Source organism: Streptomyces sp. RG80, assembly GCF_040446465.1.
Classification (GTDB): domain Bacteria; phylum Actinomycetota; class Actinomycetes; order Streptomycetales; family Streptomycetaceae; genus Streptomyces.
Genome location: NZ_JBEAAJ010000003.1, coordinates 230,687 through 288,357, shown reverse-complemented (window position 1 = coordinate 288,357; position 57,671 = coordinate 230,687). Strand labels below are relative to the sequence as shown.

Sequence of the window (57,671 nt, the reverse complement as noted above, 5' to 3'; positions counted from 1 at the left end):
CGCGCAGGTCGGCGCCCTTGGCCCAGGGGTCGCCCGTGGCGAGTTCGTCGGTGGCCTGCGGGTCGCAGTGGACCGAGCCGTTGACGGCCGTCCAGGCGCTGAGCGTCCAGCCGGCCGAGAAGTTGGTGTAGTACGGGATGGCGTCGGTCTTGCCCTTGATGGCCTTGAGGTCGGTGAGGAACTCGGCCGGGGTGGTGGGCCACTGGGTGATCCCGGCCTCCTTCCAGACCCGCTTGTTGTAGATGAACCCCGGGCTCACCCCGTTCGGGCTCTGCCCGTAGACCTTGCCGTCGACGGTGGTGACGTCGGTGAAGCGGTACTTCTTGCTGCGCTCCGCCTCGGTGCCCAGCGAGGCGAAGAACTTCGGGTAGTCCGCCTTCTTGATGACGGCGGGGATCAGCAGGACGTCGCCGTAGTTCTTGGTGTTCATCCGGATCTTGACCTCGGACTCGTAGTTCGTGAGCCCTTCGAACTCGACCTTGACCTTCGGATAGGTCTTGTTGAACTCGGCGGCGTAGCGCTTCAGCGTGCCGTCCTGGATCAGGTCGGTGCGCACGGTCAGAACCTTGATGGTTCCGGAGACCTTTGACGGGTCGTCAGGGGCCTTGGCGTCCGCCTCCTTCGACGCGCCTCCCGTACCGGTGCAGCCGGCGGCCAGCAGAGCGGCTCCCACGGCCAGGACGAGGGTGTGACGGCGGTTCATGTGCATCAGCTCCGTTCTCGGGATGTTCTCGGACGGACGAGCACGTGCGGGTTGGCTGGTTCGGTACTCTGACAGCGTTGTCTTAACCGGTAAAGTCCGTATCCCGCCAACGATGTCAAAAAGTGTTCCCAGTACTGGACTTGATCGGTTTAGGGAGTGCGTACATGCTTCAGGCCACACCGCTCGCCGACGGATGGATCCTGCGGCACGACGGGGACGCCCTCCCCGCGTCCGTGCCGGGTTGCGTCCACACCGATCTGCTGGCGGCCGGGGTGATCCCGGACCCCTTTCTCGGGCGGAACGAGACCGAGGTGGCGTGGGTGGGGCGCCGGGACTGGACCTACGAGACCGAGCTGCGCGCCGGGCCAGGCGCCTCGGGGCACGAGCAGACCGACCTCGTCTTCGAGGGGCTCGACACGGCCGCCGAAGTCCTCCTGGACGGGCGGGTGTTGGGGCGGACCCGGAACATGCACCGCTCCTACCGCTTCGACGTGACCGGCCTCGAGGGGCGGCTGTCGGTGCGGTTCGTCTCCGCCTACGCCGAGGCCGAGGCGGTGCGCGGAGCGCTCGGTGAGCGGCCGGCCGCGTACGACGAGCCCTTCCAGTACATCCGCAAGATGGCCTGTTCCTTCGGCTGGGACTGGGGGCCGACACTCGTGACGGCCGGGATCTGGCGGCCGGCGCGGCTCGAGCACTGGTCGACGGCCCGGATCTCCCGGGTGCGACCTCTGGTCACCGTCGAACAGGGCCTCGGCGTGGTGGAGTTGGCCGTCGACGTCGAGCGGACCCGGGTCGAGGCGCCGCTCGCCGTGGCGGCGACGGTCGGCGGGGTGCGGGTGCGCGCCGCGATCGACGGGGCGAGCGGGACCGTGCGGCTCGAGGTGCCGGACGTCGAGCTGTGGTGGCCGCGCGGGTACGGCGAACAGCCGCTCTACGACGTCGAGTTGAGGCTGCTCCACGGCGACGACGAGCTGGACGCGTGGCGGCGGCGGATCGGCTTCCGCACGGTCGGGCTGGACCGCTCGGCGGACGAGCACGGCACCGGGTTCACCTTCGTCGTCAACGGGGAGCGGCTCTTCGCCCGGGGCGTCAACTGGATCCCGGACGACGTGTTCCCGTCCCGGATCACCCGCGAGCGCTACCGGGAGCGGCTCACGCAGGCCGCCGGGGCCGGGGTGGACCTCGTGCGGATCTGGGGCGGCGGGATCTACGAGAGCGAGGACTTCTACGACGTCTGCGACGAGCTGGGCCTGCTGGTCTGGCAGGACTTCCCGTTCGCGTGCGCGGCCTATCCCGAGGAGCAGCCGCTGCGGGGCGAGGTGGAGGCGGAGGCCCGGGAGAACGTCGTACGGCTGATGCCGCATCCGTCGCTGGTGCTGTGGAACGGCAACAACGAGAACCTGTGGGGGTTCCGGGACTGGGGCTGGGAGGAGCGGCTCGCCGGGGACTCCTGGGGCGAGGGGTACTACCTGGGCGTACTGCCCCGGGTGGTGGCCGAGTTGGACCCGACGCGGCCGTACACGGCGGGTTCGCCCTGGTCCGGGTCCTGGGAGCGGCATCCGAACGATCCGGCGCACGGGACGCACCACTCGTGGGAGGTGTGGAACCGGGAGGACTACGCAAAGTACCGGGCGAACGTGCCGCGGTTCATGGCCGAGTTCGGCTGGCAGGCGCCGCCCGCGTACGCCACGCTGCGGGCCGCGCTGCCCGGTGAGGAGCTCACACCGGACTCCCCCGGGATGCTGCACCACCAGAAGGCCGACGACGGGAACGGGAAGCTGCGGCGCGGTCTGGAGCGCCATTTCGCCTTTCCCGAGGGGGACTTCGACCGCTGGCACTACCTCACCCAGGTCAACCAGGCGCGGGCCGTGGCCACCGGGATCGAGCACTGGCGGTCCCACTGGCCGGTGTGCGCGGGGACGGTGGTGTGGCAGCTCAACGACTGCTGGCCGGTGACGAGTTGGGCCGCGATCGACGGGCACGGGCGGGAGAAGCCGCTGTACCACGAGCTGCGGAGGCTGTACGCGGACCGGCTGTTGACGGTTCAGGGGCGGGTGGTGGCCGTCGTCAACCAGGCCCCGCACGCGTGGACGGGCGCGGTGCGGCTGCGGCGGATGTCCGTCGACGGGGCGCTGATCGGTGAGGCGAGTGCGGAGTTCGGCGCCGGGGCGCGGGCCGTGGCGCGGGTCGACGTACCGAAGGAGCTGGAGCCCGTCGGGTCAAAGGAGTTCCTGGTCGCGGACGCGGACGGGCTGCGGGCCCTGTCCTTCGCGGCGCCGGACCGTGAAATCCCCTATCCCCGGCCGGAGTTCGAGGTGGCGCTCGTGCCGGGCGGTGTCCAGGTGACGGCCCGGACCCTCGTACGGGATCTGCTGTTGCAGGCCGACCGGCTGGATCCGGAGGCGCGGGCCGACCGGGGGCTGGTCACGCTGCTGCCCGGCGAACAGGTGACCATCGGGGTCAGTGGCTGGAAGACTCCTGATCCGGACGCCGCCCGATCCGCCCTGTACTGCCTGGAGCACAGCCGATGACAGCCCAGCCGGCCGCTCGCGTCACCATCAAGGACGTCGCCGCGCGCGCCGGTGTGTCCAAGGGTGCCGTGTCGCTCGCCTTCAACCACAAGCCGGGGTTGTCGGAGACGACCCGGGACCGGATCTTCCGGGCCGCGCGGGAGCTGGGCTGGGCGCCTAACCTCACCGCCCGGACGCTGGCCGGGTCACGGGTGGACGTGGTGGGGCTCGCGATCTGCCGGCCGGCGCGGCTGCTGGGGCTGGAGCCCTTCTACATGGAGTTCATCTCGGGCGTGGAGAGCGTGCTGACCGAGCACGCGTGCTCCCTGCTGCTGCGACTGGTGCGGAACGTGGAGGAGGAGGCCGGGCTCCAGGAGGCCTGGTGGCGGGGGCGGCAGATCGGCGGGGCGATCCTCGTCGACTTCCGGCCCGACGATCCGCGGGTGCCGCTCGCCGAGCGGCTCGGGATGCCCGTGGTCGCGGTCGGGCATCCCTCGCTGACCGGCGGCCTCACCTCCGTGTGGACCGACGACGCCACCGCCGTGACGGAGGCGGTGCGGTATCTGGCGGCGCTCGGTCACCGGCGGATCGCCCGGGTCGGGGGCGCGGCCGCGCTCGGGCACACGGCGGCGCGTACGGCGGCCTTCGACGAGGCGGCGCGGGCGCTGGAGCTGGCCGGGGCGTGGCAGGTGACGACCGACTACTCGGGCGAGGCGGGGGCGCGGGCGACGCGGTCCATGCTGGCCGCCGACGAGGCGGACCGGCCGACGGCCATCGTGTACGACAACGACATCATGGCGGTGGCCGGTCTCTCGGTCGCCGCCGAGATGGGGCTCTCCGTCCCCGGCGACGTCTCGCTGCTCGCCTGGGACGACTCCCAGCTGTGCCGGCTGACCCATCCCACGCTGTCCGCGATGAGCCATGACGTGCACGGATTCGGCGCGGAGGCGGCCCGGACCCTGTTCGGAGTGATCATGGGCGAGGGGCCGGGATCACATCCTGTGCCCACCCCGACACTCACCCCGCGCGGCTCGACCGCTCCCCCGCGGATGTGACCTTCGCCGCTCCGGCCTCCAGGGCTGTGCAGCCACGTTACCCGTAAGTAGCATGGGCCTGAGCGCGCGCTCAGCGCTTGCGCTTACGCAGTGCAGCAGTGCCATCCCGCATCTGGAGGAGAGCCATCGTGCCTCGTACCGTCAGGGACGTCGTCTTCGTCGACGGCGTCCGCACCCCGTTCGGCAAGGCGGGCCCGAAGGGCATCTACCACGAGACCCGCGCCGACGACCTCGTCGTGAAGGCGATCCGGGAGCTGCTGCGCCGCAACCCGGGTCTGGACCCCAAGAAGATCGACGAGGTCGCCATCGCCGCGACCACGCAGATCGGTGACCAGGGTCTGACCATCGGCCGTACCGCCGGCATCCTCGCCGGTCTGCCGCAGTCGGTGCCCGGCTACTCGATCGACCGTATGTGTGCCGGCGCCCTGACGGCCGTCACCGCGGTCGCCGGTTCGGTCGCCTTCGGTGCGTACGACATCGCCATCGCCGGTGGTGTCGAGCACATGGGCCGTCACCCCATGGGTGAGGGCGTGGACCCGAACCCGCGGTTCGTCTCCGAGAAGCTGGTCGACGAGTCCGCCCTGTTCATGGGCATGACCGCCGAGAACCTGCACGACCGGTACCCGACGATCACCAAGCAGCGCGCCGACGAGTACGCCGTGCGCTCCCAGGAGAAGGCCGCCAAGGCGTACGCCAACGGCAAGATCCAGGCCGACCTGGTCCCGATCTCGGTGCGCCGCACCAACGCCGAGGCCGGCGAGACCGGCTGGGGCCTGGTCACCGCCGACGAGCCGATGCGCCCGGGCACGACCATCGAGAACCTGACGGGCCTCAAGACCCCGTTCCGTGTGCACGGCCGGGTCACCGCCGGTAACGCCGCTGGTCTCAACGACGGTGCCACCGCCTCGCTCATCGCGTCCGAGGACTTCGCCCGCGAGAACAACCTGCCGGTGAAGATGCGCCTGGTCTCGTACTCCTTCGTGGGTGTCGAGCCGGAGGTCATGGGCTACGGCCCGATCCCGGCGACGGAGAAGGCCCTCGCGCAGGCGGGGCTGACCATCGACGACATCGGTCTGTTCGAGATCAACGAGGCCTTCGCCGTCCAGGTCCTGGCCTTCCTGGAGCACTACGGCATCGCCGACGACGACGCGCGCGTCAACCAGTACGGCGGCGCCATCGCCTTCGGTCACCCGCTGGCCTCCTCGGGTGTGCGTCTGATGACGCAGCTCGCCCGTCAGTTCGAGGAGCAGCCGGAGGTCCGTTACGGCCTCACCACCATGTGCGTCGGCTTCGGCATGGGCGCCACGGTGATCTGGGAGAACCCGAACCACAAGGACGCCGGAGGCGACAAGTGAGCACCACCGCTGAGCTTCTGAAGGGTGCGGCCGAGCTGTTCCCCGACGAGGTCGTGACGTCCGCGCACGTACGCCACCTCGACCTGCCGTTCGGCGCCGGGCGCTTCGCGCTCATCACGCTGGACAACGGCTTCGACCACACCAAGCCGACCACCTTCGGCCCGCAGTCCCTCGCCAACCTCGACGCCGCGATCGACCAGGTCGAGGCCGAGGCCGCCGCCGGTGACATCGTCGGCGTCGGTATCACCGGCAAGCCGTTCATCTTCGCGGTCGGCGCCGACCTCAAGGGCGTCGAGCTCCTGAAGGAGCACAAGGACGCGCTGGCCATCGGCAAGGGCGGCCACGAGGTCTTCAAGCGCCTCGCCGGCATCGCGGTCCCGACCTTCGCGTACTACAACGGTGCCGCGATGGGCGGTGGCGTCGAGGTCGGTCTGCACTGCGAGTACCGGACCGTCAGCAAGGCCCTCCCGGCCTTCTCCCTCCCCGAGGTCTTCCTCGGCCTGGTGCCCGGCTGGGGCGGCTGCACGATCCTGCCGAACCTGATCGGCGCCGACAAGGCCGTCTCGGTGATCATCGAGAACAGCCTCAACCAGAACAAGCAGCTCAAGGGCAGCCAGGTCTTCGAGCTCGGCATCGCCGACGCTCTCTTCGAGGGCGCGGACTTCCTGGAGCAGTCGCTGATCTGGACCGCCCAGGTGCTGAAGGGCGAGGTCAAGGTCGAGCGCCCGGTCATCGACCGCGGTGAGGCCTGGGACCAGGCCGTCGCGCGCGGCCGGTTCATCGCCGACTCCAAGGTGCACGGCGCGGCCCCGGCCGCCTACCGCGCCCTGGACATCATCGCCGCCGCCAAGAACGGCGACCTCCAGCAGGGCTACGACGCCGAGGACCTCGCCCTCGCCGACCTGATCATGGGTGGCGAACTGCGCTCCGGCATCTACGCCTTCAACCTGGTGCAGAAGCGCGGCAAGCGTCCCGCGGGTGCCCCGGACAAGTCGCTGGCCCGCCCGGTCACCAAGGTCGGCGTCGTCGGCGCGGGCCTGATGGCCTCGCAGCTGGCGCTGCTGTTCCTGCGCCGCCTCGAGGTCCCGGTCGTCCTCACGGACATCGACCAGGAGCGTGTCGACAAGGGTGTGGGCTACGTCCACGCCGAGATCGAGAAGCTGCTCGGCAAGGGCCGTATCAACCAGGACAAGGCCAACCGCCTCAAGGCCCTGGTCACCGGTGTGCTGGACAAGGCCGAGGGTTTCTCCGACGCCGACTTCATCATCGAGGCCGTCTTCGAGGAGATCGGCGTCAAGCAGCAGGTGTTCGCGGAGGTCGAGGCGGTCGCCCCGGCGCACGCGATCCTCGCCACCAACACCTCCTCGCTGTCGGTCACCGAGATGGCGTCGAAGCTCAAGAACCCCGAGCGGGTCGTGGGCTTCCACTTCTTCAACCCGGTCGCGATCCTCCCGCTCCTGGAGATCGTCCGCGGCGAGCAGACCGACGACGCCTCGCTGGCCACGGCCTTCGGTGTCGCCAAGAAGCTGAAGAAGACCGCGGTGCTGGTGAAGGACGCCCCGGCGTTCGTCGTCAACCGCATCCTCACCCGCTTCATGGGCGAGATCCAGAACGTCATCGACGAGGGCACGCCGGTCGAGGTCGCGGAGAAGGCGGTCGAGCCGCTGGGTCTGCCGATGTCGCCGCTGGTGCTGCTCGAGCTCGTCGGTCCGGCGATCGGCCTGCACGTCTCGGAGACCCTCAACCGGGCCTTCCCGGACCGCTTCACGGTCTCCCCGAACCTCGCGGCCGTCGTCAAGGCGGGCAAGCGCGGCTTCTACGTCTACGACAGCGGGAAGCCGGAGCTGGACCCCGAGGTCGCGGCTCTGTTGAAGCAGGGCGACTCCGTCCTCACCGAGGAGCAGGTCCGCGACCGTGTCCTCGACGCCGTCGCCCAGGAGATCGGGCTCATGCTCGACGAGGGTGTCGTCGCCGAGGCCCAGGACATCGACCTCTGCCTGATCACGGGCGCCGGTTGGCCCTTCCACCTGGGCGGCATCACGCCGTACCTGGACCGCGAGGGTGTCTCGGAGCGGGTGAACGGGAAGAAGTTCCTGGCGCCGGGCGTGGCGAGCGTCCCGGCGTAACGCTCCGCTGTGAACGCCTAGTGCCCCGCATGCCGTTTCGGTGTGCGGGGCGCTCGGCGTTTCTGGCGGGGCAAAGGCATTTTTTCGCCCCCCTCCGCCCCTTCCCGTCCCGTCCCTGGGGGCTGTGCCCCCAGACCCCCCTAAAAGATTGCGCAGTTCCCCGCGCCCCTTAGAGGGCTCGCCATGCCTCCAGCGCCAGGCCCGGCTCGTCCTTGCGTCGTGTGAACAGGAGTTGGCCGCTCGACGAGGACGACGTCGCCGCCACCACCTCGCCGTTCTCGTCCTTCGCCAGTGACACCCCGGCGTCCGCGGGGAGCGCCGGTCCCGACTCCGTCCACCACGCGCCCGCCTGCTCCTGCTCGGTCGGGTACGCGGCGAAGGCTACGCGGCCGCTGGCGGAGCGTTGGGCGAGCAACGTGCAGTCGTGGCCGTCGAGTTCGCAGCGGACGGCGGAGACCGGGCCGGGGCCGGCCGAGGGGAGGAGGGTGAGGGGCTTGCTGCCGGGGCGCCAGGCGCACAGGTCGCCGGAGTCGTCGGTGTAGAAGAGGGTGGTGTGATCGGCGGACGTGGCGAGGGCGCGCAGGGTGCCCGGGCGGACCGGGGTCTCCAGCTCCTCCAGCAGGGCGGGTTGGGCGCCCGCCTTCTCCTGGCGCCAGTACAGGACCCCGCCGGGGACGGCCGCGTACAGCTCGACGCACCCCGACTCGCCGGTCACCGCCGCCAGGTCCTCCTGGACGTCGCTGCCCTTGAGGTCCCGCCATGGGTCCCAGCCGCCCTTCTCCTTCTGGGCGACCATGCTCACCCCGCCGCCCCTGTTGCGGACGAAGACATGGGCGCGGCCCTGGGCGTCGACCGCGACGGCGGGGGTGCCGGTGCGGTCGCCCGTCTTGTTGGGATGGCCGATCGGGATCCAGTCGAGGGCGGCGAGCCGTGGCCGGAAGTGGGTGGAGTGCACGAGCCCGGACTCGCCGGGTTTGGTGGGCCGCCAGGAGACGAGATGGGCGTAGCCGTCGCCGCCCTGTCCGATCGCGAGCCCGGGACGGAGCTTCTGGTCGCCGCCCACCGTCCGCGCGTCGGTTTCCCAGGGGCCGCCGGGGCCCAGCTCGGCCCGGCACAGTACGGCCTCGCCGGACGGCAGATAGACACTGAGCCGGCCGTCTCGGCCGCGGAGGAGCCAGTCGCCGTTCACCGGTTCACTCTATGCGGGGCCCCTTGAGCCCTGCCTGGTCACCCCCGGGTAGTGGCCCCGGCCGTGACACCCTGGCCCCATGAGCGACGAAGCCCCTCTCCTTGTGATCGTCGATGCCGCCAATGTCGTTGGGTCGGTGCCGGACGGTTGGTGGCGGGACCGGCGGGGGGCCGCGGAGCGGTTGCGGGACCGGCTGGCGGTGGACGGGGTGCCGGGGCACGAGGGGCCCGTGGAGCTGCTGCTGGTCGTCGAGGGGGCCGCCCGGGGTGTGGAGTCGGTGCCCGGGGTGCGGGTCGACGCGGCGCCCGGCAGCGGGGACGACCGGATGGTCGAGCTGGTCGCCGAGGCTGCGGGGCGCCGGATTCTCGTCGTCACCGCGGATCGTGAACTGCGGCGGCGTGTCACGGAGTTGGGGGCGGAGGTGGCGGGGCCGCGCACCGTCCGCCCCTGAGCGGCCGAGCTACTGCGGGCTGCCGTTCGGCGGCTTGGCGACCTCGCCGACCGTCGTCTCCTCCTCGCGTCCGAGGCGGCTGTGGGAACGGCCGTAGAGGAAGTACACGATGAAGCCGAGGACCATCCAGATCCCGAACCGCAGCCAGGTCTCGGCGGGCAGGTTCAGCATCAGCCACAGCGACGCGAGCACCGACAGGATCGGGATGAACGGCACCCACGGGGTGCGGAAGGCCCGGTGCAGGTCGGGGCGGGACTTGCGCAGGATGATCACGCCGATCGCGACGACCACGAACGCGAACAGCGTGCCGATGTTGACCAGTTCGGCCAGCTCGCTGAGCGGTGTGAAGCCGGCGACGATCGCGATGACCACGCCGAGCAGGATGGTCGGCCGGTGCGGGGTCCGGAACCGCGGGTGGACGTGGGAGAAGAACCGCGGCAGCAGTCCGTCACGGCTCATCGCGAAGAACACCCGGGTCTGACCGAGCAGCAGGATCATGCAGACCGTCGTCAGGCCGACCGCGGCACCGAAGCTGATGAAGCCCGCGAACCACGGGTGTCCGGTGGCCTTGAAGGCGTCGGCGAGCGGCGCCGTGATGGACAGGTCCGTGTAGTGCTGCATGCCGGTCACCACGATCGACACGGCGACATAGAGGGTGGTGCAGATGATGAGGGAGCCGAGGATGCCGCGGGGCATGTCGCGCTGCGGGTTCCTGGTCTCCTCGGCGGCCGTGGCCACCACGTCGAAGCCGATGAAGGCGAAGAAGACGACCGAGGCGGCGGTGAAGATGCCCATCACACCGAAGTTGGAAGGCGCCCAGCCGAACATCAGCTGGATCAGCGGGGCTTGGAGGTCACCGCCCGCGTCCACGCTCTGCGCCTTGGGGATGAACGGGTCGTAGTTGTCGCCCTTGATGAAGAAGGCGCCCGCGACGATCACGGTCAGGACCACGGTCACCTTGATGGCGACGACGAGGGAGGTGACCCGCGCGGAGAGCTTCGTGCCGAGGACGAGGATGCCGGTGAGCACCAGGACGAGGGCGGCGGCGAGGATGTCGAAGCCGAAGCCGTCGGCCCCGTCTCTGCCGCTGAGCGCCTCCGGCAGATGCCAGCCCGCGTTGTCCAGCAGCGAGGCGATGTACCCGGACCAGCCGACGGCCACCACCGCCGTACCGAGCGCGAACTCCAGGACCAGGTCCCAGCCGATGATCCAGGCGGGCAGTTCACCGAGGGAGGCGTAGGAGAAGGTGTACGCCGATCCGGCCACCGGGACCGTGGAGGCGAACTCGGCGTAGCAGAGCGCGGCGAGCGCGCAGACGACGCCGGCCACGACGAAGGCGAGGGCGACGGCGGGACCGGCGTTGTTCTTGGCCACCGTGCCGGTGAGGACGAAGATGCCGGTGCCGATGATGACACCGACGCCGAAGACCGTCAGATCCAGCGCGGACAAGGATTTCTTGAGCGCGTGCTCTGGCTCCTCGGTATCGAGGATGGACTGTTCGACCTTCTTCGTCCGGAAGAGGGTGCTGCTCACGGGTACCTCCCACGCTGTGTCGTCCTCGACATGATCGAGAGGGGGCGTACTGCGTATGCCCCGGCGCGTGGTGATTCACGCAAATGGGCCGGTTCCACCACCCTTCGCGGTGGCGGAACCGGCCCATCCGGTCGTACCCGTCAGTCGCGTGCGGGCTCCACCTCGGCGGCCGCCGCACTGCCGTACCGGCCGTCCAGCTTGGAGACCAGACCGGTCACCTGGCGGGCGATGTCGGGCGCGGTGAGGCCGATCTCCGCCATGACCTCGGCACGGGAGGCGTGGTCGAGGAAGCGCGGCGGGATGCCGAAGTCACGCAGCGGGACGTCGACGCCGGCGTCGCGCAGGGCCTGGGCGACCGCGGAACCGACGCCGCCGACGCGGGAGTTGTCCTCGACGGTGACGACGACGCGGTGGCGCTCGGCGAGCGGGGCCATGGCCTCGTCGACGGGCTTGACCCAGCGCGGGTCGACGACGGTGGTGGTGATGCCCTGCTTGTCGAGCAGGTTGGCGATCTCCAGGCACATCGGCGCGAGGGCGCCCACGGAGACGAGGAGCACGTCCGGGGTGTCGGTGCCGGGCTCGCGCAGGACGTCCATGCCGCCCACGCGTCCGACAGCCGGTACCGCGGGGCCCACGGCGCCCTTCGAGAACCGTACGACCGTCGGCGCGTCGTCGACCTGCACGGCCTCGCGCAGCTGGGCGCGGACCTGGTCGGCGTCGCGGGGGGCGGCCAGGCGCAGGCCCGGGACGACCTGGAGGATCGACATGTCCCACATGCCGTTGTGGGAGGCGCCGTCGGTGCCGGTGACGCCGGCCCGGTCGAGGACGAACGTCACTCCGCACTTGTGCAGGGCGACGTCCATCAGGACCTGGTCGAAGGCGCGGTTGAGGAAGGTGGCGTACACCGCGAAGACCGGGTGCAGTCCGCCGGTGGCCAGGCCCGCCGCGGAGACGGCGCCGTGCTGCTCGGCGATGCCGACGTCGTAGATCCGGTCCGGGAAGGTGTCCGCGAACTTCTTCAGGCCGACCGGCTGGAGCATCGCGGCCGTGATGGCGACGATGTCGTTGCGCTCCTTGCCGAGCTGGACCATCTCGTCGCCGAAGACGGAGGTCCAGTCGGCGCCGGAGGCCTTGATGGGCAGGCCGGTGTCGGGGTGGATGGGGCCGATGCCGTGGAAGCGGTCGGCCTCGTCCTGGAGGGCGGGCTGGTAGCCGCGGCCCTTCTCGGTGAGGACGTGGACGATCACCGGGCCGCCGAAGCGCTTGGCGCGGGCCAGCGCGGACTCCATGGCCTCGATGTCGTGGCCGTCGATGGGGCCGACGTACTTGAGGCCGAGGTCCTCGAACATGCCCTGCGGGGCGATGAAGTCCTTGAGGCCCTTCTTGGCGCCGTGCAGGGTCTCGTAGAGCGGCTTGCCGACGACCGGGGTGCGCTCCAGGAGGTCCTTGCCGCGGGCCAGGAAGCGCTCGTAGCCGTCGGTGGTGCGCAGGGTCGCGAGGTGGTTGGCGAGGCCGCCGATGGTGGGCGCGTAGGAGCGCTCGTTGTCGTTGACGACGATGACCAGCGGGCGGTCCTTGGCGTCGGCGATGTTGTTCAGCGCTTCCCAGGCCATGCCGCCGGTGAGGGCGCCGTCACCGATCACGGCGACCACGTGGTCGTCGCGTTTCTGGATCTGGTTGGCCTTCGCGAGGCCGTCGGCCCAGCCCAGGACGGTCGAGGCGTGGCTGTTCTCGATGACGTCGTGCTCGGACTCGGCCTGCGAGGGGTAGCCCGAGAGGCCGCCCTTCATCTTCAGCTTCGAGAAGTCCTGGCGGCCGGTGAGCAGCTTGTGGACATAGGACTGGTGTCCGGTGTCCCAGAGCACCTTGTCCTTCGGCGAGTCGAAGACGCGGTGCAGGGCGATGGTGAGCTCGACCACGCCGAGGTTCGGGCCGAGGTGGCCGCCGGTCTTGGAGACGGCGTCGACGAGGAAGGTCCGGATCTCCTCTGCCAGCTGGTCCAGCTGCTCCAGGCTGAGCCGGTCCAGATCGCGCGGTCCCCTGATGCGGGTCAGCAGCGGCACCCGTGCCTCCTTGCAGTAGAGCTGTTGCCGGGCTTGTCGAGTCTAATGTTCCGCCTTTGCGGACGGTGCTCGGGAGGTGCGTCATACGTCACGCGATCGGCTGTACCCAAAATCACCCGGTACTACAACGCCCAAGGGGCGCGGGGAACTGCGCGACCAGCCACAACGGACCGGTACCCGCCAATTCACCCACGCCCCTACGGCGTCACTGCGCGCTGCTAACCGCGACCCGCGGCCTTCTGGCTCTTGCGGGAGACGGAGTCGATGACGACCGCTCCGAGGAGAACACCGCCGGTGATCATGTACTGGATCGAGGTGTTCATGTTCAGCAGGTCGAGACCGGTCTGGATGGACTGGATGACCAGCATGCCGAGGAGCGCGGACCACACCGTGCCACGGCCGCCGAACAGCGACGTACCACCGATGACCGCGGCCGCGATGGCCAGCATCAGGGTGTTGCCGCCACCGGCGTTCAGCGTCGCGGACGCCGTCTGACCGGCGAAGAACATACCGCCGATGGCGGCGAAGCCACCCGCGATGGCGAACACGGAGATCCGGATCGCCGCCACGTTGATACCGGCGCGGCGCGCCGCCTCGATGCCGCCGCCGACCGCGAAGACCTTGCGGCCGAACGTGGTGCGACGCAGCACGAAGTCCACGATCACCAGCGCGGCGAGGAAGATCACCAAGGAGTTGGAGACACCCGCGGCGTTGTTCAGCACGGCCGCGGCGGCGAAGGACGCAACCGCGAGGAGACCGACGCGCAGCAGGATCTCGCTGGTCGGGCGGAACGGCACGTTCGCGGCCTTGCGGCGGCGCTGCTCCATCAGCGAGCCCACGAGCATGGACGCCACACCGAGGCCCGCCAGCAGGTAGGCGCCGATGATGGCCTGGTCCATGAAGAAGGAGCCCTGGCCGAGGATGTGGACCGGGCCGCTGTCGTCCGGGATGTTGATCGTGCCGCTGTCGCCCAGCAGCCACAGCATCAGACCGTTCCAGCCGAGGAAGCCGGCCAGGGTGACGACGAACGCCGGCACACCGATCTTGGCGAAGAACCAGCCGTGCAGGATGCCGATGCCGATGCCGGTCAGGATGGCGAGGACCAGGGCCAGCCACTCGTTCATGCCGTGGGTGACCACGAACACCGCGAAGATGGTGGAGGCGAGGCCGCTCACCGAGCCGACGGACAGGTCGATCTCGCCGAGCAGCAGCACGAACACCAGGCCGATGGCGAGCATGCCGGTGGCCGACAGGAAGTAGCTGATGCTGGACAGGTTGTCCGCGCTCAGGAACAGGTCGTTCTTCAGCTGGAAGATCGTCCAGATGACGATGAGGCCGACGACGACGGGCAGCTGGCCGAGCTCGCCGCCCTTGACCTTGCGCTTGAACTCGGTCCAGTAGCCCTTGAAGCCCTCTTCGCGGATCAGCAGACGCGGGTCGACGACGACGACCGGGGCGGCCGTGGGGTCGTCGGCGGGGGCGACGGTGGTCTGTCCCTCCACCACGCCGGCAGTCTTTTCGACCTTCTCGGTCTTCGACGTGTCGCTCACTTTGCCGCCTCCGTGCTGCGACGCCCCGCACGACGGGTCACGGCGTTCTCCGTGGCACCCGTGATGGCGGCGATGATCTCTTCGTGGGTGGTGTCCTTCACGGAGAAGGAGCCGTTGTTCTTACCCAGGCGCAGCACTGCGACGGTGTCGGCGACAGCCTTCACGTCGGCCATGTTGTGGCTGATGAGGATGACGCCGAGGTTGCGCTCGCGCAGCCGCTCGACGAGGTCGAGGACCTGTGCGGTCTGCTCGACACCGAGGGCGGCGGTGGGCTCGTCGAGGATGACGACCTTCGGGTCGCCGATGAGGGCGCGCGCGATGGCGACGACCTGGCGCTGACCGCCGGAGAGGCTCGCGATCGGGATGCGGACGCTCGGGATGCGGATGGAGAGCGTGGACAGCAGCTCGCGGGCCTTCTGCTCCATCGTGACCTCGTCGATGACGCCGCGGTGCAGCAGCTCGCGTCCGAGGTAGAGGTTGCCGACCACGTCGAGGTTGTCGCACAGCGCGAGGTCCTGGTAGACCGTCGCGACGCCGAGTCCCTGGGCGTCGTGCGGCTTGTTGATGCTGACCGGCTTGCCGTCCCACTCGATGACGCCCTCATCGATGGGGTGGACTCCGGCGATCGTCTTGACCAGCGTGGACTTTCCTGCGCCGTTGTCGCCGACCAGGGCGACTACTTCTCCGGCGTGGACCTCCAGCTCGACGTCGGTGAGTGCCTGCACAGCACCGAATCGCTTGGAGACTCCGCGCAACGCCAGCACGGGCGTAGCGGACACGTGAACCATCTCCTTCGCCGCCTGACCGGCGGGGATGCCGCGCTTGGGGTAATGCGCGGAGGGGGATGCCGAAGGGGGCACCGACTTACTGATGAACTTGCGCGCAGCCCGTGCCACTTGGCAACGGCCGCGTTCGCCATGCTTCCGTCCGGCGCCCGTCCCTGGCGGGTCGGTGGAGGTAGGGGTGCGTTCCCGCGTCGTTCGGTGCGTGCGATCGGCGTGCCGGACGAAGGATCTCGTAGCGGAGCTACGTGGGCCTTCGGCCGGTGCGGCGAGCGTGCGTGCCGGGCGGCGTGGGGGTGTGCACCTACCTCCACCGACCCGCTTTAGCGGGGTATGAAAGGCGGGGCGGGCGCCGGAAGGGCTTGGATACCTGCCGGGAGGGCGTGCCGGGTCTGTGGCACGCCCTCGGGGCGGTGGTTACTGCAGACCGGCCTTCTTGCACGCGGCGGCGTACTCGGCGGTGCAGATCTGGTCCACGGTGTACAGCTTGTCCTTGATCACCGTGTCCTTGATGTTGTCGACGGTGACGGAGACCGGGGTCAGCAGCTGCGAGGGAACCTTGTCGCCGGAGCCGTTGGTCATGGTCGTCGTGGCGAGGGAGTCGATGCTCTTGCCCTCGAGCAGGTTGACCGCGAGCTGGGCGGCGGCGTCGGCCTCCGGCTTGAAGGCCTTGTAGACCGTGCTGGACTGCGTACCGGCGACGATGCGCTGGATACCGGCGAGCTCGGCGTCCTGGCCCGTCAGCGGGATGCCGGAGATGCCGGCGCCCTTCAGGGTGGTGGCGATACCACCGGCCATGCCGTCGTTGGCGGCGTAGACGCCCGCGATGTTCTTCTTGCCGAGCTGGGTGATGGCCGCCTTCATCTTCTGCGCGGCGACCGAGTCCTTCCACAGGCCGGACTGCTCGTAGGCGATCTTGACCTTGCCGTCGAGGACGCTGTGGGCGCCCTCCTTGAAGAGCGCGGCGTTCGGGTCGGCGTCGTCACCGTTGATCATGACGACGTTGGCCTTGGGGGTCGCCTTGTCGCCGAGGGAGTCGAGCAGGGCCTGGCCCTGGAGCTCGCCGACCTTCTTGTTGTCGAAGGAGACGTACGCGGAGACCGGGCCCTGGGCCAGACGGTCGTACGCGATGACCTTGACGCCCTTCTTGACCGCGGCGTCGATCGAGGACTTGATCGCGGCCGAGTCCTGCGCGGAGACCACGATGACCTTCACGCCCTTGGTCACCATGGTGCTGACCTGCTGGGCCTGCTTGGCGGCGTCGGCGCCGGCGTTGTTGTAGGAGACCGTGCAGTCGTCGCACAGCTCCTTGACCTTGGCCTCGAAGAACGGCCGGTCGAACTGCTCGTAGCGGGTGGTGACGCTGTCGGGCAGGAGCAGACCGATCGACTTGTTGCCGGAGTCGGAGCTGCCGCTGTCGTTGTCGTCGTCTCCGGCCTTGCCACAGGCGGCGGCCGTGAGGGCGAGAGCCGAGACCAGAACGGGTACCGCCGCACGACGCATAAGCGTGTTCACTTCAGAAACCTCCCTGACGAGGCCGCGTCGTTGCGGCCGAGGTGGCTGGAAGTCAACTCGGCCACACGTGCGACGTCAAGAAGTAAATACTTAACGGCTTGGCAACGGCGCGTTTCGTTCTCTAAGTGAAGGCAGGAGCCGCTGCGTGCAGCGTGCCGTCCAAAAGGGTCGAATCACCCATCTCGCTGAGCGCGAGGGCGAGTGCTCCGAGCACCTCCGCACGACCTCCAAGTGCCCCGGGGAGAACGGAGAGTTGACGCGCCGCGCTGGGGATCGCATAGCGGCCGACGGACTCCCTGATGGGCCCGAGCACCAGCTCACCGGACTCGGCGAGATCACCGCCGAGGACCACCCTGCTCGGGTTCAGGAGATTGCAGAGATTGGCGACTCCACTGCCGATGTGTCGGCCGACGTCGGCGATCACCCGACGACAGCCCGGGTCTCCGTCCCTGGCCAGCCGTACGACGCCTTCCATCGTCAGGTCGGTGCCATGGCTGGACTGGAGGAGCGGGAGCACATAGCGCGCCGCCGCGAAGGTCTCCAGGCAGCCGCGGTTTCCACAGCGGCAGACCGGGCCGGATTCATCAAGAGTAATATGCCCGATTTCTCCCGCTGTGCCACCCGGGCCCCGGTAGATCTTGCCGTTGATGACCAGGCCCGCGCCGACACCGCTGGCGACCTTGATGTACGCCAGGTCCCTGACGCCTCTGCCGCTGCCCCAGACCATCTCGCCGAGGGCGCCCAGGTTGGCGTCGTTGTCGACGTGCACGGGGACGCCGAGACGGCCGCCCAGCTCCTCGGCGGGCTTGGTGCCGATCCAGCCCGGCAGGATCGCGGAGGAGCCCAGCGAGCCGGACTCCAGATCGATCGGGCCGGGGACGCCGAGGCCCACCCCGGCGATCTTGGAACGGTCGACACCCGTTGCTGCGATCAGGCGGTTGACCAGCTCTTCCGCCCGGTCGAAGCCCTGTGTCGAGGAGGCGTCCACGTCCAGTGGCTCGGACTCCTCGGCGAGCACCTGATGGGCGAGGTTGCCGACCGCGACCCGCAGATGGGTGTGGCCGAAGTCGACGCCTATCACGATGCCGGCGTCCCCGCTGAGCGAGACGCTGCGGGCCCGGCGGCCGCCCGCCGACGTGGGCGTGACCTCGACGGTTCCGCCGTCCTTGAGTTCACGGACGATATTGGAGACGGTCGCGGCGGACAGACCGGTGCTCCGGGCGATCTCGGCCTGGGTGAGCGACCCGGCCAGCCGGACGGCCCGGACCACCCGTTCCAGGTTGGCTCGGTGCAGCGACGACTGCGACCCCGGAGTCTCCACGACGACCTCCTGCGCGCGGGACCGCTTCGATGAGGCCCCGTTCATGTCCAACTAGTGAACTCTAAGCTGAGCCGTTCGGGTCGCCTTCCGTCAAGAGGTTGAACAGTATCCGCGCTCTTGCACACGCGCGCGTACACCGCTCCCGGCGCGGGGAACGGCGTGCGCACGACCGGTTTCGCAGTGCTACGGGCGCCTCACTTCAGGGTCGCCGATGTCAGGCCCGCCTGCACCTGGCGCTGGAAGGACAGGTACACCACGAGCATCGGGATCATCGCGATGGTCACGCCCGCGAACAGGACCGGGAGGTCGGAGGCGTACCCCTGTTGCTGCTGGAGCTGGATGAGCCCCTGGGTGAGGACATAGCGCTCGGGATCGTCGCCGCTCTGCGGCTGCATCAGGACCGTCGGCAGGATGAACTGGTTCCACTGGCCGAGGGTGTTGAAGATGCCGACACTGAGCAGGCCGGCCTTCGCCATCGGCAGCATCACCTGGAAGAACGTCCGGGTGTGCGAGGCCCCGTCCAGGATCGCCGCCTCGAAGACCGCGGTGGGCAGGGTCCGGAAGAAGGCGTGCATGAAGAAGACCGTGAACGGCATCGAGTAGGCGACGTACACCAGGATCAGACCCTGGTAGGTGTTGAGCATGTCCAGCCGTTTGACCATGAAGAACAGCGGGACGAGGGCCAGGAACACCGGGAACATCGCGCCGGCCACGAAGAAGTAGTACAGGAATCGGTTGCCGAGGAACTCGTAGCGGGCCAGCACATACGCGGCCATCGAGCCGAACAGCATCGTCAGCGGCACCGAGAAGACCAGCACGATGACGGTGTTGACGAAGTAGTCGCCGATGCCCTTGTCCCAGGCGCGGGAGAAGACGTCCAGCGACCAGTTCTGGGGCCAGCCGAAGGCGGAGCCGCCGATCTGGGCGTCGGTCTTGAAGGAGCTCAGCACCAGCCAGAGCAGCGGCAGCACGATCAGCAGCGCCCACAGGGCGAGGAAGCCGTGCGAGAAGACGTTCAGGACGACGCCTTCACCACGCTCCTCACCGGGGCGGGCCGGGGTCTTGTCGACCGGGGGCTGGACCGGGACCGAGCCGCCCGCGGCGGAGGTCTCCTTGAGGGGTGCGCTCATGAGGTGTCTTCTCCCCGCTCAGAACTCGACGCGGTCGCGGCGGGTGGCGCGCAACGTGAACACGGACACGATCAGGGTGAGGACGAGCATGACCACGCCCATGGCGCAGGCGTACCCGCTCTTCCCGTACAGCTGGAAGTTGCGCATCATGACGGTCGCCATGACCTCGCTGTGGTGGTCGGGGCCGCCCCCGTAGTCGCCGGAGGTCATCGTGGAGACGAGGATGAACATGTCCATCGCCGCGATGCCGAGATAGACCCAGGCGGTCTGCACGGACTCCCACAGCAGGGGCAGTGTGATGCGGAAGAACGACTGGGAGCGGCCGGCGCCGTCGATGAGCGCGGCCTCGTAGATGTCCTTCGGGATGGACTGCATGGCGGCGGAGAACAGCACCAGGTAGAAGCCGACGCCGTGCCAGACGACGACCGCGAGCAGCGCCCAGAGCACGATGTTCGGCTCGTTCAGCCACTCGACGGGGTTGTCGGCGCTGACCAGGCCCAGCTTGATGAGGGCGCCGTTGAGCATGCCGCCGCCGTCGCTGCGGTACACGGCTCCGAAAAGGACGGCCATGATCGCCAGCGAGAGCACCTGCGGGAAGAAGTAGACGATTTTGTAGTACTTGGATCCGGCGACACCGGACACCCCGCCGGCCCGGCTGCGCCCGCCGACGTTCAGCATGAACGCGAAGAACAGCGCGAGCAGAATGGTGACCACGGGGATGAAGATCAGGAACAGGATGTTGTGCCAGATGGCCCCCATGAAGATGTCGTCCTGGAACAGCGCTTTGTAGTTGTCCAGGCCGACGAAATTGAAGGTCTGCGACTGTCCCTTCCAGTCGGTCAGCGAATAGCCGAACGTCTGGATGTACGGCCAGATCACGAAGATCACATAGAGCGCCACGGGAGCGAACAGAAATCCCGCGACGAACCGGTACTGCCCTTTGCGCATGGCGTTTCCCTGCCCCTGATGTCCCGTTCCGGGCCGGATCCCTCCGGCCCGGAACGCGGTCGGCCTCGCGAGATCAGTCCCGGTGGTTCTTCTTGGACTCCGGGTCCTTGGCCTGCTTGTCCACCGCCGCCTGGGCCCGCTTCAGCCACTCCTTGGGCTGGATCCGCTTGGCCATCAGCTCGTTGGAGGCGTTCTCGATGGCCGTCCCCATCTCGCTGTACCACTCGGTGTAGAGGTAGCGGAAGGTGTTCTCGCCGGCCGCCTTGGACGCCTCGACCGTGGACTGGGTGCCCGGCCGCAGCTGGACGCCGGTGTCGACGCCGTCCTTGACGATGGTCAGCGAGTTCGCCTCCTTGGCGAACGACGTCGACCACTCCTTGGAGAGCATCATCCGCATGAACTCCTTGGCCGCCGGGAGGTTCTTGGCCTTGGACGGGATGATGAAGGGCTCCCCGGAGCCGGCCCGGATCGCCTCGAAGGGCAGCTTGCTGTCGGGCAGCAGCGGCATCGGCAGGAACTTCATGTCGAAGTCGTCCGGTGTCGTCTTGAGCTGCTCGTTCTCCAGCCAGGAGCCGCTGGTGATGAACACGGCCTTGTACTGGTTCCACCGGGTCTGGGACTCGGTGTGGGTCAGGCCGTTCGTGCCGGGCATCAGATAGCCCTTCTCGACGACCTCGTAGATCGCGTCGACGGCGGCCGCGGCGGCTTCGGAGCCCACGAACGCGTTGGGCTCGAGGTTGTCGATGGCCTTCATGGCGTCCAGGCCGCCGGTCTTGGCGATCAGGTCCATGATCGCGACGTTGATGTAGTACGGGTACTTGCCCTGGTGGGCGAGGCCGCCGATGCCCTGGGACTTGGCGTCCTTGCAGATGGCGAGGAACTCGTCCCAGGTCTTGGGCTCGGTCCAGCCCTTGTCCTTGAAGAGCTTGCCGGAGTACCACAGGCCCCACACCGTGTAGATGTAGTTGAGGGCGACGACCTTCCCGCCCTGCATGCCCGAGTCGAGCGTGCCGGGGATCAGGGTGTCGCGGACCTTCTTGTTCGGGTCGTCGACGGACGGGGCGTCCAGGACCACGGCGAGGTCGAGCAGCTGGCCGTTCTTGTGGAGCACGTCGACCGGGATCTGCTGGGCGCCGGAGTCGTCCACGATGTCCGGCGGGTTGCCCGCGTTGAACCGGGGCTGGAGCTTGCCGGTGATCTCCTGGGTGCCGGTGTGGGTGGAGGTGACGCCCCACTTGGTCTTGAAGCTCGCCTCCCAGGCCTTGGCGTAGTCGTCGCCGTAGCCGCCCTTGAAGATGACGACGTCGAGTTTGGTGCCGTCCTTGACGCCGAAGGGGTTCGACTTGGACGTCTTGCCCTCGGTGTCGTTGTCGGAACTGTCGTCCCCGCCGCCGCTGGCGCACGCGGAGAGGAAACTCATGGTGGGGACGGTGATCAGACCGAGTGCGGCGGACCGCTTGATCAGATCGCGGCGGCCGACGGAGCCTTCACTGTTCTCGGCGGAAGTGGATCCCATGCTCAAGTCCTCGCCTTCTCCAGGACTCAGGCGGTGAACCGGATCCTCCCCGGCACCGCGATCGGGTCACGCTGGGTCGTGCAGGAAGTGCGGTGAATCGCCGACAGGTATAGTCCACTTCCCGCCAGTGGAGCAAGATCGAATGCAAGGTTGGCCATGGGTCTTTTCCGAGTTGAGACCTCACGGAAATATGTGCGGCCTGTGCGTTGACCGCCGGAAATATCCTCGGCATTACGCCCGAATGCCCCACCCAACACCCTTGACATCGTTCACCACTTGGGCCACTACTGATCCTTGCGCATCGAAGCTGACAACGTTGTCCGCGATGGCAGGGAGGGTACTGGCCCATGCGGCACAGAGCTCGGTACAGACGAGGTCCGGCGGTCGTTCTCACGGCCGCCTTCGCTTTGGCGGTGAGCTCACAGGGCGCGGCGACGGCCCTGCCCGAGGCTCCCGGCGCGGACCCGGCGTTCGCGTCCTCCTTCGAGGCGGACGACCCGCCTCCGGACTGGCTGAGCACAGTGGAGCACGCCTCGGGGGTCGACGGCGGCTACAGCAGCGGCATCCCGGGCAATGTCACCGACCATGTCACGGACGTCCGCGCGAGCGCCGAGAACACCGGCGGCGGCGAGGTGAAGGAGAACCTCGTCGACGGCGAGCCCGGCACCAAGTGGCTGGCCTTCGCGTCCACCGGCTGGGTCGAGTTCGACCTGGACAAGCCCACCAGGGTGGCCACGTACGCCCTTGTCTCGGCCAACGACCACGCCGAGCGCGACCCCGGGGACTGGACCCTGAAGGGCTCGACGGACGGCAAGGAGTGGAAGACCCTCGACACCCGCGCCGGGGAGTCCTTCGCCGAGCGGTTCCAGACGAAGTCCTACGATCTCGCCGACCCAGCCGAGTACCGGCACCTCCGCCTCGACGTCACCGCGAACAACGGCGCCGACGGCATCCTCCAACTCGCCGACGTGCAGTTCTCCACGGGCGGCGGCAACGGACCCGTTCCGCCGGACATGCTCTCGCTGGTCGACCGCGGCCCGAACGGCTCCCCCACCGCAAAGGCGCGGGCGGGCTTCACCGGGAAGCGGGCGCTGCGGTACGCCGGGCGGCACACGGCGGAGGGGCGCGCCTACTCGTACAACAAGGTCTACGACGTGGACGTGGCCGTCGGTCGGGACACCCGCCTCGCGTACCGCGTGTTCCCGTCGATGGCGGACGGCGACCGGGACTACGCGGCGACGAACGTGGGGGTGGACCTGGCCTTCACCGACGGTACGTATCTGAGCGGCCTGGGGGCGCGGGACCAGCACGGGTTCGAGCTGAGCCCTCGGGGGCAGGGCGCCGCGAAGGTGCTGTACGTCAACCAGTGGAACGACGTGTCCTCGCGGATCGGATCGGTGGCGGCCGGGAAGACGGTCGACCGGATCCTGGTGGGGTACGACTCCCCCACCGGGCGGGCGAAGTTCCGCGGCTGGCTGGACGACGTACGGATCGGGGCCGTGGCACCGGAGCGACCCAGGGCCCATTTGTCCGACTATGCCCTGACGACCCGGGGTACCAACTCCAGCGGTGCCTTCTCCCGGGGCAACAACTTCCCCGCGACGGCCGTGCCGCATGGCTTCAACTTCTGGACGCCTGTGACGAACGCGGGGTCGCTGAGTTGGCTGTACGACTACGCGCGGGCCAACAACGACGACAACCTGCCGACGATCCAGGCGTTCAGCGCGAGCCATGAGCCGAGTCCGTGGATGGGCGACCGGCAGACCTTCCAGGTGATGCCCTCCGTGGCCGCCGGGGTCCCGGACACCGGCCGCGAGGCTCGGGAGCTGGCCTTCCGGCACGAGAACGAGACGGCGCGGCCCTACTACTACGGCGTGCGGTTCGAGAACGGGCTCAAGGCGGAGATGGCGCCCACCGACCACGCGGCGGCACTGCGCTTCACCTACCCCGGCGACGACGCGAGCGTCCTCTTCGACAACGTCACCGACCAGGCGGGGCTGACGCTGGACAAGGCGGCGGGGGTGGTCACCGGGTACTCGGACGTGAAGTCCGGGCTGTCGACGGGGGCGACCCGGTTGTTCGTGTACGGGGTCTTCGACCAGCCGGTGGTCGAGGGCGACTCGAAGGGGGTCAAGGGCTATCTGCGGTTCAAGGACCGGACCGTCACCCTGCGGCTCGCCACCTCGCTGATCAGCGTCGACCAGGCGAAGGACAATCTGCGCCAGGAGATCCCGGACGGCACCGCCTTCGAGACGGTACGGGACCGCGCCCAGCGCCAGTGGGACCGGCTGCTCGGCAAGGTCGAGGTCGAGGGGGCGACACCGGAGCAGCTGACGACCCTCTACTCCAGCCTGTACCGGCTGTACCTGTACCCCAACTCGGGCTTCGAGAAGGTGGGTTCGACGTACCGGTACGCGTCCCCCTTCTCCCCGATGCCGGGTCCCGACACCCCGACGCACACCGGCGCGAAGGTCGTGGACGGCAAGGTGTACGTCAACAACGGCTTCTGGGACACCTATCGGACCACCTGGCCGGCGTACTCGCTCCTGACGCCCACTCAGGCGGGCGAGATGGTCGACGGGTTCGTCCAGCAGTACAAGGACGGTGGCTGGACCTCCCGCTGGTCCTCCCCCGGTTACGCGGACCTGATGACCGGCACCTCCTCGGACGTCGCCTTCGCCGACGCGTACGTCAAGGGCGTCGACTTCGACGCCAGGTCGGCCTACGAGGCGGCCCTGAAGAACGCGACAGTCGTGCCGCCGACGTCCGGCGTGGGCCGCAAGGGGATGGAGACCTCCCCCTTCCTCGGCTACACGAGCACCGAGACGCACGAGGGTCTGTCGTGGGCGCTGGAGGGCTACCTCAACGACTACGGCATCGCGCGGATGGGCAAGGCGCTGTACGAGAAGACGGGTGACAAGCGGTACCGGGAGGAATCGGAGTACTTCCTCGACCGGGCCCAGGACTACGTCAACCTCTTCGACACCGGGGCCGGGTTCTTCCAGGGGCGGGATCTCGACGGGGACTGGCGCGTGGAGTCGTCCACGTACGACCCCCGGGTGTGGGGCTACGACTACACCGAGACCAACGGCTGGGGGTACGCCTTCACCGCCTCCCAGGACAGCCGGGGCCTGGCCAACCTGTACGGCGGCCGGCGCGGGCTCGCCGACAAGCTCGACGAGTACTTCGCCACGCCGGAGACGGCCTCCCCGGACTTCGTCGGCTCCTACGGCGGGGTCATCCACGAGATGACGGAGGCCCGGGACGTCCGGATGGGCATGTACGGCCACTCCAACCAGGTCGCCCACCATGTGAACTACATGTACGACGCGGCCGGGCAGCCCTGGAAGACCCAGCGCAACGTCCGTGAGGTGCTGTCCCGGCTGTACACCGGCGGCGAGATCGGGCAGGGCTATCACGGCGACGAGGACAACGGCGAGCAGTCGGCGTGGTTCCTGTTCTCGGCGCTGGGCTTCTATCCGCTGGTGATGGGCAGTGGGGAGTACGCCGTCGGATCGCCGCTGTTCACCAAGGCGACCGTGCATCTGGAGAACGGCCGGGACCTCGTCGTCAGCGCGCCGAGGAACAGTGCCCGCAATGTGTACGTCCAGGGCCTGAAGGTCAACGGCCTGACCTGGACGTCGACTTCGCTCCCCCACTCGCTGCTCTCGAAGGGCGGCTCCCTGACCTTCGACATGGGACCGCGGCCCTCGTCCTGGGGCACGGGCGCGAAGGCGGCGCCGGTGTCCATCACCAAGAACGACAAGGTGCCGACGCCCCGGGCGGATGTGCTGAAGGGCGAGGGCGGGCTCTTCGACAACACCTCGGCGACCGAAGTCGCGTTCACAGGAACCGAGTTGCCGGTGGCCAAGGGCGTCCGAGCCGTGCAGTACACGCTCACCTCGCCCGCGGATCGCGCGAAGGCGCCCGACGGCTGGGTCCTTCAGGGATCGGCCGACGGGACCTCGTGGAAGACGCTCGACAAGCGGACCGGTGAGTCCTTCGCCTGGGACAGACAGACACGCGCGTTCACGGTGGGGTCACCGGGTACGTACGAGAGGTACCGCCTCGTCCTGGACGGCGAGGCCACTTTGTCCGAGGTCGAACTACTGGCCTGAGAAAGGGAGTTGAGGTCTCATGCGGGGTGTCGATGCCGCCTGGCTGTCGGACGGGGTGTTCCGGCACATCGGCACCCGGCGGACCCTCGTCCGCGGGGCGGGTCCACTCGTCGACACGGTGCGCCGTGAAGTGGCCGGGGCCTGCGCACGGTTCGGCGGTGCTGTCGTACCGGACGGCGACGCCGATCTGGTGCTGGAGCTGACCGGCGAGGACGACAGCGAGGCGTTCACCTACGAGCGCCGTGACGGCTGTACGACCGTCACGGCGTCCGGCGGCGCCGGGCTCCTCCACGGCTTCTTCCATGTCGTACGGCTCGGGGCGGCGGCGTTTGACGGCTCCTGTGAACGCCGCTCACACCGGCCCGAGTTGGCGCTGCGGATGTTGGACCACTGGGACAACGTGGCCGTGCACCCGGTCATGGGGCAGGTGGAGCGGGGGTACGCGGGCGGCTCGCTGTTCTGGCGGGACGGGCGGGCGCGCGGGGACCTGGAGCGCGTCACGGCGTACGCCAGGCTGCTCGCGTCCTGCGGGATCAACGCCATGGCCGTGAACAACGTCAACGTGCACGCGGTCGAGGCGCGTCTGCTCACCGACCGGATCGATGAAGTCGCCGAGATCGCGGGCGCAATGCGGGCCTACGGCATCCGGACCCATCTGTCGGTCACCTTCGCCGCTCCCATGGTCCTCGGCGGGCTCGCGACGGCCGATCCGCTCGACGAGGAGGTGCGGGCGTGGTGGGCGGAGGCGACGGCGCGGGTGTACGAGGCGATACCGGACTTCGGCGGGTACGTCGTGAAGGCCGACTCGGAGGGGCAGCCGGGGCCGTTCGCGTACGGCCGCACGCACGCGGACGGGGCCGGCATGCTGGCCGCCGCCCTCGCACCGCACGGCGGTACGGTCCACTGGCGGGCGTTCGTCTACGACCACCGCCAGGACTGGCGGGACCGGACGACGGACCGGGCGCGGGCCGCGTACGACCATTTCGTGCCGCTGGACGGGGAGTTCGCGCCGAACGCCGTGCTCCAGGTCAAGCACGGGCCGATGGACTTCCAGGTGCGGGAGCCGGTCTCACCGCTGATCGGCGCGATGCCGGGCACGCGGCTCGCGGTGGAGCTCCAGGCGACGCAGGAGTACACCGGGCAGCAGCGGCATGTGTGCTGGCTGGGCCCGATGTGGAGCGAGGTACTGCGGTTCCGGCCCGAGGGAGCGGCCGTGGGGGAGCTCGCGGACGCCCTGGTCGCCGTCTCCAACGTCGGCGACGACCCGTTCTGGACCGGGCATCCGCTGGCCCAGGCGAACCTCTACACCTTCGGGCGGCTGGCGTGGCGGCCGGACGCGGACCCGCTGGAGATCCTCGACGAGTGGATCCGGCTCACCTTCACGGCTGAGGCGACGGCGGGGGTGCGTGCGGTGCTGGAGGGGTCGTGGCGCACGTACGAGAAGTACACCGCGCCGCTCGGAGTCGGGTTCATGGTGCAGCCCGGTCATCACTACGGGCCGAGCGTGGACGGGTACGAGTACAGCCCGTGGGGGACCTACCACTTCGCCGACCGGGACGGTGTCGGCGTCGACCGTAGCGCGGCGACGGGCACGGGGTACGCCGCGCGGTACGCCAAGCCCTGGGCGGAGCTGTACGAGTCGCCGGAGACCTGCCCGGACGAGCTGCTGCTGTTCTTCCACCACGTGCCGTACGGGCATGTGCTGCACAGTGGGAAGACGGTGATCCAGCACATCTACGACACCCACTTCGAGGGCGTCGAGGAGGTGGAGGCCGCCCAGCGGGTGTGGGCCTCGCTGGTGGATCTGGTGGACGCCGAACGCCACGCGCGGGTGGCGGAGCGGTTCAAGGAGCAGCTCCGCGGTGCCCGCGAGTGGCGCGACCAGGTGAACAGCTACTTCTTCCGGAAGTCGGGGGTGCCGGACGGGCGTGGTCGGACCTTCTACTGAAGGCGTAGGACGGCGACGCCCCTGGGGTCGAGGGTGAACGGGGCGCCCGCCTCCGTCTGTTTGCCGGTGAGCAGGTCGGTCGCGGAGGTGCAGGCCTTCAAGTGGGCCGCTTCCTCGGTGTGGTTGAGGAGGAACAGCAGACGGGTGCCGTCGGGGGCGATCCTGGTCGCGGCCTCCAGGCCCTTGTGCTCGATGTAGGGGCCGATCAGATCGTGGCGGGACAGGACGCGGCGGACCACCTGGTCGACGCCCGGCTGGTCCAGGGCCGTGGCGACGTACCAGCCCTCGCCCAGCCCGTACCGGTTGCGGGTCACTGCGGCGATTCCGGCATAGAAGTCCGTGCCGTACGTGGCGACCGTCTCGGCGCCTCGGAGCTGCACGATCTCGAAGACGAGCCGCCCCTCCGACTCCAGCTCCGGGATGGGTTGAATGAACCCCGGTGGACGGGAGTCCCATTCGTCGATCCGGATGCCCATGAGGGAGGCGAGGGGGCCGGGGACGTCGGCGAGGAAGGCGCGGTCGTGTTCGTCGACGCGGCCGGAGAGAAACGTGGTCAGGACGGTACCGCCGCGTTCCGCCACCGCTTCGAGGCGCTCGGCGAGGTCGCCCTTGACCAGGTGCAGGACGGGGGCGAGGACCACGTCGTACGGGGTCAGGTCGGCGGTCTGCGGGACGACGTCCACGTCGGCGCCGGCCTCGCGGGCGGCGCGGTAGTAGGCGTGGACGACCTCCTGGTACTTGACCAGGCGGGAGGGTCCGTCGGAGATCTCCAGGGCCCACCAGCTGTCCCAGTCGAAGACCAGGGCGGTGCGGGCGGGGGTACGGGCGCCCAGTACGGCGTCACCCAGCCCCGCCAAGTCCCGGCCCAGTGCGGCCACTTCACGGAATACCCGGGTGTCGTCGCGGCCCGCGTGGCCGATGACCGCGCCGTGGTACTTCTCGCAGGCGCCGCGTGAGGCACGCATCTGGAAGTAGAGGGCGGCGTCGGCGCCGTGGGCGATCGCTTGGAAGGTGGCCAGCCTCAACTCCCCCGGTCGGCGGAGGGGGTTGACGTCACGGCAGGCCGTCGTGGACGGGGTCTGCTCCATGAGCCAGAAGGGGGCGCCGTCCTTGAGGCCGCGCATCAGGTCGTGGGCGAGGGCGGGCCAGGTCGGCGGGGCGTCCAAGGGCGGGTAGCTGTCCCAGGAGGCGAAGTCGAGGTGCGGGGCCCAGCGGTGGTAGTCGAGGGGGCGAAACATGCCCATGAAGTTGGTGGTGACCGGGGTCTCGGGGTCATGGGCGCGGATCACCTCCTTCTCGGCGAGGAAGCAGCCCAGCAGGGCGTCGGTGGTGAAGCGGAAGTAGTCGAGGGTGATGCCCTGGAAGGCGGTGTGGTCGGGTCCGCGCCAGTGCTCGGTGAGGGCGCTGGGGGGCTCGATCTCGGCCCAGTCGGTGTAGCGGTGGGACCAGAAGGTCGTCCACCAGGCGTCGTTGAGGGCGTCGAGGTCCCCCTCGAACTTGTCGCGCAGCCAGCCCCGGAAGGCTTCCGCGCACAGCTCGCAGTAACAGACGCCGCCGTACTCGTTGTTGATGTGCCAGGCGAGCAACGCCGGGTGGTCCGCGTAGCGTTCGGCGAGCCGGGCCGCCAGGGCCGTGGCGAGGCGGCGGTACGCCGGTGAGCTGGGGCAGAAGTTGTGGCGCTGGCCGTAGCGGTGGCGGCGGCCCTCGAAGTCGGTGCGGTTGACCTCGGGGTACTTCTTCGCGAGCCAGGGCGGGAGGGCGGCGGTGCCGGTGGCGAGGCAGACCTGACGGTCCTCGGCGGCGGCGCGGTCGAGGATGCGGTCCAGGGCCGTGAAGTCGTAGGTGTCCTCGGCGGGTTGGGTGAGCGACCAGGAGAAGACGCCGACGGTGAGGGTGTCGATGCCGGCCGCCGTGAACAGGCGGTGGTCCTCGTCCTGGACGGACTCCGGCCACTGCTCGGGGTTGTAGTCGCCGCCGTACCGGATCTTGCGGGTCATACGGTGAACTCCTCCTGGGTCTCGGCGATCACCGCGCGGCTGCCGTGCAGCAGGGACAGCAGCAGCGGGGCGGCCAGCAGGGCGGGCAGGGCCTCGGTCAGCAGGGCGGTCCCCGCGGCCGTCAGGACGAGCAGCGACGCGGCGGCGAGGCCGGAGCGGCCGTGCCGGAACAGGAAGTACGCGGCGAGGCGGGCGGTGTCGCGGGTACGGAAGCTGAACAGGGAGGTCAGCACGAGTGCGTGGGCACCCCACAGGAGGGAGCCGAGGCCGATCGCCGCGAGCAGCAGCGCCCACCAGCCGGGCAGGCCCGTCGCGGAGAAGTGGGTGAGCGTGAACGCGATGACCGTGAGCCAGCCGAGCAGCGGCGCCCACAGCCTGAGGACGGCCGGTGCGTTGAGCCGCCAGCCGCGCCGGAAGGTGCGGGCCGGGTGGAGGTCGGCGAGGTCGCGGTCGCGGTGGTGGAGGGCGTAGAGGGCTGCGGAGGCGGCCGGGCCGACCGGGAGCAGACACAGGGCGGCGAGGGGGAGGTTGGCGGGGTCGGGGCCGAGCAGGAGGAAGCCGGCCAGCCCTGGTGCGGCGGCGACCAGGAAGAGTGCCTCGACCGTGACCAGGGTGTGGAGGAGGGCGGCGGCCCGGGAGAGGGGGCCGACCCCGAAGGCGGTGGACGGTGCGCTCATCGCGGGTCGCCTCCCAGCAGCCTCCGCTCGCCCGCCCAGGGCGGCGCCTCCTCCACGACCGCGCTGACCTCGACGAGCGTCACCTCGTGCCGGTTCAGCGTCAGATCCAGCCCCACCCTGCCGTCCTCGACCGGCAACCGCAGATGCCGTCGCGCGGGCTCGGCCGCCTCGTGGAGTACGTCGAGCTGGTCCGGCCGGGGTGAGCGGGGGCTCCCCATCCGCTGCCAGGCGGTGCGGGCGTTGCCCTGCTCCTCGTCCACGCCGGACCGTCGTACGAACGCCTCCGCCGTGTCACCCACCGGCACCGACAGGCGCAGGCGGTGCCGGTCGGGGCCCGGTGTGCCGCCGCTCGCGTCGACCGGCGCCCAGGCGAGGACGGTGACGCGGCCGTCCGGGTACCGGGTGACCAGGTGGTCGTCGCCGCGCCGGAGGAACTCCCGCCCCATCCGGGCCATGAAGGCGTACAGGTGATAGGTCGGCTTGCGGACCTGCCGGTGGGTGAGCAGCCCGAAGCCGCCGTGGAAGAGCGCGGTCGGCGGTCCGACCTCCTCGAACATGTCGCTGAACGTCCAGTAGGAGAAGGAGTCGACGTGGTCGCCGCCGGCTGCCACCACGGGGGCCAGGTAAGCGGCGTGGAAGGCGGTGTCGTGAATCGGATTGTCGGGGCGGTAGGAGGAGTTGAACTCCGTGATGTGGACGGGCAGTTCGGCCAGCCGCGTGCCCTTCAGCCGCTCGCGGGGCGTGGCGAACTGGTCCAGCAGGCCGTGCGCGGGCCCCAGGGTCTGGTGCGTGCCGAACGGCACGTGCCGGGCGGGTCCGGAGGTGTAGGCGTGCTTGGACACGAAGTCGACGGGGACGTCGTAGCGCTCGGTGAACTCGGCGAAGCGGTCCAGCCACTCGTCGGCGCCGGGAGAGATGGCCGGGCCGCCGACCTGGAGCGAGGCGTCGACCTCCTTCACCGCCCCGGCGGTCACCTCGTAGAGCCGGTGGTAGGCCTGTTCGTCCGCGCCTTCCCAGAAGTCGGGGAGGTTGGGCTCGTTCCAGACCTCGATGGGCCAGGTACGTACCTCGTCGAGGCCGTAGCGGTCGACGAGGTGGGCGAGGGTCGCCTTCACGAGCGCCGCCCACTCCTGGTGCGAGCGGGGCGGGGTGACGTTGCCGCGCCACCAGAAGATCGTCCGCTCCCCCGAGGCCAGCCCCTCCGGCATGAAGCCGAGTTCGAGGAAGGGGCGGATGCCGAGGGCGAGGTAGGCGTCGACGACCTGGTCGACGTAGGTGAACGAGTGGTGGACGCGCCGTGCGCCCTCCCACTCGTAAGGCCGGTGGACGCCCATGCCGTCGCTCAGCAGCCCGTGTCCCCGGATGTACCGGAAGCCGATCTCGTCCTGGAGGAGCTTCAGCGAGTCCTGGTAGTCGCGGCGCAGGGCGAGTTCGACGCGGCCGGTGCCGACACAGTGGCGCCAGGCGTCGGAGAGGCGTCCCGTGCCCTCTACGGGTACGCGGATCACCCGTTCTCCTTCTTGAACCGGTCGTACGCCTTGTTGTGCACGTCGACGAGCTGCTGCATGTTCTTCGACTTCAACTCGCTGACGTACGCGTCCCATTCGGACATCGGGCGCTTGCCGAGGACGAACTTGAGCGTGTTCTGGATGACGTGGTCCTTGAGCGGGGTCTCCCAGAGCGTCGCCTGTTCCTGTTCCACGGACTGCAACGGGTGGGCCGGGTCGATGGGCAGCTGGGTGCGCTGGGCCATGACGTCCTGGAACTTCTTCTCGTCGGGGCTGAAGTTGGAGGAGACCAGGGCCCAGCTGCCGCCGTAGGTGAAGACGCCGTTGAAGAAGCCGAAGTCCTTCTGGAGGTCCTTCGGGGCGTCCGGGTCGGAGCCCATGAGGGAGATGCCGGGCTCCAGCTTGTACTGGCCGCCGGACTCCGTGTAAGTGGTGCCCGCCACGCCCCACTTGCAGAACTTCTGGCCCTCGTCCGAGTACCAGAGCCAGTCCACGAACTGCATCATCGCGACGAAGCTGTCGCTCTTGAGGGCCTTGCTGGAGACCATGATCCCGTTCTCCAGCCGGACACCGCCGATCACCACCGGGCCCGCCGGTCCGAGCGGCACCGGCACCATCTCGATCTTGGCGCCCTTGACCTGCTTCTCCAGGTTGAAGCGGTAGTTCTGCACCAGCTCCTGCGGATTGGCGCTGATCACATAGGACTTCTCGGCCAGCAGCTTCTGCACCGCCTGGTCGTCCTGCTGGGTGAAGCTCTCCGGGTCGAGCAGCTTCTCGGCGACGAGCTTGCGCATGAACTCGACCATCTGACGCCAGGCGTCCAGCGCACCGGTGAAGACGAACTGCTTCGCCTTGGAGTCGAAGGTGATGTTGTCGTACGTCCAGCCCGCCTTGATCCCGTACGCCGCTCCGAGGTAGCTGAACAACGCCCCGCACGGGAAGGGGGTGTTGGTGCTCCACCGGTCGGTCCACGGGTATTTGTCGGGGTACTCCGCCTTGAGTGCCTTGAGGATGTCGTACACCTGGTCCCAGGTCTCCGGCAGGGCGAGGCCGAGCTTGTCGAGGACGTCGGTGCGGAAGGAGAGCGAGTAGCCGGCCTTGGGCTTCTCGTGCAGGCCGGGCAGCAGGTAGTACTTGCCGTCGGACTGGCGTATGGAGTCCAGCTCGGGCTCCAGCTGCCACTTCTTGACCTTGTCCTGGTAGTTGGGCATCAGGTGCACGTACTCGCTGACCGGCAGGATGGCGCCGGAGGAGACGAAGGCGACCTCGCCCGGGTGGTACGTCTTCGGGATCAGGAAGGGGGCGTCGCCCGCGCCGATGAGGACGCTGCGCTTCTTCTCGTAGTCGGCCAGCGGCACGTCGAGGGGCTTGATGGTGATCCCGGTGCGCTTGGTGACCTCCTTCCAGAACAGCCAGCTGCTCTTCATCGGGTAGACCGGGTTGTTGTTGTGCAGCATCGAGAAGGACAGCGCCTTGGCGGCCTTGAACTGCTGGCCCGCGCGGTACTCCTTCATCGCGCCGTCCTGCTTCTTGGAGAGGTCCTTGGAGTCGCCTCCGTCCTCACCACTGCCACAGCCGGTGAGCGAGGCGAGACCGATGAAACCGGCGGCGGCGAGGATCTGACGCCGCGACAACTGCCCTGGATTCTGCACGGGAACTCCCTTGTTCCGAAGGTCGGTCGATGGAGCGTCAGCTTTCAACCCTTGACGGCGCCGAGCATCACGCCCGAGACGAAGTAGCGCTGGACGAACGGGTACACGCAGATGATCGGGAGCGCGGTGAGCACGATGGTGACCGCCTGGATGTTCGCCCCGACCTGGCTGAGCTGGTCCGTCGTGGCGCCGGCGTTGGAGCCGCCGGTGGCGCCCTGGATCATGTTCCGCAGGTAGACGGTGACCGGCATCAGATCCGAACTGTCCATGTAGAGGAACGCGCTGAACCAGGAGTTCCAGAAGGACACCGAGTAGAAGAGCACCATCGTCGCGACGACCGCCTTGGACAGCGGCAGCACGATCCTGAGCAGGATGCCGTAGGTGCTCAGGCCGTCGATCTGCGCGGCCTCCTCCAGCTCGGTCGGCAGGCTCTCGAAGAAGGCCTTCATCACCAGGAGGTTGAAGACGCTGATGGCGTTGGGCAGGGCGATGGCCCAGACGCTGTTCTTCAGTCCGAGGCTGGTGATCAGGACGTACTGCGGGATCAGCCCGCCGGTGAAGAACATGGTGAACACGGCGATGCCGACCAGCGCGGTACGGCCCTTGAGGTGCTTCTTCGACAGGACGTAGGCGTAACAGGTCGTCAGGACCATGGCCACGGCGGTCGCCACGACCGTGTAGAGCACGGTGTTGCCGTAGTTCCGCCAGAACATCGAGTCCTGGAACACGATCTTGTACGTGGTGAGGTTGAACCCCTTGGGCCACAGGGTGACTTCACCGGCGCGGATCTGCCGCTCGCCGCTGAAGGACCTCGCGATGATGTTGACGAAGGGGTACAGGGTCACCAGCACCACGAGGGAGAGGACCACCCCGTTGACGCCCTGGAAGACCCGGTAGGAACGGCTCGGCTTCACCACAGGCTGGTCCCCACTGTGCGGCGCGAGAGCTGGTTGGCGGAGACGATCAGGAACAGGCCGATGATCGCCTCGAACAGACCGATGGCGGCGGCGTAGCTGAAGCTGTTGGACTCCACGCCGGTCCGGTAGACGTAGGTGGAGATCACGTCGGCCGTCGGGTAGGTCAGCGCGTTGTAGAGCAGCAGGACCTTCTCGAAGCCCACCGCCAGGAAGGTGCCGATGTTGAGGATCAGCAGCGTGATCATGGTGGGGCGGATGCCGGGCAGGGTGACGTGCCAGATCTGCTGCCAGCGGTTGGCGCCGTCGATGCGCGCGGCCTCGTACAGGTCCTCGTCGATGGTGGTGAGAGCGGCGAGGTAGAGGATCGTGCCCCAGCCGGCGGTCTGCCAGATCTCGGAGCCGACGTAGATCGTGCGGAACCACTCGGGTTCCTGGATGAAGCGGATCGGGTCGTGGCCGAACCAGCCCAGGACGTGGTTGATCGGGCCGTCCGTGGCGAGCATCTGCATGGTGATGCCGGCGACGATCACGATCGACAGGAAGTGCGGGAGGTACGACACCGACTGCACGAAGCGCTTCAGGGAACTGCGGCGCACCTCGTTGAGCAGCAGGGCCAGCACGATCGGGATCGGGAAGCAGAAGACGAGCGTGAGGCCGCCGATCCAGAGGGTGTTGCGGAACACCTGCCAGAACGTGGGGTCGTTGAGGAACATCTCGACGTACCGCAGGCCCACCCACTGCTCGCCGAAGATCGAACCGCCGGGCTGGAAGCGCCGGAACGCGATCACGTTGCCGAGCATCGGCAGATAGCGGAAGACCAGGAAGAACAGCAGCGGCAGCAGGGCCAGTGAGTACAGCTGCCAGTCGCGGCGCAGTGCGCGCCGCCAACTGGTGCGGGACGAGGGCACCTTGGCCGGGGTGGGGCCGGGCGGGTCGTGCACATCGGGCGGAGAGGCCGACTTGGTGGAGGTGCTCATGCTCGGTCCTCTCGGAGGATGGAGGCACGGGAACCGAAACTTTCGAGCTCTTACCGGTAACTTCGCGGCAACTTAAAGGCAGGGAGAAAGCGCTGTCAATGGGTTCAGCAGCGCCCTCCTGGTGTGGATGTGGAGAGTTGGAGGTGCCGTCGGACGGGGTAGAACTCCGCAAGTTTCCCTCTGTCGTCCGATTCCTGCGAGGTGTGCCGTGCCCGCGTTCGATCTGCCACTGACGGATCTGGTGCACCACCGGCCACTCCCCGAAGAGCCCCCCGACTTCGACGAGTTCTGGCGCGACACCCTCAAAGAGGCCGCGCAGCAGGACCCGTTGGTGTCGGTCCGGCCGGTGGAGAACGGCCTGACGCTGACGCAGACCTGGGACGTCACCTTCCGGGGCTTCGGCGGCGATCCGGTGCGCGCCTGGTTCAGCAGACCCGCCGACGTGTCCGAACCCCTCCCCGCGGTGGTCGAGTTCGCCGGCTACGGCCGGGGCCGCGGCCTCCCGCACGAGCGCCTCACCTGGGTGAACGCCGGGTACGCGCACTTGCTGATGGACAACCGCGGCCAGGGCGACCAGTACGGCAACGGCGGCGCCACCCCCGATCCGCACGCCGCCTCACCCGGCGGCCCGGGCCCTGCGGTACGGGGCCTGCTAGCACCCCGGGACTACCACTACCGGCGCCTGGTGACGGACGCGGTGCGCGCGGTCGCCGCAGTCCGGGAGCTGCCCGGGGTGGACGCCGGGCGGGTCGCGGCGGCCGGCAACAGCCAGGGCGGCGGCCTCGCCCTGGCCGTCGCGGGGCTCGTCCCGGACCTGGCGGCGGCCCTGGTGACCGCCCCCTTCCTGTGCGGCATCCGGCGTGCCCTCGACCTCACCGACGCGAGCCCGTACGGCGAGATCTCCGCGTACCTCGCCGTCCACCGCGGCGCCGAGCGGGCCGCCTACCGCACCCTCGCCTACCTGGAGGGCATCTCCTTCGCCCGCCGCGCCCACGCCCCGGCCCACTTCGGCGTGGGCCTGCGCGACACGGTCTGCCCGCCGAGCGGCGCGTACGCCGCCTTCAACCGCTACGGCGAGCTGTCCGGCGCCACCCCGCCCACCGAGATCCACGCCTATCCGTACAACGGGCACGAGGGCGGGGACGCGGTGCAGGTGCGACGGCAACTGGACTGGCTGCGCCGCGTGTGGGAGGGGTGACGCCCTACGATGCGCGGGTGGACACGACAGCGACCGAGAACCCCTCCTACCGCGTGGGCGACATATTGCGCGTGACCTGCCCGTGGACCCCCGCGAAGGTGGCCAGGGTCGCGGGGAGCCATGCGTTCATCGTCTGGCCGTGGGCCGAGATCGACCCTGAGTCGCGATACCGGTGGGACGGCCAGACTGCCATGCCGACCGACCCGGACTCCCTCGAGTGGTGGCAGGGAGTGTTCCACACGGAGCCGAAGCCCTGGGAACTGTCGGCCGGGGACACCTGCCTCGTCGGCGTGCCCGAGACCCTGGTCCGGGTCCTCGACATCCAGAGGCACGACCCGCCGGCGGATCGGGGACGGCTCCCCCGACCGCGCATCACGCTGGTCGTGGCCCACGTCGATCAGCCGGACGGGACGTGGGCCGAGGAGGAGGGCCAGGGATTCGTCATCGATCCGAACTCCTCCGAGCCCCTCACCTTCGAGCTCGTCTCCCGCGCAGGCCGGTAGGTCAGCCGACGGCGAGGGTGAACACGTGCAGCCGCGGCTCGTCCGGCAGCCGCACGCTCGCGATGCGCTTGCCCGCGACCGCCGTGAAGGGCTTGGTGGCGAAGACGTACGTGGCGACCGGGTCCCTTCCGGCTCCCGCGATGTTGCGGTACGCGGTCCTGGCGACGACCTCGTTGCCGTACTGGACACCGCCGCTGCCGCCGCCGAGGGTCCAGTCGGTGAAGGCGAGGGGAATCGTGTCGGTGGTGCCGTCGGTGTAGGTGATGGTGGCCTCGGCCTGGCGGTCGCCGTACACCGCGCTGCCGATGAACGACAACCGGCGGCTGGGCTCGTGCAGTTGGAGTGTCTGCTCGTCGGCCGAGGCGTTGTCCGGGCGGCCGCTCGGCGAGGCGGGCCAGGTGAACTCCAGACCGCCGACCGTGCCCCGCTCGCCCGCCGTCAGCCCCGCCGCGGCCAGCGCCTGGCGGGAGTGGCTCCAGCCGCCCCCGTCGTAGTCGGCCTCGGTGTGGTCGCCGGAGTCGTCGGAGATGCCGGTGCCGTTGTAGGCGGCGAGGAGAGTGCCGGGGGCGGCGACGGTCAGGGCCACGGGCTGGACGTACGGGGTCACAGGCTGGACGTTCGGGGCCACGGCGACCTTGACGTCGTAGAAGCCCTGGGTGATGCCCTTGTCGGCCGACAGTGTGATCTCCCGGGTGCCCTCGACGACCTCGCCCTCGGCGGGATGCGCGGTGATGCCCTCGGGTGTCTCCACCCGGAAGCGCGCCTCGCCGCCGCCCATCGGCAGGGCCTTGACGCGGATCGTCGTGCTGCCGCCCGGGGCGAGCGTGGCGGTGGTCGGTCCGACGCCGATCTGGTACGGCTGTTCGCCGTCGCGGAAGGACGGGGGGGCGTCCTCGACCGCGCTGCCCCAGGCACGCTCCGGCGGTGCGGCTGAGAGCACGTAGTCGAGGCGGCCGCCGTCCCGCACGAACGACGCGGGGAGCCAGGGCCGTTGAGACGCGAGCCCATCGACCTTCAGCTCGTGGATGTACGGCGCGTCGGCCGCCGCCCCCTGTGCGCTGATCGAGATGTCGGCGCCGCCCGGCCGGTCGATCTCGATCCGTGGGAACAGCGGTGAGGCCAGGACGAGTTCGGCCCGGGAGGGCACCTGCGGATACATGCCGAGCGCGGAGAAGACGTACCAGGCAGACATCGCGCCGAGGTCGTCGTTGCCCGGGATACCGCCCGGCCGGGTCGACCAGAGCTGTCGCATCGCCGCGCGGACGGTCTCCTGCGTCCTGGCGGGGGCGCCCGCGTAGGCGTACAGGTAGGGGACGTTGATCGACGGCTCGTTGTCCAGCTCGGACTTCTCGCCGCCGCTGCCGGTCAGGGCCCAACTCCCGTCCGCCTTGCGGAAGAAGGCGTCGAGCCGATCCAACGCCCGCTCCCGGCCGCCCATCGCGGCGAAGAGTCCGGCCGGGTTGTGCGGGACCATCCAGGTGTACTGGGCCGCCGTACCCTCGACGAAGCCCCGGCCCGTGGCCGGGGTGAAGCCGGTGACCCAGCTGCCGTCGGCGTTCCGGTCGGCGATGTAGCCGCCGCCGGGGTCGGCCGCGAGGTTGAAGTTGTTCTGCCACCACTGGGAGCGCCCGGCGAAGTAGACAGCCGTCTCCTTCTCACCGGCCACAGCCGCCAGTCGGGAGAGGGCGAAGTCGGCGCCGGACATCTCCAGCGTCTCGGCGGCCCCGCCCCAGGCGTTGGAGACCGACGGCATGTAGCGCAGCTTCAAGTACTTGTCGAGGGACGGTCGTTGGCCGACGGACAGGACCGGCCGCCCGGCGGCCGACAGGTCCCGCTCGGTCGGCACGGTCGCCGCCTTCACCAGCGAGGCGAGCGCGCCGCGCACGTCGAAGTCCGTGCCGCCGAAGGCGTGGATGCCCGCCAGGGCGACGGCCGAGGGGTCCCCGTTCATGACATGGGTGCCGCTCGCGCCGTGCAGCCAGCGGTCCCAGACGCCGCCGTTCTGCCGCGCCAGTTCGTACAGGGACTGGGCGATGTCGGAGCCGGTCGCCGGTTCCAGCAGGGTGAGCAGTTGCACCTGGTCGCGGTAGACGTCCCAGCCGGAGAAGGTGCCGTACTGGGCGCGGCGGGTGGTGGTGTGTGCCTCGCCGTCGCCGCCGCGGTACCGGCCGTCGGCGTCGCTGATGACGTTCGGGTGCAGGAGGGAGTGGTAGAGCGCGGTGTAGAACGTGGTGCGCTCGGCGTCGGTGCCGCCGCCGACCCGGATCGCGTCCAGCCGGTCGCGCCAGGCGTCGCGGGCCGCCTCCCGTACGTCGTCGAAGGTGCGGTCCGGCGGGTTCTCGGCCGCCAGGTTCGCCTCGGCGCCGGCGCGGTCGACGTAGGAGATGCCGACCTTGGCGTGCACCGGCCCGGCGCCCGGCTCGAACTCGACGTACCCGCCCGCGCCCTTGCCCGCGACGGGCCGCCCCGCGTCGGCGAAGCCTCCCGTGCCGCCGCTCGCCTCCCGGGACCCCGGGGTGAGCTTGTCGTCCTCCCAGGTGCCCGTCGCCTTGAAGGCACGGTCGAACCGGGCGGTGAAGTGCAGGGTGTAGTAGGCGCGTCGGCCCTCGGGGTCGAGGTGGCCGCAGAAGTTCCCCGAGGTGACCGAACCGGAGACCGTGCGGGTGGCCGGGTCGATCTCGATCCGTGAACCGGTGGAGCCCACCTCGGAGTTGGCGGTCCGGATCAGCAGCGAGGCGGGCTTGCCGTCCGGGTAGTCGAAGCGGGCCGAGCCGGTGCGGGCGGTGGCGGTGAGGTCGGCCGTGACGCCGGACGCCAGGGCGACCTTGTAGTGGCCGGGCTCGGCGGTCTCGTCGGCGTGGTCGAAGTCGGCGGCGTACACCGCGTCCTTGGTGTCGCTCGCGGGCGAGGAGGTGACCTCACCGGCGTAGGGGAAGAACGGGATGTCACCGCTCCCGCCCGCGCACCCGGTGCCCGACATGTGGGTGAGGCTGAAACCCCGGATGCGGGTGGCGTCGTGGTGGTAGCCGCCGGGCGCGGCCGTGCGGGTGGCGTCGCCCCAGGTGTTCTCGGGGCTCCAGGAGAGCATCCCGAAGGGGGTGACGGCGCCGGGGAAGACGTTGCCGCCGTTGCTGGTGCCGATGAGCGGATCGACGTACGGCGTCGGGTCGTCGACGAGTTCGGGCGGTGCGGCGGGGGCGGTGGGGGTGACGCCGGCGAGCGTGAGGGCGACGGCGAGGATCAGGGACTTCACGTGCGCCAGCCGTACCACGGGGGTTGCCGGCGGGTGTACTGCCGCGCAGAGAGTCCACCCGGTCGGGTCAACCTCAACTGGCTTGACTCCGGGTTCCGTTGGCACGATAGAGTGAGGTTTAGACCACTCGACAACGTTGTCCGACGGCACGCTTCGCCGTCGACGACACGTGTCGCCGCAGACCAACCGACACCCGGGCAGGGACTCCCCCCGTTCGCCTGCCCGGCTCGCGGACCCGGTGGGGGTGTCCACCGGGTCCGCACGGACCACCCCGCCTTCATGGTCCGGGCCCCTGAGCGCGCGCCCGCCCCTACCCTGTCCGGGTGACCTCCACCGACCTCCTCCAGCGCGCCCTCGACGACCCCGGCCACCCACTGCTGCGCCCCTTGCCGGACCGGGCGGCGGAGCTGCTGCGGAAGCTCGACGCGCCGCCCCGCCTGGCCGCCCATCTGAGGGCGGTGCACGACGTGGCCTACCGCGTCGTCGAGTGGGTGTCGCGACGCCACCCGGCGCTTCCGCTCGACCGGGAGGCCGTTCTGTTCGGCGCGGCCACGCACGACATCGGCAAGACCGCCCATGTCGCCGAACTCTCCGGCCCCGGCTCGTCCCACGAGGAGACCGGCCGCGACCTGCTCCTCTCACACGGCGTCCCCCCGCACCTCGCCCGCTTCGCCGCCACCCACGCCACCTGGACCGAGCCCGACATCGGCGTCGAGGACCTGCTGGTGAGCGTCGCCGACAAGGTCTGGAAGAACAAGCGCGTCCCGGAGCTGGAGGATCTGCTGGTCAGGCGGCTGGCCGAGGCGAGTGGGCGGACGGTGTGGGAGGAGTTCCTGGAACTGGACGACCTGCTCACCACGGTGGGCGAGGGCGCGGACGCCCGGCTGGCGTTCCAGGGGTCGTATCCGGTGTAGTGCCCGCTCTCGGACCCGTCCCACCGACATACGTGCGGCTCGAGCGGGTGGGTCAGTGGTCGGACACCAGCAGCCGGTAACCGACGTCGAGGGTCTCGCGCGTGAGCAGGTCGACGTGACGGGTGTGCCATCGGCCGGTGTTGAGGTCGTCCGCGAGGCGGGCCAGGCCAGGGGCGAGAGCCTCCTCGCCGGGCTGGGCGAGCAGGGAGATGCCCGCGCGCACCCGGGGGTCGAGGTAGGCGTGCGGGCGGCGCCAGTACGCGGCGGCGAATCCGTCCACGCAGTCGTGGGGCACCGGAACCGGCTCCTCGCGGGCCCCGCCCAGCAGTTCGGCCAGCCGGGCGGTCGGCATCGCGCGGGTGTCGTCGAACGCGGCCGCCTCGGGCAGGTACTCCCGCACGAGCCAGAACCGCTCACGGAACACGCGCTGGTCCCAGGTCAGTACGACGACACGACGCCGCGCGACCCGGCGCAGCTCCGCGATCCCGGCCGCCGGGTCACTCCAGTGGTGGACGGTGAGCAGGGCCATGACCGCGTCGACGGCACCGTCCCGCAGGGGCAGTTGCTCGGCGACCGCTTGGACGGCGGGTGCCGCGTCCGGTGGACGCTGGGCGAGCATGACCCGGCTGGGCTCGACCGCGAGTACCGTCGCCGGCGGTTCGTACGAGCCGGTGCCCGCGCCGACGTTGATCACGTCCGTGACGTTGCCGAGGGCAGCGTGGATCCGCTCGGCGATGCGCGGATCGGGCCGTCGGGTGCGGGCGTACGTCACGCCGAGACTGTCGTAGGTGGCCATGCCCCACCTCATTCCCCGCGGGGAATGGCCCGGCACCCGCTCTGCCCGTTAGAACAGGCCCGTGGACTTCCCTCGCGCGCTTCGTGACCGCCGTACCCACCTTCGCCTCAGCCAGCTCGACCTGGCGCTGCGGGCGGGCACCACCCAGCGGCATCTCAGCTTCATCGAGTCCGGCCGGTCGACGCCCGGCCGGAACATGGTCGTACGCCTCGCCGAGTCCCTGGAACTGCCGCTGCGGGAACGCAACGAGCTGCTGCTGGCCGCCGGTTACGCGCCCGTCTACCCCGAGAGCTCCCTCGACGACCCGGTACTGGCCCCCGCGCGTACGGCGATCGACCACATCCTGCGCGCCCATCTGCCCTACCCGGCGCTGGTGGTGGACGGCGCCGGCGGGCTGATCGCCGCGAACAGCGCGTTCGACCTGATCGCCGAGGGCGCGGCCGCCGAACTGACGGTCCCGGGGCGGAACATGTACCGGCTCGCGCTGCATCCCGACGGCGTGGCGCCCCGCATCCTCAACCTCGCGGAGTGGGCCCGCCACATCCTCCTGCGCCTAGATCACCAGCCTGAGCTGCGCGCCGAGCTCGCCGCATACCTGCCTGAACTGGGGCCGTCGGCTGGGCAGTTGGGCTTCGCGGTGCCGCTGCGGCTGCGGTCCTCGTACGGCGAGCTGCGGCTGATGACCACGGTGACCACCTTCGCGACCGCCGTCGACGTGACCCTGTCCGAGCTGAAACTGGAGGCGTTCCTGCCGGCCGACCCGGCGACGGCGGAGGCGCTCGCCACGGCCGCGGCCGCCGCGGATCAGGCTCCGGGGAACATGTAGTCGATGCTGATCCGGCCGTCGTCGTCGAGTACGAGGATCTCCAGCCCTCCGCCCAGCACATCGCCGGTTTCGGCGGCCACCGCCTGCCAGTTGAACTTGACCAGGCCTTGGAGGCGTACCGCGTCGCCGTGGGCCCGGAAGACAAACCCCTTCTGCTCGACGAACTCCTCGTAGCTGCGGGTCACCCGGGTCTCGATGGCGTCGTGGCCGCGGGCCTCCAGAGTGGTGTGATCGAAGCCCAGCCCCGCCGCGATCTCCCGTATCTCCACGGGCGGTTGGAGGATGTGGCGGCCGTCCTCGGCCCACAGCCGCTCGATGGCCGCGCGGCGTTCGGCGGCGTCGGCGAGGTTCCACTGGGCGATGTAGTCGCGGGCCAGGTCCTGCGGGTTTGTCTCGGTCATGGACGTCTCGTCTCCTCGTGGGCCGTTTCGTTCAGGACCTGATCCTGCGAGGTACGACGGAGACCGACAATTCCCCGCGGGGAATGACGAAGACGGACGGCGGACGACGGACGACGGACCCGGCAGTGGTCGCCGCCGGGTCCGTCGTTGCTCAACCCACCCGGCAGGGCAGGGTGGTCGCCGTATCGCCGCCGGAGCCGGTGACGACGTAGCCGAATGTCGCGCTCTGTCCCGGACTCAGTGATCCGTTCCAGTTGGCGTTGTGGACCATCACCGCCTGGCCGTTGTAGGTGGCGTTGCCGTTCCAGAGGCTGTCGACCTTCTGGCCGGTCGGCAGGGTCCAGTCGACCATCCAGCCCAGCATCGGGACGTCGCCGGAGTTGGTGACGGTCACCTCGGACTGGTAGCCGCCGTTCCAACTGCCGGTGGTCTTACGGGTGGCGGTGCAGGTGCCCGGGACGGGTTCGCTCGGGTTGCCCGGCTCGTGGATACCGGTGACCTCGCCGTTGCCGCCGTCGAAGACGACGTCGGAGCAGGAGTAGAAGGTCTCCGCGCTGTCCGAGCGCTGCCAGACCATGTAGATGATGTGGCGGCCGGACTTGTTGGCCGGAAGCTGCCCGGTCCAGGAGTAGTTGGCCTCGACCGTGCCCGGGCTGCCGTTGAGCGGCGGGTGGTCGACGGAGAGGAAGGGCTGGGCCTCCATGTCGTCCCAGGTGAGGGTCTTGGTCGGGTCGAAGCCGTCCTTGGTGACGTAGACGTAGAACCAACCCGGGTGCGCGGCCCAGGCGTTGTAGGAGAAGTCGACCGTCTTGCCCGAGGTGAGGTGGGTCAACGGCCAGTCGTTGCGCGCGGCGTTGAAGCCGGTGAAGTTGGTGTTGCCGCCGCTGCACAGCTGGCCGTCCGGCACGAAGCCGCGGGTGCGGCCGGCGCCGTCCGAGCGCAGTACGGAGAACCAGTTGTAGAACGGCGTGGTGCCGCTGACAGCCTGCGCGTTCTTGCAGGCCGGGTTGATCGGCTTGATCTCACCGGTGTCGGTCAGCCCGTCCTGCCAGCACAGGAATGTACGACTGGCGGGCTTCATGGGCGTGCCGTGGGCCTCCGCCGCACCGCCGGTCGACATCACCAGCGCGACGGCGGGGATGGTGGCGAGCAGGGAGACCAGGACGAGGAAGAGGGCTCTGGCCCGGGTGGGGAGCGTTAATCGGCGCCGCGATTCCGTTTTTGTCAGGATCATGACATGGGAGTCCGTTCCTTGGGGTACGGGCCGTGCGGATACGTGTGTGCGGATGAGCGGGGTGGGCGGATCCCCTGGGATGGGTTCCGGTCCACCGCATGGGAGCGCTCCCACCCCGCCTGTTGCGGAAGTTAGCGCGAACGGGGGCGACTGTAAACGGCTGGCGCGCGAGGGGTTGGCCGGCGAGGGCGCGGCCTCGGCGGTTCGAGTGACGGTGTCTTGGTGCGGGTGACCACGCCGGGGGCGGCGTCCGGACTTGCGAGTCCCAGGCCTCGCACGCCGGACTTGCGACGGTGAGAAGTCCGACCCGCAGATCGCCATTCGTCGACGCGACCGCGGTGGCGCCGGGCGCCGCTGATCCTCTATCGAGGGCTCGGTCATCTCCGCCGGCTCCCTTCGTCGTTGGCCCGTCCGTGGGGGACGGGCCGGGCGGAGACGACTCTCGAAGCGGAACCTGAGGCGGGCCTGGAGGGCGGCAACCGGAGCATGACCGCATGACGACTGCGGCCGCCTCACTCCGGGACATGGCCGCCCGATTCCCTGAACAGCCGTCGCCGGCCGTCTCGATGACCCCACCCGAAGCGCACGGACTTATCGGCCGCCCGTCCGGCACCTCGAGCGCCGTTTTCGTGCGCTGAGCGCAACTCGGCGCACCTGTAAGGGATTTCGTGCGCCCTTTGAGCTCCCGTGCTTCGACGCCTCGCAACCGGAGTACGGCTCTTCGGAGCACAAACACCCGTTCCGACGTTCTCTCCTACGTAAAGTCCGGTCGCGCGGTCTCAGCTCGAGGTCTCTCGGAGAGCTGCCGCCGCCCCATCGGCACCGCGCCGCGAACCGCCCGTGGCTTTTGGCTCTATCCTCTTTGATAGAGGCATAATGAGAGGAGCCAAAAGCTAGGAACTTTCTGTGCATGGCCGATCAGATTCAGGGTACGTGCACGGGCGAAGGAGCGGCGATGACCCCCGTGGACCCCAGTCTGAACCGGCGCAAGCTACGTATCGCACTGCGACAGGCGCGCGAGCGCGCCGGTCTGACTCAGCGCGAGGCGGCCGAACAGGTGGAGTGGTCCCAGTCGAAGCTGATCCGGGTGGAGACAGGCACGGTCAGCGTGTCCGTCAGCGACCTACGCGCGCTGGCGACGCTCTATCGCATCACCGACCCCGTCGAGGTGCAGGAGCTCGAGCAGGCGGCCCGGGGCAGCAAAGGGGCGAGTTGGTGGTCGAAGTACCACGACGTGGTGACCCCTCAGTTCGCCCAGTACCTGGGCTACGAGAGCGCCGCCTCGTCCCTGCACACGTACCACCCCATCGTCGTCCCCGGTCATCTCCAGACCCGCGGATACGCGAAGTCGCTCCTCGCCCCTCGCGGACTGTCGTCCGAACGGGCCGAGCGGGTCGTGGGTCTGAGGATGGAACGACAGGAGCGGATGTTCGACGGCTCCGGCAAGCCAGTGACCACGTTCATCCTGGACGAGGCCGCGGTGCGACGACAGATCGGCGGAAGGGAGGTTCTCGATGAGCAGTTGGAGCAGCTGCTGAGCTTCGGCGCCCGCGACGGCATCACGATCCGCATCCTGCCGTTCGAGGCCGGGGCGCACTACAGCACTCTGGGCAGCTTCGTCCTGCTGGGATTCCCCGACGACGACGATCTGCTGTACCTGGAGCATGCCGCCGGCAGCATGACCGGCGGTGAAGACCTGGAACTGCTGGCCCGTTACCAGGAGTGCTTCCACACGATCACGGAAATGGCACTCGGCGAAACCGAGTCTCGCGACCTGATCGATCGCATCAAGCAAGACCTCAGGGCCCGCTAGAACCGCGGTGCCCATGGCTGGTAGTGAGAGCCAGGGGGAGGACCGACGTGGTCTTCAGGTCGATATCTCAGGGCCTACAGCAGTGGGTCACCACTCTGCTCGGCGGAGCAGCCGGACTGAACGACGAGGAGCTCAAAGCACAGGCGATCAAGAACCAGGACGAGACGGACCGCCTGGTCCAGATCGAGAACGCCCGCGGCGCCGTGAAACTGAGGCTCGTGACGATAGTCGGCGTGCTCGTACTGGTCGCCCTCGCGATCGTGGTCGGGGCGATAGTCCTGGTCGTCCAGGCGGCCGGAGAGCTGAAACTGCCGTGGTCCCGGATAGGTACGGCCGTCGGCACGTTCATCGCCACCTCCGGACTCGCCGCCCTGGTGGGACGGTGGGCGACCCGGTGGTTCAAGCGCCGCCGGGCGGCCGGCACTCCTACCGTGGAGCCCGCGTCCCAGAACCCTCAGGGAGGCGACCCGAACCAGATGGCGTCGCCATGACGTGACCGGCCTTCCACACTCCCGCGCCGACCGACACACCGACCGCCACGGTCACCCACAGGATCCGCTTGGCGAGCAGGCTGTCGACGAGCAGGGACGCGAGGGCAGCCGCCAGCGTCGCCAGCGCGCCGACGGCGAGCGCGAAAGCGAGGGCGCCGCCGATCACCACGTCCCGTTTGGACCTCTTCTTCCCCGACTGCCGCACCGCAGATGCCTCGGCACCCATACAGGCCCCCTACCTACTGCCGATGGCTGTTCTCAGACATCACGAACCCTCTAACGCCCCTTGGTTCACCGCACGAAGGAACTGCGTCCAGACGGGAGCGGTGAATCGCAGAGGCGAACGATGAGGTTCCTTGGAGTCACGAGCGAGCACACGGTCCTCACGCACAGCGACCTCCACGCACTCGTTCTCATTGCCACACATGCTGCTCCTGCGCCACAAGGGTTCCCCCCTATGCACCACCTCAGCCCTCCTGCTCCCCCGATACGCCTGGGCAGTGCCCATCCATGCTAGTGGGCGGTCGAGCACCACCGCAGGCAAGTACCCCCGAACGTCAAGCCAAAGAACCACACATGGCATTCACAAGATTACGCTCAGCTACTACATGCCCAGCGTAAATGATCCCAGCCCACCCCAGCCATACCCGAATCTGTCGATATGCCATACGTCATTGCGACCGCCGCGTCTCACATCAAGTGGCCGCGTCGTCGGCGTTCCCAACTGCCCTCCCCACAAACCATATTGAGCATCTGTTGGCTTAAGTGCTCACAGTTCTTGGCGAGTTGACATGGTCCGGCGCGGCCACGGCGTCTCCTGCGAGCGGCAGCTCGATTCGGAACTCCGTCCGCCCCGGCTCGCTCCGCACCTCGACCCCTCCCCCGTGCGCCGCCGAGATCGCCGCGACGATGGCCAGCCCGAGACCTGAGCCGCCCTCCAGGCCCCGGGCCCTGGCGCGGGACGTGTCCGCCCTGGTGAAGCGTTCGAAGACCGTCGGAAGGAGGCCGGGGGGAATGCCCGGGCCGTCGTCGCGGATGCGTACGGCACAGGTGTCGTCCCTCGTCTCCACGACCGTCACCACCCGGGTGCCCGTGGGCGTGTGCACGCGGGCATTGGTCAGGAGGTGGGCGACCGCCTGGTGCAGTCGGGCCTCGTCGCCGATGACCAACGGGATGTTGTCGAGGCGGAGTTCGAGCTGCCAGTCGTGGTCGGGGCCTGCGGCTCGCGCGGCCCGGACCGCCTCGGTCACCAGGGCGGCCAGATCGACCTCGGTGGACTGCAACGGGCGGCCCTCGTCCAGGCGGGCGAGCAGGAGCAGGTCCTCGACCAGGCCCGTCATGCGCGCCGACTCCGCCGAGACGCGGCGCCAGGCGAGCCGCGGCTCGATGGGGTCGGTGCCGCGGTTCATCAGCTCCGCGTAGCCGGCGATGGAGGCCAGGGGCGTGCGCAGCTCGTGGCTCGCGTCGGAGAGGAAGCGGCGCATGCGCTCCTCCGTGCGCCGGCGTTCCGAGAGGAAGGACTCGACGTGGTCGATCATCCGGTTGAGCGCGGCGCCGACCTGGCCCGCCTCGTTGCCGGGGTCGGTGTCCCCGGCGGGGACGCGGGTGAGGGTCGTGGCCTCGCCGCGGTCCAGGGGCGCCCGGGAGACCTCGACGGCGGTGGCGGCGACCCGGCCGAGGGGGCGCAGCTGGCGGCGGATCACCACGGCGCAGACGCAGCCCGCCGCGGCGAGACCCGCGACCGCCACGACCACCTCGACCACGACCATGCCGCTGATCATCCGCTGGACGTCGTCCATGGGCAGGCCGGCCAGGACCCGGACCCCGTCGCTGTCGAGCGCGGTGATCCGGTAGGCGCCGAGGCCGGGCAGGGTCACCGTGCGCAGCGAGCCGTCCGGCTCGACCCCGGACAGGGTGGCGCGCTGGGTGGTGGTGAGGGCGGTCGGCGCGGCGGCCTGGCCCACCACCGCCGCTGTGAGGATGTCGCCGTCGTCGTCGAGGCGGGCGGCGAGCAGGCCGGCCGGGTGGCCGCTCTCCATGAGGAAGGCCAGGCTGCTCTCCTGGTCGGGGTGAAGCCCGGCGGCGCCGCCGAGGAGGCGCTGGGCGGCTTTGTCGACCCGGTCGTCCAGGTTGCCGAGCAGAAAGGAGCGTTGGACGAAGACGGTGGTCAGCGCCATCACCGCGCACACCGCGACGAGCGTGACGCCGGTGAAGACGAGCAGACGGGCGCGCAGCGAGCGCAAGCGTCGGCGGGGGGTCATCTCCCGTCCTCCAGCTTCTCGGCGGGCACGGGGAGCACGTCGGTGAGCGCGGGCTCGTCGTCGATGACGAGTGGGCGGACGCGGCCGTTTCGGTACCCGGCGGTGCCAGTCATGTCCCGATCGTGTCCCGGTGGGCTGGGGGAATCCTGTGTTCAGCCTGAGGGTGGGTGATGACCTGGACGTCCCGGCACGAATACGGCGAAGGGCCGCACTCCCCGTCGCCGGGGAGTGCGGCCCTCAACTGCCTTGCCGTACCGCTTACTTGCGGATCAGGCTGCGCAGCACGTACTGCATGATGCCGCCGTTGCGGTAGTAGTCGGCCTCACCGGGGGTGTCGATGCGGACGACCGCGTCGAACTCGACACCGGTGTCGGTGGTGACCTTGACCGTGCGCGGCGTGGTGCCGTTGTTGAGCTCCTCGACGCCGGTGAAGGAGAAGGTCTCCTCGCCGGTCAGACCGAGGGTCTCGGCGTTCTGGCCCTCCGGGTACTGGAGCGGCAGGACGCCCATGCCGATGAGGTTCGAGCGGTGGATGCGCTCGTACGACTCGGTGATGACGGCCTTGACGCCGAGGAGCGCGGTGCCCTTGGCGGCCCAGTCGCGGGACGAGCCGGAGCCGTACTCCTTGCCGCCGAGGATGACGAGCGGGATGCCCTGCTCGATGTAGTTGCGCGAGGCGTCGTAGATGAACGAGACCGGCGCGTCGGCCTGGGTGAAGTCGCGGGTGTAGCCGCCCTCGGTGCCCGGCGCGATCTGGTTGCGCAGGCGGATGTTGGCGAACGTGCCGCGGATCATGACCTCGTGGTTGCCTCGGCGGGCGCCGTAGGAGTTGAAGTCACGACGCTCCACACCGTGCTCGGTGAGGTACTTGCCGGCCGGGGTGTCGGCCTTGATGGCGCCGGCGGGCGAGATGTGGTCGGTGGTGACCGAGTCGCCGAGCTTGGCGAGGACGCGGGCGCCGGAGATGTCGGAGACCGGGGTGGTCTCCATCGTCATGCCGTCGAAGTACGGGGGCTTGCGGACGTAGGTCGACTGCGGGTCCCACTCGAAGGTGTTGCCGGTCGGGATCGACAGGGCCTGCCACTGGGCGTCGCCCGCGAAGACGTCCTGGTAGGACTTGTTGAACATGTCCTCGCCGATGGCGTTGGCGACGACGTCGTTGACCTCCGCCTCGGTCGGCCAGATGTCGGTCAGGTAGACCGGCTTGCCGTCCTGGTCGACACCGAGGGCGTCCTTGGTGATGTCCACCTTCATGGAGCCCGCGATGGCGTACGCGACGACCAGCGGCGGGGAGGCCAGGTAGTTCATCTTGACGTCGGGGTTGATACGGCCCTCGAAGTTCCGGTTGCCGGAGAGGACCGAGGTCACCGCGAGGTCGTGGTCGTTGACGGCCTTGGAGACCTCCTCCGGCAGCGGGCCGGAGTTGCCGATGCAGGTGGTGCAGCCGTAGCCGACGAGGTTGAAGCCGACCTTGTCGAGGTAGGGGGTCAGGCCCGCCTTGTCGAAGTAGTCGGTGACGACCTTGGAGCCCGGGGCGAGGGTGGTCTTGACCCACGGCTTGCGGGTCAGGCCCTTCTCCACGGCCTTCTTCGCGACGAGCGCGGCGGCGACCATGACGTACGGGTTGGAGGTGTTGGTGCAGGAGGTGATGGCCGCGACCGTCACCGCACCGTGGTCGATCTCGTACGTCGAGCCGTCGGGGGCGGTCACGGTGACCGGGTTGGACGGGGCGCCGTTCGGGGCGACGGCCGGGGCGTCGGAGGCCGGGAAGGACTCCTGGCCCGCCTCGTCCACGGAGTCGACGTAGTTGCGTACGTCGACCTTGAACTGCTCGGCGGCGTTCGCGAGGACGATACGGTCCTGCGGGCGCTTCGGACCGGCGATGGAGGGAACGACCGTCGACAGGTCCAGCTCGAGCTTCTCGGAGAAGTCCGGCTCGGCCTGCGGGTCCAGCCAGAGGCCCTGCTCCTTGGCGTACGCCTCGACGAGCGCGAGCTGCTGCTCGGAGCGGCCGGTGAGCTTCAGGTACTTGATGGTCTCGCCGTCGATCGGGAAGACCGCGGCGGTGGAACCGAACTCCGGCGACATGTTGCCGATGGTGGCGCGGTTCGCGAGGGAGGTGGCGGCGACGCCCTCACCGTAGAACTCGACGAACTTGCCGACGACACCGTGCTTGCGGAGCATCTCGGTGATCGTGAGCACGAGGTCGGTGGCGGTGGTGCCGGGGGTGAGCTCACCGGTCAGCTTGAAGCCGACGACGCGCGGGATGAGCATGGAGACCGGCTGGCCGAGCATCGCGGCCTCGGCCTCGATACCGCCGACGCCCCAGCCGAGGACACCGAGGCCGTTGACCATGGTGGTGTGCGAGTCGGTGCCGACGAGGGTGTCGGGGTACGCCTGGCCGTTGCGGACCATGACGGTACGGGCCAGGTGCTCGATGTTGACCTGGTGGACGATGCCGGTGCCCGGGGGGACGACCTTGAAGTCGTCGAAGGCGGTCTGGCCCCAGCGCAGGAACTGGTAGCGCTCCTTGTTGCGGCCGTACTCCAGCTCCACGTTCTGCTGGAAGGCGTCGTTGGTGCCGAACTTGTCGGCGATGACGGAGTGGTCGATGACCATCTCGGCCGGAGAGAGCGGGTTGACCTTGGCCGGGTCGCCGCCGAGCGCCTTGACGGCCTCACGCATGGTGGCGAGGTCCACGACACAGGGCACGCCGGTGAAGTCCTGCATGATCACACGGGCGGGCGTGAACTGGATCTCCTGCGACGGCTGGGCCTGGGAGTCCCAGTTGCCGAGGGCGCGGATGTGGTCGGCGGTGATGTTCGCGCCGTCCTCGGTGCGGAGCAGGTTCTCGAGCAGAACCTTGAGGCTGTACGGAAGGCGAGCCGAGCCTTCCACCTGGTCCAGCCGGAAGATCTCGTACGACTCGTCGCCCACGCTCAGCGTGGCACGGGCGTCGAAGCTGTTCGCCGACACGACAGTCTCCTTCATTGATGTGCGCGTACTCACCACGATCCTGCCGCCACGGCATCTTGGCCGATCCGCTAAGGTCAGGCTAAGTTAGGTAACCCTTACCGCTGGAGTGGCGATGCGGGCGGCTGCGGTGCGCCTGGGCAGATATCTCGATGTCGAGATAACTCTAGTACACGGGGGCGGGATGGTCATGCCCCGCCTCCGTTTGTGACGTCCCACACGGCCAGGGACACTCCGTGATTATCCGGCCGAACCCAACCTTCGGCGCGGGAAGGGGCTCGGCGTGACCGCATCCGGCCTCTCGTGGGACGAGGCTCACTGCCGCCCGGCGTACGGTCCACGCCGCAGCCGTCCTGGATCCGGCGGCCGCGACCGCGCTCGACGACACCGCGAGGAACACGGCCTGGGCGCACTCAACTCCACCTTCGAAGAGCCCGTCGAGTTCGGCCATCAGTTCGCCAAGTCGGGGTAACCGACAGGTACGTTCCGCCCCTTCGACGTTCGACGGGAGACAGGTATGCCCCTCACCTTCCGCAAGAGTTTCCGGATCCTTCCCGGCGTGCGGCTGAACATCAACCGCCGCTCCTGGTCCATCACCACCGGCGGCGGCAGGCACGGGCCGAAGCACACGTCCAGCAGCACGGGACGTCGTACGACATCGGTGGATTTGCCCGGACCTTTCGGGTGGCGCCGGACCCGTAACGCCAGGCGGCGTTGACGCACCATCAGGTCCGTCACCCGGATGGGCCCCCTGGAATGCGCCATCTCATATCTGAGATAGCCTCACCCCCATGGCAGACGATTACCTCGTACGCATCGGCAAGCTCATCCGTGACGCCCGGCAACACCGGGGCTGGACACAGTCGCAGCTGGCGGAAGCTCTCGGTACCAGTCAGAGCGCTGTGAACCGCATCGAGCGTGGCAACCAGAACATCAGCCTTGAGATGATCGCTCGAATCGGCGAGGCCCTGGAGAGCGAGATCGTGTCTCTGGGCTACGCGGGCCCGATGCATCTGCGGGTGGTCGGCGGGCGCCGGCTCTCCGGCGCCATCGACGTCAAGACGAGCAAGAACGCGTGCGTGGCACTGCTGTGCGCCTCGCTGCTCAACAAGGGGCGCACGGTGCTGCGTCGCGTCGCCCGTATCGAGGAGGTCTACCGTCTGCTGGAGGTGCTGAACTCCATCGGGGTGCGCACCCGCTGGATCAACGACGGTGTCGACCTGGAGATCGTGCCGCCGGCCGAACTGGACATGGCCGCGATCGACGCCGAGGCCGCCGTCCGCACCCGTTCCATCATCATGTTCCTCGGCCCGCTGCTGCACCGCATGGACAGCTTCAAGCTGCCGTACGCGGGCGGCTGCGATCTCGGCACCCGCACCATCGAGCCGCACATGATCGCGCTGCGCCGGTTCGGGCTCGACATCGCCGCGACCGAGGGCATCTACCACGCGCAGGTCGACCGGTCCGTCTCCCCCGAGCGCCCGATCGTGCTGACCGAGCGCGGCGACACCGTGACCGAGAACGCGCTGCTCGCCGCCGCCCGCCACGACGGCGTCACGGTCATCCGCAACGCGTCCTCCAACTACATGGTCCAGGACCTCTGCTTCTTCCTCGAGGCACTCGGCGTCAGGGTCGAGGGCGTCGGCACCACCACGCTCACCGTGCACGGCGTGCCGACCATCGACGTCGACGTGGACTACTCCCCCTCCGAGGACCCGGTCGAGGCGATGAGCCTGCTGGCCGCGGCCGTGGTGACGGAGTCGGAGCTGACGGTGCGCCGGGTGCCGATCGAGTTCCTGGAGATCGAGCTGGCGGTCCTGGAGGAGATGGGGCTCGACCACGACCGTACGCCCGAGTACTTCGCGGACAACGGCCGCACCCGCCTGATCGACCTCACGGTCCGCCCCTCCAAGCTGGAGGCGCCGATCGACAAGATCCACCCGATGCCGTTCCCCGGCCTCAACATCGACAACGTCCCGTTCTTCGCGGCGATCGCGGCGGTCGCGTCGGGCAAGACCCTCATCCACGACTGGGTCTACGACAACCGCGCGATCTATCTGACGGACCTCAACCGCCTCGGCGGCCGCCTCCAACTCCTCGACCCGCACCGCGTGTTGGTGGAGGGCCCGACCCGCTGGCGGGCCGCCGAGATGATGTGCCCGCCCGCCCTGCGGCCCGCCGTGGTCGTCCTGCTGGCGATGATGGCGGCGGAGGGCACGTCCGTACTGCGCAACGTGTACGTCATCAACCGGGGTTACGAGGATCTGGCCGAGCGCCTCAACTCCGTGGGGGCGCAGATCGAGATCTTCCGGGACATCTAGCCCGACCGGAGCCCGACCCGGGCTTCCACGGAGCATGCCCCCATTGAAGGATGGGGGCATGCTCGACGCCCTGGACCGCGCCCTGATCCACGCGTTGCACATCGACGGCCGTGCGCCTTTCGGACGGATCGCCGCGGCTCTCGATGTGTCGCCGCAGACCGTCTCCCGCCGCTACAGCAGGCTGCGCACCGAGGCGTCCCTGCGGGTCGTGGGGCTGCCGGATCCCCATCTGGCGGGGCAGACACAGTGGTTGCTCCGGCTGACCGCGGCGGCGGGTTCCGCGCGGGAGCTGGCCCAGGCGCTCGTGCGCCGGCGGGACACCTCGTGGGTGAAACTCGTCTCCGGCGGTACCGAGATCGTCGCGATCGTCCACGCGCCGACCGACCCCGCCCCCGCCACCAACTCCCTTCTGCTGCACGACATTCCGCGCACCCACCACATCACCGCGGTGTCCGCACACTGCGTCCTGCACACCTATCTCGGCGGGCCCACGAACTGGCGGCGCAGCGCCGACACGCTGGACGAGGATCAGCAGCGGATGCTGCGCGAGTACGCGGCGGTCGACATCTCGTACGTGCCGGTGCCGCGCCCGCTCGGTGACTCCGACGCCGGTCTGCTGGGTGCCCTGCAGAAGGACGGGCGGGCCACGCACGCGGAGTTGGCCAAGGCGACCGGGCGGTCCCCTGTCACCGTGGCGCGTCGGCTCGCGGATCTGCGGGCGGGCGGGGCCCTGTTCCTCGATGTCGAGGTCGACGCCGGGCAGTTCGGCGTCAACACCAAGGCGCTGCTGTGGCTGTCGGTGAGCCCGGCCCACCTCGACGCCGTGGCGACGGCCCTCGCCGGGCACGACGAACTCGCCTATGTCGCCGCGACCACGGGCCCCACGAACCTGGTCGCCCAGGCCCTCTGTCGCGACCCCGCCGACCTGCACCGCTACCTGACCCGGCGGCTGGGCGCCCTGCCCGCGATCCAGACCCTGGAAAGCAGCCCGGTGTTGCAGAACCTCAAGGCGGCGAGCCCTGTCATCAACGTCTCGGCGAGAAGGCACGGTTGACGTCTCGACGAGAAGGCGCCGTTGACGTCTCGCCGAGTAGGCCCGGTTAACCGGTTAACTCCCCGCCCGGACCCCCGACCGCCCCTTCCCGCCGCTCATCGCCCCGCTCGTCACGAAGCTGACCCCGACCAGCGCCACGGCGACCCAGAACGCGCCCTGGACGGCGTGCAGTTCGGCCGACGCGCCTTCCCCGTCCGTGTCGTTCAGATACACGCTGCCGAGGATCGCCACCCCGAGTGTGGCGCCCAGTTGCTGGACCGCGTTCAGCAGACCGGCGGCCGAGCCGATCTCCTGGGGCCGGAGCGGGGCGAGGGCGAGGGTGAAGAGGGCGGGGCTGAACAGACCGGCCCCGACGCCGACGACCCCGAGTGCGAACAGCAGCGGCGTCGGATAGTGGTGCGGGTCGGCCGCGTGGTAGACGGCGATGGCGGTGAGGGCTCCAGCCAGGAGGACGGCGAGGCCCAGGAACATCACGCGGTGCCCGTACCGCTTGACCAGGTGGGCGCCGGCCACCCAGGAGGCGACGGCTAGGCCCACCGACAACGGGGCAAGGGTCAGGCCCGACTCCAACACCCCGACTCCCAGGCCGAGTTGGAGGTGCAGGACGACGACCGTCAGCAGCCCGTTGGTGACGGCGAAGAAGAACGTGGACGTCAGCAGGGCGGCCGGGAAGCCGCGGTGGGCGAACAGGCTCGGCTCCACCAGTGGGCTGCGTCCGGCGGCGGCCACGGCCCGCTGGTGCACCGCGAAGACCCCCATCAGGCACAGCCCCGCCGCGAGGGACGCCCAGCTCCGGCCCGGCAGGGCGGTCAGGTCCGCGCCGATCAGGGGGTGGACGAGGAGGCCGGTGCCCGCCGTCGCCAGCAGCGTGCCGGTCACGTCGAGGGTGGGCCGCTTGGGCGCCCGGTTCTCCAGCAGCCGGGGCGAGATCGCCAGCACCAGCAGCGATATCGGTACGTTCACCAGGAACACCGCGCGCCACGAGGAGCCGAACAGGTCGGCGTGGGTGAGCACCCCGCCGAGCACCGGTCCGCAGACAGCGGCGAGGCCCATCACGGGACCGATGCTCCCCAGCGCCTTGGACATCTCGGGGCCGGTGAACATCGCCTTGATCAGGCCGATGGTCTGGGGGATGACCAGGGCCGCCGCGGCCCCCTGCACCACCCGGAAGGCGATCAGAAGCCCCACCGAGGGCGCCGCGGCACACGCCACGGACGCGACCATGAAACCGGTGACACCGCACACGAACAGGCGCTTGCGGCCCGCGATGTCGCCCAGTCGGCCGCCGGTGATCAGCAGCACCGCGAACGGCAGGGTGTACGCGGTCGTGAACCACTGGACGTTGGACACCGACCCGCCCAGATCGGCGTGGATCCTGGGCGCGGCGACCTGCACGACGGTCGCGTCGAGCAGGTTCATCGCCTCACCGAGCAGCAGGGCGGTGAGCTCGGGCCATCGCCATCGGTACGGCGTGGGGGTCGGCGCCTGCACAGGCTGAGCGGTCATCGGGGTTCCTCTCCACCGTCGTCGACACGCCGGCCCGGCCCCCCGGTCTGCGGGGCGTCGGGCCGGCCACGACTCAGCGTCGGCGGATGGAAACGGGAGCTCCAGCCAGGGCCCGGAGATGGTGGATTCCTTCCATCGGCACCGCCCTCGGTGTCGATTTCCTCCACTGCACACGCTGCACTGGCGGTGGGCGCTCACCACCTGGCTGGAGGTCAGCCCTGGGTCAGCGTGACCGCCTGCTGCCGGGTCGCGTGGAAGCGGGGCAGCGGCAGGCCGCCCTGCGGGTGGAGCTCCATCACGGTGGCCTCCACCTGGGCGGCGCCGGGCTCGAGCGATCCGGGCGAGGGCTGCCCGGTGTTCTCCCAGCGGTGCTCGACACCGTCGCAGACGGCCCGGGTGCCGCCGATGCCGTGGCGCACGGACGGGGACTTCTGCCCCACGGAGGAACTCACGAAGACCGGGCCCGTGTTGCCGAGGCAGCGGTAGGTGCCGGAGAGGGTGACCGTGCCGTCGGCGGCCACGGTGCCGGTCGGATCGACGGTGACCGTCTCGTAGGGGTCCGCGCCGGCGGTGGGGGCCACGGCCA

Annotated in this window: 44 protein-coding genes (2 of these 44 running past the window's edge); 17 read left to right on the top strand and 27 right to left on the bottom strand. The window is 69.4% G+C overall.

Features of this window, described 5'->3' with window-relative positions:
* A protein-coding gene (locus ABKA17_RS11460) for an ABC transporter substrate-binding protein (RefSeq protein ID WP_502994199.1) crosses the window boundary here: on the bottom strand, positions 1-703 show its 5' portion. The gene continues 611 nt to the left of window position 1, outside the view; only the first 703 of its 1,314 coding nucleotides appear in the window; it begins with the start codon at positions 701-703; its stop codon lies off the left edge, out of view.
* 164 nt (positions 704-867) lie between these two features.
* Here ABKA17_RS11460 and ABKA17_RS11455 point away from each other — a divergent pair, with 164 nt between their 5' ends.
* The 4 genes from ABKA17_RS11455 (at position 868) to ABKA17_RS11440 (ending at position 7,749) form a co-directional block, all read left to right on the top strand.
* Entirely contained in the window at positions 868-3,234 is a 2,367-nt protein-coding gene (locus tag ABKA17_RS11455) for a glycoside hydrolase family 2 protein (RefSeq protein WP_353691854.1), read from the top strand.
* A complete protein-coding gene (locus ABKA17_RS11450; RefSeq protein ID WP_353691853.1) occupies positions 3,231-4,268 on the top strand; it encodes a LacI family DNA-binding transcriptional regulator in 1,038 nt (345 codons plus the stop codon). Before ABKA17_RS11455 ends, ABKA17_RS11450 begins: the two co-directional genes overlap by 4 nt.
* Before the next feature lie 128 nt (positions 4,269-4,396).
* The gene (locus tag ABKA17_RS11445; RefSeq protein WP_353691852.1) at positions 4,397-5,623 is read left to right on the top strand and encodes a thiolase family protein; all 1,227 of its coding nucleotides are present in this window, start codon (positions 4,397-4,399) and stop codon (positions 5,621-5,623) included.
* Positions 5,620-7,749, top strand: a complete 2,130-nt coding sequence (locus ABKA17_RS11440; RefSeq protein ID WP_353691851.1) for a 3-hydroxyacyl-CoA dehydrogenase NAD-binding domain-containing protein — start codon at positions 5,620-5,622, stop codon at positions 7,747-7,749. Before ABKA17_RS11445 ends, ABKA17_RS11440 begins: the two co-directional genes overlap by 4 nt.
* 169 nt (positions 7,750-7,918) lie before the next feature.
* Here ABKA17_RS11440 and ABKA17_RS11435 read toward each other — a convergent pair whose 3' ends face one another.
* Complete coding sequence (locus tag ABKA17_RS11435; RefSeq protein ID WP_353691850.1) at positions 7,919-8,938, bottom strand: PLL family lectin; 1,020 nt, start codon at positions 8,936-8,938, stop codon at positions 7,919-7,921.
* A gap of 79 nt (positions 8,939-9,017) precedes the next feature.
* Here ABKA17_RS11435 and ABKA17_RS11430 point away from each other — a divergent pair, with 79 nt between their 5' ends.
* The gene (locus ABKA17_RS11430; RefSeq protein ID WP_353691849.1) at positions 9,018-9,389 is read left to right on the top strand and encodes an NTP pyrophosphohydrolase; all 372 of its coding nucleotides are present in this window, start codon (positions 9,018-9,020) and stop codon (positions 9,387-9,389) included.
* A gap of 9 nt (positions 9,390-9,398) precedes the next feature.
* Here ABKA17_RS11430 and ABKA17_RS11425 read toward each other — a convergent pair whose 3' ends face one another.
* The 9 genes from ABKA17_RS11425 to ngcE form a co-directional block, all read right to left on the bottom strand.
* The gene (locus ABKA17_RS11425) at positions 9,399-10,922 is read right to left on the bottom strand and encodes an amino acid permease (RefSeq protein ID WP_353691848.1); all 1,524 of its coding nucleotides are present in this window, start codon (positions 10,920-10,922) and stop codon (positions 9,399-9,401) included.
* A gap of 140 nt (positions 10,923-11,062) precedes the next feature.
* Positions 11,063-12,985 carry a 1-deoxy-D-xylulose-5-phosphate synthase gene (dxs, locus tag ABKA17_RS11420; RefSeq protein ID WP_353691847.1) on the bottom strand — a complete coding sequence of 641 codons (1,923 nt, stop codon included), beginning with the start codon at positions 12,983-12,985 and terminating at the stop codon, positions 11,063-11,065.
* A gap of 218 nt (positions 12,986-13,203) precedes the next feature.
* Positions 13,204-14,535, bottom strand: coding sequence for a sugar ABC transporter permease (locus tag ABKA17_RS11415; RefSeq protein ID WP_353691846.1), 1,332 nt, complete (start codon positions 14,533-14,535; stop codon positions 13,204-13,206).
* Positions 14,532-15,323, bottom strand: coding sequence for an ATP-binding cassette domain-containing protein (locus ABKA17_RS11410; protein ID WP_046259989.1), 792 nt, complete (start codon positions 15,321-15,323; stop codon positions 14,532-14,534). The genes ABKA17_RS11415 and ABKA17_RS11410 overlap by 4 nt, the downstream gene beginning before the upstream one ends.
* Positions 15,324-15,734: 411 nt before the next feature.
* Positions 15,735-16,820 carry a sugar ABC transporter substrate-binding protein gene (locus ABKA17_RS11405; protein ID WP_353692322.1) on the bottom strand — a complete coding sequence of 362 codons (1,086 nt, stop codon included), beginning with the start codon at positions 16,818-16,820 and terminating at the stop codon, positions 15,735-15,737.
* Positions 16,821-16,953: 133 nt separating this feature from the next.
* Positions 16,954-18,153 (bottom strand): ROK family transcriptional regulator, encoded by a 1,200-nt coding sequence (locus tag ABKA17_RS11400; RefSeq protein WP_353691845.1) that lies wholly within the window; start codon positions 18,151-18,153, stop codon positions 16,954-16,956.
* Between the two features lie 194 nt (positions 18,154-18,347).
* Complete coding sequence (locus tag ABKA17_RS11395) at positions 18,348-19,283, bottom strand: carbohydrate ABC transporter permease (protein ID WP_353691844.1); 936 nt, start codon at positions 19,281-19,283, stop codon at positions 18,348-18,350.
* 18 nt (positions 19,284-19,301) lie between these two features.
* Positions 19,302-20,231, bottom strand: a complete 930-nt coding sequence (locus tag ABKA17_RS11390) for a carbohydrate ABC transporter permease (RefSeq protein WP_353691843.1) — start codon at positions 20,229-20,231, stop codon at positions 19,302-19,304.
* Positions 20,232-20,304: 73 nt separating this feature from the next.
* On the bottom strand, positions 20,305-21,747 hold the full coding sequence (ngcE, locus tag ABKA17_RS11385) for an N-acetylglucosamine/diacetylchitobiose ABC transporter substrate-binding protein (protein ID WP_353691842.1): 1,443 nt from the start codon (positions 21,745-21,747) through the stop codon (positions 20,305-20,307).
* A 347-nt stretch (positions 21,748-22,094) separates the two neighbouring features.
* Here ngcE and ABKA17_RS11380 point away from each other — a divergent pair, with 347 nt between their 5' ends.
* Together ABKA17_RS11380 and ABKA17_RS11375 are read left to right on the top strand one after the other, a co-directional pair.
* Positions 22,095-25,865, top strand: a complete 3,771-nt coding sequence (locus ABKA17_RS11380) for a GH92 family glycosyl hydrolase (RefSeq protein WP_353691841.1) — start codon at positions 22,095-22,097, stop codon at positions 25,863-25,865.
* 19 nt (positions 25,866-25,884) lie between these two features.
* On the top strand, positions 25,885-27,813 hold the full coding sequence (locus ABKA17_RS11375) for an alpha-glucuronidase (RefSeq protein ID WP_353691840.1): 1,929 nt from the start codon (positions 25,885-25,887) through the stop codon (positions 27,811-27,813).
* Here the strand turns inward: ABKA17_RS11375 and ABKA17_RS11370 are convergent.
* From ABKA17_RS11370 to ABKA17_RS11345, 6 genes are read right to left on the bottom strand one after another with little or no spacing between them, the layout of a single operon-like run.
* A complete protein-coding gene (locus tag ABKA17_RS11370; RefSeq protein WP_353691839.1) occupies positions 27,807-29,810 on the bottom strand; it encodes a beta-galactosidase in 2,004 nt (667 codons plus the stop codon). The genes ABKA17_RS11375 and ABKA17_RS11370 overlap by 7 nt on opposite strands.
* The gene (locus tag ABKA17_RS11365; RefSeq protein ID WP_353691838.1) at positions 29,807-30,487 is read right to left on the bottom strand and encodes a hypothetical protein; all 681 of its coding nucleotides are present in this window, start codon (positions 30,485-30,487) and stop codon (positions 29,807-29,809) included. Before ABKA17_RS11365 ends, ABKA17_RS11370 begins: the two co-directional genes overlap by 4 nt.
* Positions 30,484-31,995 carry a GH39 family glycosyl hydrolase gene (locus ABKA17_RS11360; RefSeq protein WP_353691837.1) on the bottom strand — a complete coding sequence of 504 codons (1,512 nt, stop codon included), beginning with the start codon at positions 31,993-31,995 and terminating at the stop codon, positions 30,484-30,486. Before ABKA17_RS11360 ends, ABKA17_RS11365 begins: the two co-directional genes overlap by 4 nt.
* A complete protein-coding gene (locus tag ABKA17_RS11355; RefSeq protein ID WP_353691836.1) occupies positions 31,992-33,647 on the bottom strand; it encodes an ABC transporter substrate-binding protein in 1,656 nt (551 codons plus the stop codon). Before ABKA17_RS11355 ends, ABKA17_RS11360 begins: the two co-directional genes overlap by 4 nt.
* A gap of 44 nt (positions 33,648-33,691) precedes the next feature.
* A complete protein-coding gene (locus ABKA17_RS11350; RefSeq protein WP_353691835.1) occupies positions 33,692-34,564 on the bottom strand; it encodes a carbohydrate ABC transporter permease in 873 nt (290 codons plus the stop codon).
* Positions 34,558-35,541 (bottom strand): ABC transporter permease, encoded by a 984-nt coding sequence (locus tag ABKA17_RS11345; protein WP_353691834.1) that lies wholly within the window; start codon positions 35,539-35,541, stop codon positions 34,558-34,560. Before ABKA17_RS11345 ends, ABKA17_RS11350 begins: the two co-directional genes overlap by 7 nt.
* Before the next feature lie 208 nt (positions 35,542-35,749).
* Here ABKA17_RS11345 and ABKA17_RS11340 point away from each other — a divergent pair, with 208 nt between their 5' ends.
* Both ABKA17_RS11340 and ABKA17_RS11335 read left to right on the top strand, forming a co-directional pair.
* Positions 35,750-36,739 (top strand): acetylxylan esterase, encoded by a 990-nt coding sequence (locus ABKA17_RS11340; RefSeq protein WP_353691833.1) that lies wholly within the window; start codon positions 35,750-35,752, stop codon positions 36,737-36,739.
* 17 nt (positions 36,740-36,756) lie between these two features.
* Positions 36,757-37,242 carry a hypothetical protein gene (locus tag ABKA17_RS11335; RefSeq protein ID WP_353691832.1) on the top strand — a complete coding sequence of 162 codons (486 nt, stop codon included), beginning with the start codon at positions 36,757-36,759 and terminating at the stop codon, positions 37,240-37,242.
* A gap of 1 nt (position 37,243) precedes the next feature.
* Here ABKA17_RS11335 and ABKA17_RS11330 read toward each other — a convergent pair whose 3' ends face one another.
* Positions 37,244-40,495: a GH92 family glycosyl hydrolase gene (locus tag ABKA17_RS11330; RefSeq protein WP_353691831.1), complete on the bottom strand. Its 3,252-nt coding sequence runs from the start codon at positions 40,493-40,495 to the stop codon at positions 37,244-37,246.
* A gap of 323 nt (positions 40,496-40,818) precedes the next feature.
* Between ABKA17_RS11330 and ABKA17_RS11325 the strand changes: the two genes are divergently transcribed.
* The gene (locus ABKA17_RS11325) at positions 40,819-41,409 is read left to right on the top strand and encodes an HD domain-containing protein (protein ID WP_353691830.1); all 591 of its coding nucleotides are present in this window, start codon (positions 40,819-40,821) and stop codon (positions 41,407-41,409) included.
* Positions 41,410-41,461: 52 nt separating this feature from the next.
* Here the strand turns inward: ABKA17_RS11325 and ABKA17_RS11320 are convergent, their stop codons facing one another.
* Positions 41,462-42,205, bottom strand: coding sequence for a class I SAM-dependent methyltransferase (locus ABKA17_RS11320; RefSeq protein WP_353691829.1), 744 nt, complete (start codon positions 42,203-42,205; stop codon positions 41,462-41,464).
* 61 nt (positions 42,206-42,266) lie between these two features.
* Between ABKA17_RS11320 and ABKA17_RS11315 the strand changes: the two genes are divergently transcribed.
* Positions 42,267-43,031 (top strand): helix-turn-helix domain-containing protein, encoded by a 765-nt coding sequence (locus ABKA17_RS11315; RefSeq protein WP_353691828.1) that lies wholly within the window; start codon positions 42,267-42,269, stop codon positions 43,029-43,031.
* Here the strand turns inward: ABKA17_RS11315 and ABKA17_RS11310 are convergent.
* Entirely contained in the window at positions 43,010-43,432 is a 423-nt protein-coding gene (locus ABKA17_RS11310) for a hypothetical protein (protein ID WP_353691827.1), read from the bottom strand. The two genes, ABKA17_RS11315 and ABKA17_RS11310, sit on opposite strands and share 22 nt — an antisense overlap.
* 151 nt (positions 43,433-43,583) lie before the next feature.
* The gene (locus ABKA17_RS11305; protein WP_353691826.1) at positions 43,584-44,666 is read right to left on the bottom strand and encodes a lytic polysaccharide monooxygenase auxiliary activity family 9 protein; all 1,083 of its coding nucleotides are present in this window, start codon (positions 44,664-44,666) and stop codon (positions 43,584-43,586) included.
* A gap of 955 nt (positions 44,667-45,621) precedes the next feature.
* On the opposite strand from ABKA17_RS11305, the gene ABKA17_RS11300 reads away from it, so the two are divergent.
* Positions 45,622-46,479, top strand: a complete 858-nt coding sequence (locus ABKA17_RS11300; RefSeq protein ID WP_353691825.1) for a helix-turn-helix domain-containing protein — start codon at positions 45,622-45,624, stop codon at positions 46,477-46,479.
* A 47-nt stretch (positions 46,480-46,526) separates the two neighbouring features.
* Positions 46,527-46,970, top strand: a complete 444-nt coding sequence (locus ABKA17_RS11295; RefSeq protein WP_353691824.1) for a hypothetical protein — start codon at positions 46,527-46,529, stop codon at positions 46,968-46,970.
* Here ABKA17_RS11295 and ABKA17_RS11290 read toward each other — a convergent pair.
* The 4 genes from ABKA17_RS11290 to acnA all read right to left on the bottom strand — a co-directional run bounded on the left by ABKA17_RS11290 (position 46,906) and on the right by acnA (position 52,207).
* The gene (locus tag ABKA17_RS11290; RefSeq protein WP_353691823.1) at positions 46,906-47,196 is read right to left on the bottom strand and encodes a hypothetical protein; all 291 of its coding nucleotides are present in this window, start codon (positions 47,194-47,196) and stop codon (positions 46,906-46,908) included. The two genes, ABKA17_RS11295 and ABKA17_RS11290, sit on opposite strands and share 65 nt — an antisense overlap.
* Before the next feature lie 39 nt (positions 47,197-47,235).
* A complete protein-coding gene (locus tag ABKA17_RS11285; protein WP_353691822.1) occupies positions 47,236-47,478 on the bottom strand; it encodes a DUF397 domain-containing protein in 243 nt (80 codons plus the stop codon).
* Between the two features lie 253 nt (positions 47,479-47,731).
* Entirely contained in the window at positions 47,732-49,231 is a 1,500-nt protein-coding gene (locus tag ABKA17_RS11280) for a HAMP domain-containing sensor histidine kinase (RefSeq protein ID WP_353691821.1), read from the bottom strand.
* A 258-nt stretch (positions 49,232-49,489) separates the two neighbouring features.
* Positions 49,490-52,207 carry an aconitate hydratase AcnA gene (gene acnA, locus ABKA17_RS11275; protein ID WP_353691820.1) on the bottom strand — a complete coding sequence of 906 codons (2,718 nt, stop codon included), beginning with the start codon at positions 52,205-52,207 and terminating at the stop codon, positions 49,490-49,492.
* A 280-nt stretch (positions 52,208-52,487) separates the two neighbouring features.
* On the opposite strand from acnA, the gene ABKA17_RS11270 reads away from it, so the two are divergent.
* From ABKA17_RS11270 to ABKA17_RS11255, 4 genes are all read left to right on the top strand, one after another.
* A complete protein-coding gene (locus tag ABKA17_RS11270) occupies positions 52,488-52,676 on the top strand; it encodes a hypothetical protein (RefSeq protein WP_353691819.1) in 189 nt (62 codons plus the stop codon).
* A gap of 45 nt (positions 52,677-52,721) precedes the next feature.
* Positions 52,722-52,922: a DUF4236 domain-containing protein gene (locus tag ABKA17_RS11265; protein WP_353691818.1), complete on the top strand. Its 201-nt coding sequence runs from the start codon at positions 52,722-52,724 to the stop codon at positions 52,920-52,922.
* A 73-nt stretch (positions 52,923-52,995) separates the two neighbouring features.
* The gene (locus ABKA17_RS11260) at positions 52,996-54,525 is read left to right on the top strand and encodes a helix-turn-helix domain-containing protein (RefSeq protein WP_353691817.1); all 1,530 of its coding nucleotides are present in this window, start codon (positions 52,996-52,998) and stop codon (positions 54,523-54,525) included.
* A 58-nt stretch (positions 54,526-54,583) separates the two neighbouring features.
* A complete protein-coding gene (locus tag ABKA17_RS11255) occupies positions 54,584-55,579 on the top strand; it encodes an Lrp/AsnC family transcriptional regulator (protein ID WP_353691816.1) in 996 nt (331 codons plus the stop codon).
* Between the two features lie 54 nt (positions 55,580-55,633).
* Here the strand turns inward: ABKA17_RS11255 and ABKA17_RS11250 are convergent, their stop codons facing one another.
* Both ABKA17_RS11250 and ABKA17_RS11245 read right to left on the bottom strand, forming a co-directional pair.
* A complete protein-coding gene (locus tag ABKA17_RS11250) occupies positions 55,634-57,085 on the bottom strand; it encodes an MFS transporter (protein WP_353691815.1) in 1,452 nt (483 codons plus the stop codon).
* Between the two features lie 212 nt (positions 57,086-57,297).
* Positions 57,298-57,671, bottom strand: the 3' portion of a protein-coding gene (locus ABKA17_RS11245) for a DUF6299 family protein (RefSeq protein ID WP_353691814.1). Its footprint extends 43 nt past the window's final position; only the last 374 of its 417 coding nucleotides appear in the window; the start codon falls outside the window, past its right edge — the gene reads right to left on this strand; it ends in the stop codon at positions 57,298-57,300.

Coding starts and splice junctions, on each gene's coding strand:
- ABKA17_RS11455 (WP_353691854.1), top strand. CDS start 868: ATGCTTCAGGCCACACCGCTCGCCGACGGATGGATCCTGCGGCACGAC.
- ABKA17_RS11450 (WP_353691853.1), top strand. CDS start 3,231: ATGACAGCCCAGCCGGCCGCTCGCGTCACCATCAAGGACGTCGCCGCG.
- ABKA17_RS11430 (WP_353691849.1), top strand. CDS start 9,018: ATGAGCGACGAAGCCCCTCTCCTTGTGATCGTCGATGCCGCCAATGTC.
- ABKA17_RS11410 (WP_046259989.1), bottom strand. CDS start 15,323: ATGGTTCACGTGTCCGCTACGCCCGTGCTGGCGTTGCGCGGAGTCTCC.
- ABKA17_RS11405 (WP_353692322.1), bottom strand. CDS start 16,820: ATGCGTCGTGCGGCGGTACCCGTTCTGGTCTCGGCTCTCGCCCTCACG.
- ABKA17_RS11395 (WP_353691844.1), bottom strand. CDS start 19,283: ATGAGCGCACCCCTCAAGGAGACCTCCGCCGCGGGCGGCTCGGTCCCG.
- ABKA17_RS11390 (WP_353691843.1), bottom strand. CDS start 20,231: ATGCGCAAAGGGCAGTACCGGTTCGTCGCGGGATTTCTGTTCGCTCCC.
- ngcE (WP_353691842.1), bottom strand. CDS start 21,747: ATGGGATCCACTTCCGCCGAGAACAGTGAAGGCTCCGTCGGCCGCCGC.
- ABKA17_RS11380 (WP_353691841.1), top strand. CDS start 22,095: ATGCGGCACAGAGCTCGGTACAGACGAGGTCCGGCGGTCGTTCTCACG.
- ABKA17_RS11375 (WP_353691840.1), top strand. CDS start 25,885: ATGCGGGGTGTCGATGCCGCCTGGCTGTCGGACGGGGTGTTCCGGCAC.
- ABKA17_RS11370 (WP_353691839.1), bottom strand. CDS start 29,810: ATGACCCGCAAGATCCGGTACGGCGGCGACTACAACCCCGAGCAGTGG.
- ABKA17_RS11365 (WP_353691838.1), bottom strand. CDS start 30,487: ATGAGCGCACCGTCCACCGCCTTCGGGGTCGGCCCCCTCTCCCGGGCC.
- ABKA17_RS11345 (WP_353691834.1), bottom strand. CDS start 35,541: ATGAGCACCTCCACCAAGTCGGCCTCTCCGCCCGATGTGCACGACCCG.
- ABKA17_RS11320 (WP_353691829.1), bottom strand. CDS start 42,205: ATGGCCACCTACGACAGTCTCGGCGTGACGTACGCCCGCACCCGACGG.
- ABKA17_RS11310 (WP_353691827.1), bottom strand. CDS start 43,432: ATGACCGAGACAAACCCGCAGGACCTGGCCCGCGACTACATCGCCCAG.
- ABKA17_RS11305 (WP_353691826.1), bottom strand. CDS start 44,666: ATGATCCTGACAAAAACGGAATCGCGGCGCCGATTAACGCTCCCCACC.
- ABKA17_RS11300 (WP_353691825.1), top strand. CDS start 45,622: ATGACCCCCGTGGACCCCAGTCTGAACCGGCGCAAGCTACGTATCGCA.
- ABKA17_RS11290 (WP_353691823.1), bottom strand. CDS start 47,196: ATGGGTGCCGAGGCATCTGCGGTGCGGCAGTCGGGGAAGAAGAGGTCC.
- ABKA17_RS11285 (WP_353691822.1), bottom strand. CDS start 47,478: ATGGGCACTGCCCAGGCGTATCGGGGGAGCAGGAGGGCTGAGGTGGTG.
- ABKA17_RS11280 (WP_353691821.1), bottom strand. CDS start 49,231: ATGACCCCCCGCCGACGCTTGCGCTCGCTGCGCGCCCGTCTGCTCGTC.
- ABKA17_RS11265 (WP_353691818.1), top strand. CDS start 52,722: ATGCCCCTCACCTTCCGCAAGAGTTTCCGGATCCTTCCCGGCGTGCGG.
- ABKA17_RS11260 (WP_353691817.1), top strand. CDS start 52,996: ATGGCAGACGATTACCTCGTACGCATCGGCAAGCTCATCCGTGACGCC.
- ABKA17_RS11255 (WP_353691816.1), top strand. CDS start 54,584: ATGCTCGACGCCCTGGACCGCGCCCTGATCCACGCGTTGCACATCGAC.
- ABKA17_RS11250 (WP_353691815.1), bottom strand. CDS start 57,085: ATGACCGCTCAGCCTGTGCAGGCGCCGACCCCCACGCCGTACCGATGG.